Genomic DNA, 57,169 nt, shown 5'->3' with positions numbered 1-57,169 from the left:
GCGACCTGTCGATGGTGTGGCGAGGCGGAGAGATCAAGGACGGCGACGACGCACACCCGGTCCTGACCACGATCGCGAGCGTGCGCCTCCCCACCGGACATTGAGGCCACGCAACGCGGCTCGTCGCTGCATCATGGCCAGCATGAACGTCGCCGACACCCCACGACAGCCTGACGAGGTGCAGCGCCGGGTCGGCATCGCCCGCCGCGCCGTCCAGGCGTACCAGGCCAACGACAAGGTGGTCGCCGCCCTCATCGGCGGCTCGGTCGCCCGCGGACGGGCCGATGCGCTATCCGACATCGAGCTCGACGTCTACTGGTCCTCGCCGCCGACCGTCGAGGACCGTGAGGCCGCCATCGAGGGCGCCGGCTGGGCGCGGGTCTACGCCGAGACGGACGACGTCGAGTGGGCGGACGGGCTGTCGGTCGACGGGGTGAAGATCGACGTCAGCGGCTTCGTCACCTCGACCATCGACGACTACATCGACCGCGCGCTGGAGGGGGACACCGACGCGGAGCTGCAGGTGCGCGTCACGGCCCTGCGGGACGGCATACCCCTCCACGGCGAAGCCGTCATCGACGCGTGGCGGCGGCGGTGTGCCGCATACCCGGAGGCCCTCGCGGTCGCGCTCGTGCTCCAGGGACTCGACATGCGATCTCGCGAGCGCCTCGAGATGCTCGCCGACCGCGACGACGTGTTCCTGCTGCACCGCGACATCGTCGACGACGTGCAAGGCGTCCTCGACGCGCTCTTCGGGATCAACCGCGTCTGGATGCCGCACCCGTTCCACAAGTGGCTCGACTGGGAGGCCACGCTGCTTCCGCATCGCCCCGACCGGCTCGTCGAGCGCATCAGGTCGCTGCTCGTGGCGCCGCCGCACGAGGCGGTCGCGACCCTCGTCGGTCTCGTCGAGGACACCTATGCGCTTGCCGCCCAGCATGTTCCGGGCGCCGACGTGACCGGGCTCCGGGAGGCGTTCGAGCTGCGCCGGGTCGTCGACGCCTGACGCCCGCGCCGAGCTGCCGGGGAGGCTCAGCTGACGGTGACCAGGAGGACGCGGTCGTCGCCCTGGTTCGGCTGGGCCCGGCCGTCCCGGTTGCTCGTCGTGACGAGCAGGGTGTGATCGTCGAGCGCGAGCACACTTCGGAGCCGGCCGTAACGGCTGACGAGGAAGTCCTGCGGGCTCGCCACGACCTTCGTGCCGTCGAGCGGGATGCGCCAAAGGCGCTGGCCGCGAAGGGCCGCCATCCACACCGAGCCGTCGGCGACCGCGATCCCGCTCGGCGAGTCCTCGGGAGGGCCCCACTGCGCGACCGGGCCGGTGATCCCCTGCTGCGTGGTGAAGCCCTCCGTCTCGGGCCAGCCGTAGTTGTGCCCCGGCAGGATGAGGTTGAGCTCGTCCTCGCTGTGGTCGCCGAACTCCGATGCCCACAGCCGCCCGCCTGCGTCCCACGCGATGCCCTGCACGTTGCGGTGGCCGTAGGACCAGACGAGAGTCCCGAACGGGTTGCCGGGAGCAGGCTTGCCGGCGGTAGTCATCCGGAGGATCTTCCCGCCGAGCGACGAGCGGTCTTGCGCCAGAGGCGGATCGCCGGTCTCGCCGGTCGTGGCGTAGAGGTACCCGTCGGGACCGAACGCGAGACGTCCCCCGTTGTGCCGTATGCCGTGTGGGATGCCGGTGACGATGGCTCGCGGAGTACCGAGCTGGCCTCCGGCGGGCTTCGACGGGTCGTACGTGATGGCGGCGACGCGATTGTCGCTCGACGTGGAGAAGTACACGAAGATCGTTCTGTCCGAAGCGAACTGAGGGCTCACCGCAATGCCGAGAAGGCCGCCCTCGCCGCCCCTGGTGACGTCGGTCAGCACGCCGGGGACGGTGCCGACCGTGGTGAGCCGGCCAGTCGTGACGTCGAGCCGGCTCACGGTGAGGGAGTCTCGCGAGGTGATCAGGACCCCGCCGTCGCGCAGCCGCGCGAGGCCCCACGGGACGTCGATGCCCGTCGCCACGGTGCGCACGACTCGCACCGAGCCGGAGGCGGACCCGGGGCTCGACGCCGGCACGCTGGATCCGGACGCCTGCCGTGTCGTCGTGGACGGAGCCTGCGTCGTGGTGTCAGTGGCCGTGGCGGTGGTCGCGGGCGTGGACGACGTGGTCGGCGCGGTAGGACCAGTCGTCGAGCACGCGGCGATGACCGAGAGGGCCACCAGGGCCGCGCCCGCGCACGCGACCCGGCCGCGGTGGCTGCTGCGTCCGGCTCGGACTTGCGACACGAGGCACCTCCGGGGTCTCGTCTCGCACGGTACCCACCGCGGCTGTGCCCGCACCACGCTCACATAGGCGCGTCGCGCCGCTGTGACGGCTGAGACGAAGCGCTCACTCGACCAGGACTTCCCGCTCTCGTCGAGTGGGCGCTCCGTCCCACCAGCCCCCGTCGAGTGGGCACTCCGTCTCTCCCGGGCGCCCGGCATACGCTCGCGTGGAACCCGGTGGTGGTTTCATGTCGAGAAGAGGTGACCGGCTCCGCTCCACAGGTGAGGACCGCGACCGGCGCGGCTCACGACACAGGAGAGCACCATGGCGAAGTACCTGCTTCTCAAGCACTACCGCGGAGGCCCCGACGCGCACCGCCCCGTCCCGCCGATGGACCAGTGGGCGCCCGAGGACGTGGAGGCGCACATGGCGTTCCTGCGGCACGTGAGCGAGCTGCTCGAGGAGAACGGCGAGTTCGTCGATGCCCAGGCCCTCACCCAGACGCAGACCTGGGTCCGCTACGGCGGCCCGGACGCGGCACCGGTCACGACGGACGGACCGCACCCGGAGACCAGCGACCTCGTCGCCGGGTGGTACATGATCGACGTTGACTCGCGCGAGCGCGCGCTCGAGCTCGCGGCCTACGTGTCGTCGGAGCCTGGTCCTGGCGGGGAGCCGCTGTACGAGTGGATCGACGTGCGGGAGGTCATGTCCGGGGCTCCGGCGGACGACCTCACCTCGTGACGGACGACCCGGCAGGACAGCTGGACGAGGGCGCCCTGCGCGCCCTCGTCCCGCGGGTGCTCGCCGGGCTGGTCCGCCGGGGCGAGGACTTCGACGCCGCCGAGGACGCGCTCCAGGAGGCGCTGATCGAGGCGCTGCGGGTGTGGCCCGAGCACCCGCCGCGCGAGCCGCGAGCCTGGCTGACGACGGTGGCCGCACGGCGGCTCGTCGACGCGCGTCGCAGTGAGGCCGCGCGCTACCGGCGCGAGGAGGCGGCATATGCCGAGCCGCAGCCCATCGCGACCGAGGACGGCGACGACACGCTGATGCTGCTCTTCTGCTGCTGTCACCCGGGCCTCGCTCCCGCCTCTCAGGTTGCCCTCACCCTGCGCGCGGTCGGCGGCCTCACCACGCGCGAGATCGCGGACGCCTTCTACGTGCCGGAGGCGACCATGGCGCAGCGGATCAGCCGGGCCAAGCGGACTCTGAGGGGACGTCGGCTCGACCAGCCCGGAGACCTTGCCGTCGTGCTGCGCGTCCTCTACCTCGTCTACACCGCAGGCCATGCGGGTCGCGTGGACCTCGCCGGCGAGGCGATCCGGCTCGCGCGCCAGCTCACGCTCGCGACCGACGAGCCGGAGGCCCGCGGACTGCTCGCGCTCATGCTGCTCAACCACGCGAGGCTCCCCGCTCGACTCGACGCGCAGGGCCGCATCGTCACGCTCGACCGGCAGGACCGGGGCCTCTGGGACACGCGGGAGATCGCGGAGGGCGTCCGCGTGCTGCAGTCCGCTCTCGCGCTGCAGAGCGACGCGCGGCCACCGGGTCGCTACCAGGTGCAGGCGGCCATCGCGGCCCTGCACGACGACGCAGCAGTGGCGCAGGAGACCGACTGGCCACAGATCCTCGGGTGGTACGACGACCTCGTCGGCCTCACCGACGACCCCGTGCGCCAGGACCCGGCGGCGGTCCTCGGACGCGCGGTCGCGGTGGGCCACGTGCTGGGCGCACCCGCCGGGCTGCGCGAGACGGACCGGCTGCGTGAGGTGCTCGGCGACCGGCACCGTTGGTATGCCGTCCGCGGCTACCTCTACGAGCTCGGCGGTGACCTTCCCGCTGCCGCAACGGCATACGCCGACGCCGCCCGCCTGGCGACGGACGTCGCCGAGCACGAGCACCTGGTCCGCCAGGCCGCGCGGGCTCGGCAGCGGTAGACGCCTCGAGTGAGCCGCTCGACGGGTGGAAGCCGGTCGAGCGGTCAGCTCGACGTGCTCGGGATCACTCGGCGAGTCGGGGAACAAAGTCGCGACGACCAAAGTTGAGCCGAGGGAACGCAAGAATTGCGAGCGCGGTTTTGACAGGCACCCGCCGGTCGGAGCAGATTGGGCACGAGCCTCCTGCACCGCGTGCGAGCGGTTCGCGCGAGACCCCAGACCAACACGCTCTTCACACGAGTCCACACCAGCAAGGAGTTACCCATGGCACGTGCGGTCGGAATCGACCTCGGTACGACCAACTCGGCCGTCGCCGTCCTCGAGGGCGGCGAGCCGACGATCATCACGAACGCTGAGGGCGGCCGCACCACCCCGTCCGTCGTCGCGTTCGCCAAGAACGGCGAGGTGCTCGTCGGCGAGGTCGCCAAGCGCCAGGCCGTCACCAACGTCGACCGCACGATCCGGTCGGTCAAGCGCCACATGGGCACCGACTGGAAGTCCCCGGAGATCGACGGCAAGCGCTACACCGCGCAGGAGATCAGCGCCCGCATCCTCCAGAAGCTGAAGCGCGACGCCGAGTCCTACCTCGGTGAGACCGTCACCGACGCCGTGATCACGGTGCCCGCGTACTTCGAGGACCACCAGCGCCAGGCCACCAAGGAGGCCGGCGAGATCGCGGGCCTCAACGTCCTGCGCATCGTCAACGAGCCGACTGCGGCGGCACTCGCCTACGGCCTCGACAAGGGCAAGGAGGACGAGCTCATCCTCGTCTTCGACCTCGGTGGCGGCACGTTCGACGTCTCGCTCCTCGAGGTGGGCAAGGACGCCGAGGACGGCTTCGCGACGATCCAGGTCCGGGCCACCAACGGCGACAACCACCTCGGTGGTGACGACTGGGACGACGTCATCGTCCAGCACCTCATCACCCAGGTGAAGAACAAGACGGGCCAGGACCTGTCCAAGGACAAGATCGCCATGCAGCGTCTTCGTGACGAGGCCGAGCGGGCCAAGAAGGAGCTGTCGACCGCGACCTCCACGAACATCTCGGCGCAGTACATCTCGATGACGCCCGAGGGTCCGATCCACCTCGACGAGACGCTGTCTCGCGCCCAGTTCGAGCAGATGACCAAGCAGCTCCTCGAGCGGACGAAGGCCCCGTTCCACCGGGTCATCGAGGACGCGGGCATCAAGCTCGCGGACATCGACCACGTCGTGCTCGTCGGTGGCTCGACCCGTATGCCGGCCGTGACCAACCTGGTCAAGGAGCTGAGCGGCAAGGAGCCCAACAAGGGCGTCAACCCCGACGAGGTCGTGGCTGTCGGCGCGAGCCTGCAGGCCGGTGTCCTCAAGGGTGAGCGCAAGGACGTGCTGCTCATCGACGTCACGCCGCTCTCGCTGGGCATCGAGACCAAGGGTGGCCTGTTCACCAAGCTCATCGACCGCAACACGGCCATCCCGACGAAGCGGTCGGAGATCTTCAGCACCGCCGACGACAACCAGCCGTCGGTCCTCATCCAGGTCTTCCAGGGTGAGCGCGAGATCGCCCAGCACAACAAGTCGCTCGGCACCTTCGAGCTGACCGGCATCGCGCCGGCCCCGCGCGGAGTGCCGAAGATCGAGGTCACGTTCGACATCGACGCCAACGGCATCGTCAACGTCTCTGCCAAGGACCAGGGCACTGGCAAGGAGCAGAAGATGACGATCACCGGCGGCTCGGCCCTGTCCAAGGACGAGATCGACCGCATGGTCAAGGACGCCGAGGCTCACGCCGAGGAGGACCGTAAGCGTCGCGACGAAGCCGAGGTGCACAACCAGGCCGAGCAGCTCGCGTTCTCGACCGAGAGCTTCCTCAAGGAGTCGGGCGACAAGATCCCGGCCGATGTCAGGACGCCCGTCGAGGAGTCGCTCGCCGACCTCAGGTCCGCCATCGCGAAGGACTCCGAGGCGACGGTCGAGGACATCAAGGCCAAGATCGAGGACCTCAACACGAAGTCGCAGGCGATGGGCCAGGCGCTGTATGCCGCCGAGCAGGCGTCAGCGAGCGCCGCTGGCTCGACGAGCTCGACGGGAGCGGAGGACGGCTCGCCGACCGGTGCGTCGTCAGGCGCAGCGGCCGACGAGGACGTCGTCGACGCCGAGGTCGTCGACGAGGACGAGGCCAAGGACGCCAAGTGACCGACGTCCCGAACACCGGCGCGGCCGGCGTGCCTGAGGGCTCCGAGCCCGAGGGCACGCCGCCCGGCGCGGCCGGCGGTCTGGCCGACGGGTCCCGTCGCCACCACTCGTACTACGAGGGAGGCGCGGGCGCGTCGTCCGAGCCCGGCGGTGACGACGAGTACGACCACGGCCCCGACGAGTCCGAAGGCGAGGCCCTCGCCCAGGAGGACGCCCTGGCCATGACCTACCTGGCAGACCTGCAGCGGCTGCAGGCCGAGTACGTCAACTACAAGAAGCGCGTCGACCGCGACCGCGACCTGATCCGCACCACCGCCGTGGGCAGCGTCGTCGAGGCGCTCCTGCCGGTCCTCGACGACATCTACATGGCCCGCCAGGCCGGTGACCTCGCCGACGGGCCGTTCGCCGCGATCTCGGACAAGCTCGAGTCGACCCTCGGCAGGTACGGCGTCGAGCGGCTCGGTGAGGCCGGTCAGGAGTTCGACCCGAACATCCACGAGGCGCTCATGCACGTGGAGGCCGACCTTCCGGAGGGCGCGACGGGTACGACTGTTGTGCAGGTGCTCCAGCCGGGCTACCGGATCGGCGAGCGTCTCGTCCGTGCAGCCCGGGTGTCGGTTGCCGACCCCGGCTGAGCGGCTTCCTGCTGGGGCACGCCCCGCCCGAGCTGTCGTGCGGGGCGGCCCCAGCGGCATACATCATGATGTGAGGACCACGACGATCACGACGATGCGGCCACGCGAGGACAAGGAGGCGCGCCATGGCTAGCCAGGACTGGTTCGAGAAGGACTTCTACTCGACCCTCGGCGTGTCCCAGGACGCCGACGCGGCGACGATCAAGAAGACGTACCGCAAGCTGGCGCGCGACCTGCATCCCGACCACAACGTCGGCGACGCGAAGGCCGAGGAGCGGTTCAAGGAGGTCGGGGAGGCGTATGCCGTCCTGTCCGACCCCGAGCAGCGCCGCGAGTACGACGCGATCCGCGCGATGTCGCACGGCGGCGCCCGCTTCACTGCGGGCGGCCCGGGCGGCGGGCCGGGCTTCGAGGACATCTTCTCGGCGTTCGGCGGCGCTCCCGGTGGGCAGCGAGTGCGCTTCAGCACCGGAGGCGCTGGCCAGCCGAACCTCGAGGACATCCTCGGGCAGATGTTCGGCGGCGGCGCCCCGGGCTATGGCGACTTCGGGGCCGCGGCGGGCCCGCGCCCGGGCGCCGACGTGAGCGCCTCGACCCGGATCGGCTTCCGCGACGCGGTCGAGGGCGCGACCGTGGCGCTGAGCTCGCCCGATCTCGGGCGGATCAACGCGCGAATTCCGGCTGGGGTCAAGGACGGACAGAAGATCCGGCTGCGCGGCAAGGGCCGGCCCGGTGACCCCGGCGCTCCGGCCGGCGACCTCATCCTGGCGGTCTCGGTCGACACCCACCCGGTCTTCGGCCGCGACGGCGACAACCTCACGGTCGACCTGCCCGTCACTTTCGCGGAGGCGGCGCTCGGTGCGACCGTGCCGGTGCCGACGCTCGATGGCGGCTCGGTCAAGGTCAAGATCGCCGCAGGCACCCCCAGCGGCCGCGTGCTGCGGGTCAAGGGCCGCGGCGTCAGACGAGGGGACCACACCGGCGACCTGCTCGCGAAGGTCCAGGTCGTCGTGCCCCAACGGCTCACCGACGAGGCCCGCGAGGCGATCGAGAAGATGGCCGCCGCCGAGGACGGTCACGACCCCCGGGCGGAGCTGTTCCAGCGCGCCCGCGGCTGACGGCATACGGCCCCCATCACGCACGACAGACGGAAGGCAGGTGACGACGATGGCGCGTAGGAACCCACGACCCGCTGGGCACGACGACGACGCCCCGGTGTTCGTCATCTCCGTCGCGGCCGAGCTGGCCGGGATGCACGCGCAGACGCTGCGCCAGTACGACCGGCTCGGCCTCGTCTCGCCGTCGCGCACGCGCGGCGGCGGCCGTCGCTACAGCACCCGTGACGTGGCGCTGCTGCGCGAGGTGCAGCGGATGTCCCAGGAAGGCGTCTCGCTCGCTGGCATCCACCGCATCCTCGAGCTCGAGAACCACGTCGAGGCCCTGCGCAGTCGCGTCGACGAGCTCACGGCCGAGCTCGAGGCCACCCGTGCCGCGCTCGCCCAGCCCCCGCGGGTCTTCGCGGTCGGGCTGCGCGGCGACGTCGTGCCGATGCGGCCCGGGCAGCGCCCGCCGCGGTCGCCCGCCTCGCAGGCTCTCGTCGTCTGGCGGCAAGAGGACCGCTGACCCGCCGGGTTCGCTTGTGGACCAAGGGGTCCAGCCGGGGCAGCGCGCGCCCGCGGTCTGTGCAAGGATGGCCGCGCCTCAAGCAACGGGGCCGTCAGTCCGGCCTGCCCGACTCGGGTGGCCAGACCCCGGAAAGTCCCGCGTGACACCTGATCACGAGAGCCCCTCGCCTCTCGCCTCTGCTCCAGGGGCTCACTTCGCCCCACACACCGAGATGGGGCGGCTCGTCGCCGCTCATGACTGGTCGGCCACCCCGCTCGGGCCGATCGACGCGTGGCCACAGACCCTCGCCACCGCCGTCGGCATCTGCCTGTCGTCCCGGTTCCCCATGCTGGTCTCCTGGGGCCCGGACCTGCGCATGATCTACAACGACGCCTACCTCGTGCTCCTGGGTCAGGCGAAGCACGCTGACGCTCTCGGCCAGCCGGTCGCGCACGTGTGGCCCGAGGTGTGGGATGTCATCGCGCCGATGTTCTCGGGAGTCATGTCCGGTGCGCCCGCGACGTGGTCCGAGGACCAGTGCCTCGTGGTCGACCGGCGCGGCTTCCTCGAGGAGGCCTTCTTCACCTGGACGTATGGCCCGATCCACGGCCCGGACGGCACGGTCGAGGGCGTGCTCAACGTGGCCGTCGAGACCACCGACACGGTGGTGGCCGACCGCCGAGCGCGCTGCGCTGCCGAGCTCGTCGCGGCACTCGCAGGCGCCGAGGACGCCTCCGGCGTGCGCGCCGCCGTGCAACGGACCATGGGTGCCGGCCTGGCCGACCACCTGTCGGTCGACCTCGTGCTCGCCGGTGACCAGCTTGGCGATCGAAGCACCCGTGACCTGCGGTCGGTCGCGGTGCGCGAGCCGGGCAGCACCGAGGCCGTCGGCAGTCTCGACGTCGAGCCCAACCCGCTGCGGCCGTGGGATGCGAGCCTGGAGCGACACGTGGAGACCTGCGCGACGCACGTGGCGACCGCGCTCGGCGGGCTGCAACGGCTCGAGCAGGAACGCCGACGGGCCAGCGCCCTGGCCGACCTCGACGCCGCGAGGTCGACCTTCTTCGCGAACGTGAGCCACGAGCTGCGCACACCCCTGACGCTCGTCGCAGGCCCGGCCCACGACGCTCTCGAGGACGTCCGGACCCCGTTGCCGGACGTCCATCGCGAGCGGCTGTCCCTCATCGAGCGCAACAGCGGCCGGCTCATCTCCCTCGTCGACCGGCTCCTGGACCTGACCAGGCTCGAGGCGGGTGTCGTGCAGCCGCACCCCTCCGAGGCCGACGTCTCGGCCGTGACCCGAGGCCTCGCCGACGGGTTCCGCCCGGCGGTCGCCCGCGCCGGTCTGGCGCTCTCGGTGTCTTGCGCCGACCTGCCGTCCGCGGCCTACCTCGACGTCGAGATGTACGAGCGGATCGTGCTCAACCTGCTCTCGAACGCGGTGAAGTTCACGGTCGACGGATCGATCTCGGTCGTGCTCCGCCCCGTCGGCGACGGCTTCGAGGTCAGTGTGTCCGACACCGGCGTCGGCATCGCGGCCGAGGACGTGGACCGGATCTTCCAGCGCTTCCAGCAGCTCGCGCCGGCGACGGGGCGTTCGCGCGGCGGCGCCGGCATAGGGCTGTCCCTCACCCGCGAGCTCGTCGAGCTCATGGGTGGCCGGATCGCGGTTCGGTCCGAGCGCGGCGTCGGCAGCACCTTCTCGGTCGAGCTGCCGGTGACGATGCCGACCCCGCCCACGGACGGGAGCCACGGGCAGTCGATCACGCGCCGACCGCTCGAGTCGTTCATCGACGAGGTCACCCTCCAGACGGTGGCGGCCGATCCTGCCGCCGAGACGGCTGCCGGCTCGGGGGCCGGCTCGGGGGCCGGCGCCAAGCCACGCCTGCTCATCGTCGAGGACCATCCTGACCTGCGGAGATACCTCGTCGACGCCCTCGGGGACGACTACGACGTCACCGCGGCGGCCGATGGCCTGCAGGGGCTGGCCCTGGCCCGCACTCGCCGCCCCGACGTCGTCCTTGCCGACGTGATGATGCCTCGCCTCGACGGCAACGCCCTGGTCCATGAGCTGCGCGCGGACCCGGCGACGGCCGAGGTGCCCGTCGTGCTGCTGTCCGCCCGCGCCGGTGCAGAGGCACGGGTGAGCGGCTTCCAGAGCGGCGCCGACGACTACCTCATCAAGCCGTTCGTCCTGTCCGAGCTGCGAGCCCGCCTCGGCGCGGTCCTGCGCCGGCCGGCCCAGCATGACCAGGAGGCGCGCGAGCGCCGCGACCGGGCCGCGTCCCTGGCCTTCGAGCTCGAGGCGGCCGCCGAGCTCGAGCAGGTCGTCGTCGCCGCGGTCGCCGGGTTCAGCGTCCTGTTCGACGGAGCCGCCGCCGTGCGGGTCACGGCAGGCGAGGCCGACCTGCTCTTCACGCTCGATGGGGTCGCGGACCCCGAGAGCCTGCCCAGCGGCATACGGGACCTGTTGTCTCCTTCCTCCCAGCCCGTCCAGCCCGCACAGCCCGCCCGGGTGCGGGCGCCCGTGGTCGCGGGCGAGCCCGACCCGGTCCGCACCGGGCTTCTGCTCACCCCGTCGAGCGCGTCGTCGACCTGTCGGGTCTGGGTGCAGTTCCGCGCGGTCCGTCTCGTGAGCGTGGACGAGGCGATCGTCGGCGACCTGCTCGCACGGAGCTTCGCCCACGCGGTCGACCGTGTGCTCGCCCGGCGGGACGCGGACGCCAGGGAGCGGCAGCTGCAGCAGGCGATCGAGAGCCACCGGTCCATCGGCCACGCCGTCGGCGTGCTCATCGAGCGGCACAAGGTGACGGCCGTCCAGGGCTTCGAGATGCTCCGGCAGGCATCGCTGCACCGGAACATCAAGCTGCGCGAGCTCGCGAGGCGCGTGGTCGAGACCGGCGAGGAGCCGATGCACGCCTGACCCACACCCGCGCGCCTTGCGCGCTCGCTCGACGTCAGCCGACCCGGTGCCGTCCCGAGCGCTGCGCCAGCGCCGCCCCGGAATGGGTGGCGGCGAGGCGCTTCATCCCCTTGGCGGGCCGGATCGGGACCGGCCACTTCGGCAGCGCGGCGTCGCCGTCGCGCACGCCCCGCATCCTCCTCCTGACCAGCGGCACCACCTCCGACCGGACGAAGAGCAGCTCGTCGCCGATGGCCGTCCGCCAGGGACGGCGCTCGCGGGGGCCGAGCTCCTTCACCCGCACGGTGTGCGGGATCCCGAGGGAGGCGAGCACGAAGGCCGCCATCCGCTTGTGCCCTTGGCGCGACATGTGGATCTTGTCGAAGGCCCAGAGCCGGGGGTCGTCGTACTCCCGCATCAGGGTGTGGTCGAGCAGCACCGCACCGTGCTCCTCGGCCAGCCGACGCACGGCGTCGTTGAACACCAGGATCCGGCGGCGCAGCGGTTCGAGCAGGAAGGTCGTCCTCGTGTCGAAGGTGGTGAAGACGAGGACCTGGGCACCGCTGTCGACCAGTCTGACGAGCGCCGCCTCGTACCGTTGCACGAGCCCGTCCATGTCGGTGCGCAGGGACAGGATGTCGTTGCCGCCCGCGTAGAACGAGATGAGCGTGGGCTCCATCGCCAGAGCCGGCTCGAGCTGATCGTCGACCACCTCGTCAAGCAGCTTGCTGCGGATCGCGAGGTTGGCATACTCCCACCGCTTGTCGTCGCGACCCAGCTGCTTGGCGACCCGGTCTGCCCACCCGCGAAACCCATTGGGGTAGAGGAGGTTCGGGTCACCGACTCCCTCTGAGAAGGAGTCGCCGACCACTACGAAACGCCCCGCCACCGGGTCACTGTCTCCCGAGGGCCCACCTCTGACGCAAGGGTGGTGCGGCGATCGTCGACGAGTGTTCGCCGAACCGTCGGCTGGCCGTCATGTCGACGCTGGCCTCCTTGCGCGAGTCCGACCGTATGGTGCCGGTCGTGAGCAGGTTCGTCGCGCTGGGCGACTCCCTCACCGAGGGGGTCGGCGACCCGCACCCGAGCTGCCCCAACGGCTTTCGCGGCTGGGCCGACATCGTCGCAGCGCGACTCGCGGTCCCTGAACCGAGGACCGAGTACGCGAACCTCGCACTCCGGGCGAAGCGCACCGTCGACGTCGCCGCGGAGCAGGTGGAACCGGCGATCGCGATGCGCCCCGACGTCGTCACCATCTGGGCAGGCGGCAACGACCTGCTCCGTCCGGTACTGCGTCGCGACGAGGTTCTCGACCCGCTCGAGGACGCCGTATGCCGTGTGGCCGGGACCGCTGGTCACGTCGTGCTGCTCACCGGTTGGGCGCCCATCGTCTCCCTGGTGCTTCGCCCCGTCCGTGCACGGGTTTCCATTTTCGACAACGGGATTCGCGAGATTGCCCGGCGTCACGGCGCGACCCTGCTCGATCTTGCGTCGCTGGCGGACTGGCAACATCCGGCCCTCTGGTCGGCCGACCGGGTGCACCCCTCGCCCGAAGGCCACGCACGCATCGCGGACGCGGTAGGGCAGCTCCTCGGACTGGCGCCGTCGGCGGGGGTGGCCGCGCCCGGCCCGCACGGCGCTGCCCGTCGGCTCCGGGACGGCATACCGGCTCAGCGTGCCGGCTACACCCAGTGGTGGCACGACGAGCGGGCATGGTGGTTCGACCATGCGGCACCACATGTGCGCAGGTGGGTCGCGCGGACGTCCTCACGTGAGCAGGTCCAGCCCAAGTGGGCGGTGCCCGTGCGGCCGGCGACCGCGTTCGGGTGGCGTGAGGGCGCCGAAGCGGTTCACGAGCCGGCCGACGTTGCCTAGTCTGGCTGGGTGGACCACAGGGAGGGTGGCGGCAACCCGGCCGAGCGAGAGCACCTGCTGGTGTTTCCCGACCGGGACGTCGCAGAGGAGATCGCGGACGACCTGGACTCCGAGGGCTTCGCGGAAGTGCATGTGGTGCGCGAAGCCCTTGCAGGAGAAGACGACTCGGACGACCACGAGTGGGCGGTGTACGTGCGTACCCCTGACGACGAGGCGTATGCCGCCCGCTTCGAGGCGCTGGCCGAGGAGAACGACGGGTGGTACGACCCCGACCCGAACGCGTGACGATCCCAGCGCTCCGCTCCCAAAGTTGAGCGGAATAGACTCAACTGTTGCTCGGTTGTCGCCAACGATCTTCATTCCCGACCAGGAGGACGCATGGACCTTCAGCTGACCAACAAGGCGCAGGAGGCGTTCGCGCAGGCCGCGACGACCGCCGCCGGCAAGCACCACCCGAACATCGAGCCGGCACACCTGCTTCTCGCGTTGGCAGCCCAGTCCGGCACCACCACCCCCGCGCTGCTCCAGGCGGCGGGCTCGAGCGTGGCGCTGGCCACCGAGACAGCCGAGAAGGCGATGGCCGCGCTGCCCCAGGTCACCGGGGGAGCCCAGCAGCCCCAGCTCTCGCGCACCGCCCTCGCCGCGATCCAGCAGGCGCAGCAGTACATGACGGCCATGGGCGACTCCTACGTCTCGACCGACCACCTGCTGCTCGCGCTCGCGCGCACGGGGCAGTTCGGCCTCGACGCCGACGCGATCGAGAAGGCCATCCCACAGCTGCGCGGTGGCCGCCCTGTCACGTCTGACAACCCTGAGGGGACCTACGAGGCCCTCGCCAAGTACGGCACCGACCTCACCGCCCGTGCCCGTGAGGGCAAGCTCGACCCCGTGATCGGGCGTGACGCCGAGATCCGGCGCGTCGTCCAGGTGCTCTCGCGACGCACCAAGAACAACCCTGTCCTCATCGGCGAGCCAGGAGTCGGCAAGACCGCGGTCGTCGAGGGCCTCGCGCAGCGCATCGTCGAGGGCGACGTGCCCGAGAGCCTGCGCGACAAGACGCTCTACTCGCTCGACCTCGGTGCGATGCTCGCGGGGGCGAAGTACCGCGGCGAGTTCGAGGAGCGGCTCAAGGCCGTGCTCGACGAGATCACCGGCTCGGACGGGCAGATCATCACCTTCATCGACGAGCTGCACACGGTCGTCGGCGCGGGCGCCGGTGGCGAGGGCGCGATGGACGCGGGCAACATGCTCAAGCCGATGCTCGCCCGCGGTGAGCTGCGGCTCGTCGGGGCGACCACGCTCGACGAGTACCGCCAGCACATCGAGAAGGACGCCGCCCTCGAGCGGCGGTTCCAGCAGGTCTTCGTCGGCGAGCCCTCGGTCGAGGACACCATCGCCATCCTGCGCGGGCTGAAGGAGCGCTACGAGGCTCATCACAAGGTGACCATCGCCGACTCGGCGCTCGTGGCGGCTGCGTCTCTGTCGGACCGGTACATCAGCGGACGACAGCTGCCGGACAAGGCGATCGACCTCATCGACGAGGCAGCGTCCCGGCTGCGCATGGAGATCGACTCGAGCCCCGTCGAGATCGACGAGCTCCGCCGCACCGTCGACCGGCTCAAGATGGAGGAGTTCGCGCTCGAGCAGGAGACCGACGACGCCTCGCGGGACCGGCTCGAGCGGCTGCGCAAGGACCTCGCCGACAAGTCCGAGGAGCTCGCCGCGCTGACCGCTCGCTGGGAGGCCGAGACGGCCGGGCTCAACGCGGTCGGCGACCTCAAGGCGCGCATCGACGACCTCCGGACCCAGGCCGACCGGCTGCAGCGCGAGGGCGACCTCGGCGCCGCCTCGAAGATCCTCTACGGCGACATCCCGGCTCTCGAGAAGGACCTCGAGCTCGCCCAGGAGCGCGAGGCCCGGGCCGTCCATGACGAGGAGCCGATGGTCAAGGAAGAGGTCGGCGCCGACGACATCGCCGAGGTCATCTCGGCCTGGACCGGGATCCCGGCCGGCCGGCTGCTCGAGGGCGAGACCGAGAAGCTGCTGCACATGGAGCAGCACATCGGCGCCCGGCTCATCGGGCAGGCCGAGGCCGTCCGCGCGGTGTCGGACGCCGTCCGCCGCACGAGGGCCGGCGTGTCCGACCCGAACCGCCCGACCGGGTCGTTCCTGTTCCTCGGCCCGACCGGCGTCGGCAAGACCGAGCTCGCCAAGAGCCTGGCCGACTTCCTCTTCGACGACGAGCGCGCGATGGTCCGCATCGACATGTCGGAGTACTCCGAGCGCCACGCCGTCGCCCGCCTCATCGGCGCGCCCCCGGGCTACGTCGGCTACGAGGAGGGCGGCCAGCTGACCGAGGCAGTGCGACGCCGGCCCTACTCCGTCGTGCTGCTCGACGAGGTCGAGAAGGCGCATCCCGAGACGTTCGACATCCTGCTGCAGGTGCTCGACGACGGCCGGCTGACCGACGGGCAGGGTCGCACCGTCGACTTCCGCAACGTCATCCTCGTCATGACCAGCAACCTCGGGTCCCAGTTCCTCGTCGACCCGACGCTTGGCCCGGACGAGAAGCGCGAGGAGGTCATGGCGGTCGTCCGCACGGCGTTCAAGCCCGAGTTCCTCAACCGGCTCGACGAGATCGTCGTGTTCGACGCGCTGAGCCAGGACGACCTCGCCCACATCGTCGACCTGCAGGTGCGCTCGTTCGCAACGCGGCTGTCGGACCGCCGGATCACGCTCGATGTCTCCGACGCGGCGCGGCAGTGGCTGGCGAGCAGGGGCTACGACCCGGCATACGGTGCGCGGCCCCTGCGGCGGCTCGTCCAGCGCGAGATCGGTGACCGCCTTGCCCGGGCGCTGCTCGCGGGTGACGTCCGCGACGGCTCGACCGTGAAGGTCGACGTCGACGACACCGGCGAGGCCCTCACGCTCAGCTGACGCCGCGCTGACACCGCACCGTATGCCGCCCCCCGCGCCCCGGGTCCGGCATCGTCGAGTGGCCGCTTCGTCTCGGTAAGTCGGGGGCTGGTGTGAGCGGGCGACCACTCGACGGTAATCCGACCGGAGGCTGGGTAGGTTCCAGAGGGCTTGGCCTGGTCGAGTGGCCGCTTCGTCTCGGTATGTCGGGGGCTGGTGTGAGCGGGCGACCACTCGACAGGGGTTGGATGCGTCAGCTGGTGATGTCTTTGCCGGCGAAGCGTGACCAGGCGAGGAGCCAGAACACGACGGCATACCCGAGGTCGACCCACAGACCACGGGCCACGTTGTCCCAGAACGGCGGGTCGCGCATGATGTCGGCGAACGCGCCCCACTGGTCGACGATGAGCCACGGATGGAGCCAGGAGATCTGCGGCACAGAGTCCGCGATCCACGACAGGATCGTGAAGATCATCAGCGCGACCGTCGCGGCCAGGGGCTGCTCGGTGAGGGTCGAGATGAACAGCCCGACCGCGCCGAGGGCGGCGAGGCCCGCGGCTACGTACAGGCTGACCAGCACGACCCGCCACACCGCGGCCCCGAACGACAGCTCGGTGCCGGACAGCGTCGGCATGTCGCCGGTGCCGAAGAGCGCGATCCCGATGATCGCCCCGGCGACCGTCACCACGGCCACGCCCCAGAGCGCGCCGATGACGAGCGCGGCGTACTTGACCGCGAGCAGGCGCGTGCGCCCGACCGGGACGGTGAGCAGGTAGCGCAGCGTCCCGAGGTTCGCCTCGCCCGCCACCGAGTCGCCCGAGAGCATCGCGATGGCCAGAGGCAGGAACAGTCCGATCTCGACGCCGAGCGCCGCGAGCGGGACGAAGAGCCCGTTCGAGGTGATCGACGAGAGGAAGTCGGGGCCACGTCCTTCGCGGGGCGTGGAGATCCGCACGGCGATGGCCATGAGGATCGGCACCGCCGCGAGGACGAGCAGCCCCATCTGGTTGCGACGGCGGCCGGCGATGAGCCGCAGCTCCGACCGAAGGAGCCGGGTCGAGAACCACCGGGCGCGCGGGCGAGGTGCTGCGGCCACCGGCTCGACCGGTGCGACGCTCTCAACCGCTGACATCGAAACCCTCCCCGGTGAGCGCGACGAACAGGTCCTCCAGGCTCGGGCTCGTCACGGTGAACTCCTTGACGCCGACGCCGCCCTCGACGAGCGCGGACACGATCTTCTCGGGTGCGACGCCGTCGGGCGTCCCCCTGACGCCGCCCGGCACGGCTTCCACCGCGATCAGCCCGAGCTCGCCGAGAATGCGCGCCGCCTCGCCCGGCTGGTCGGTGAGGACCCGCGCGACGGGCGCGGCCCCGCCCCTGACCTCGGTCGACGACCCCTGGGCGACGAGGCGTCCATCGCTCATGACGCCGAGGTGGGTGCACATCTGCTCGACCTCCGACAGCAGGTGGCTCGACACGAAGACGGTCGCACCCTCGGACGCGAGCGAGGCGACGAGGTGACGAACCTCGCGAGTCCCTTGTGGGTCAAGGCCGTTCGTCGGCTCGTCGAGGACGAGCAGCTCGCGGGGGACCAGCAACGCAGCCGCGATGGCCAGGCGCTGACGCATCCCGAGCGAGTAGGCCCGGTAGCGCTTGCCGGCCGCGGCGAGCAGCCCGACCCGGTCGAGGGCCGCATCGACCCGCTTGGCCGTCGTGTGCGGGTCGGCGGTCAGGTCGGCGGCGTCGAGACGCCGCAGGTTGGCCCGGCCGGACAGGTACGGGTGGAAGGCAGGACCCTCGACGAGCGACCCGACCTGCGGCAGGACGGCCTGCGCCGATCCCGGGATCGGTTGTCCCAGAAGGGTGCTCGTGCCCTCCGTCGGCCGCACCAGGCCGAGGAGCATCCGGATCGTGGTCGTCTTGCCGGATCCGTTGGGCCCGAGGAAGCCGTAGACCGACCCCCTCGGGACCACCAGGTCGACGCTGTCGACGGCCGCCTTGTCCCGGAAGCGTTTCGTCAGTCCGTGCGTCGTGATCGCGAGATCACGGGCGGGGGCCGACGTGGCTCGGGCCTCGGTCACTTCGCCGCCAGTGCGGCATACAGCTGGTCGGGTGCCACCGCGCCCACTGCCACGCGTCCGTCGTCGGTGATGACCGCCGAGAAGAGCGTGCCTTCGAGGACATGGCCGCTGCCCCAGGTGCCCGACGTCGTCGGGAGCGCCTTGAGTATGCCGTTCAGCTGCTTCGTGAGGTCACCCGCCGGTCCCGAGGAGCCCGAGCCCGCCGCGCCCGACGTGCCCGAGGCGCCGGTCGCAGTCGAGAGCGGCGCCACGACGACGGTGCTCCAGCCGGACCCGACCACCTTGACCTGCGAGGCGGCCTTGACCGCATCGGCAGAGGACAGGCCCTTCAGCGGAGCGGCGTTCGTGGCCCCGGCCGACTTCTTGAGGCTGTCCGACTGGGTGACGGTCGTGCCGGCCGGAGGAGTGAACTCGAACTGTCGCGCCTCGGGCTTCGAGAAGTCGACCGAGGTGAAGCCGACCTCGAAGGCGGGGTTGGACAGCTTGGTCGAGAAGACCTGGACCCGGAGCGGAACGTGCTTCTCGGCGTCGATGGCGATACGGACCGACGCGACCCGGGTCGTCTTCGACTTCGGGGTGAGCACGAGCTCGTAGGCCGAGCGGCCGGCGACCGACGCCGTGCCCGAGGTCGTCACGCTCGTGTCGTTGCCCATGGCGGCCATCGCAGCTGCCGCGGCGGAGTCCGGGGTGGAGGGAAGCCCGGTGGCCATCCCGCCCGGGAGCCCCTTGGGCTTGCCGGTCGACGTGCCGTCGGGAGCGTTGTCCTTGGCGCCGAGCGTGTGGTGCACGGCGGTCTTGTCGGCGCTGGACCACAGCCACAGGTCGCTGCCGTTGCGGATGACATCGGACTCGCCGCTCGTCCCGACGAGAGCGAGCCGCTGCCGGGTCGGACCGTCGAGCCAGATGCGCCACGTGTGCGTGCCGGACACGAGCGAGCTGAGGGAGCTGCTCGCCGCGCCGGATCCGCCCGGTCCACCCGAGCCGCCTCCTGTGAGGCTCGGGAGCTGGGGCAGCCCGAGATCGGACGTCTGCACGACCGTCCCGGACAGGCTCGACACGTCGGCCGACCGGACGTCGGCGACGAGCTGCATGGGGGTGCGCGGGGGGAGGCCGGCGTCGGCGGTCGCGTTCTGGTTGATGGCGAGCGCGGTGGCGCCGATGACCCCGACGGCTGCGACGGGTAGGCCCCAGCGCGCTGCTGGGTGTTCGGTGAAGATGCTCATACGCACATCGTGCTCCGGGTCGCCTGAGAGACCACTGAGACCGGTGAGGCGACGCGGCGCTGCCGATCTGGCCGCACCGTGACATCGTGACGGTGTGCGGGTGCTCTTGGTCGAGGACGAGGCGCGGATGGCGGCGGCGCTGGTGCGCGGCCTCGCGGCCGAGGGCTTCGTGGTCGACCACGTGGCGGACGGGCTCTCCGGTCTCGAGGCGGCACGGTTCGGCGCCTACGACGTCGTCGTGCTCGACATCATGCTTCCGCGGATGTCGGGATACACGGTGGTGAAGACGCTTCGCGCCGAGGAGAACTGGGTCCCAGTCCTGCTTCTGACGGCCAAGGACGGCGAGTACGACGAGGCCGACGGGCTCGACTACGGCGCCGACGACTACCTCACCAAGCCTTTCTCGTTCGTGGTCCTCGTCGCCCGGCTGCGTGCGCTGCTGCGACGTGACCCGGCGCCACGCCCGGTCGTCCTGCGGGCGGCCGGGGTCGAGCTCGACCCGGCCACGCATCGGGTCGAGGTCGAGGGTGCCGAGGTGCCGCTCGCGCCGCGCGAGTTCCTCCTGCTCGAGCACCTCATGCGCGCCGCCACCGCCGTCGTGCCGAAGGAGGATCTCCTGGAGAAGGTGTGGGGCGACCTCGACGACGCGAACGTCGTCGAGGTCTACATCGGCTACCTTCGCCGCAAGCTCGGCCGGTCGCGCATCGAGACCGTGCGCGGCGTCGGCTACCGGATGGCACGATGACCGCGACCCGTCGCGGCACACGCCTCTCGGGCCGGCTCGCGAGGCTCAGCCTCCGCGCGCGGCTGTTGCTCGTCGGTCTGGTCGGCGTCGCCGGCGCGCTCCTCATCGGAGGGGTGCTCATGTATGCCGTTCTCACCGGATCGCTCAGCCGCTCGGTCGAGGGGGCGGCCCGGTCCAGCGCGGAGCAGGTGGCGCTGCTCGTCGGCGCCGGTCGGGTGCCCGACCCCGTGCCTGTGTCAGGAGCCCAGGTGCTCCAGGTCCTCGACTCGCAGGGCCGGGTCGTCAGCGGGTCCGTCACCGCGGACCGGCTCACGCCCCTGGTCACACCGGAGGAGCTGCGACAGGCGCTGGCGGGGGAGTCGGTCGTGGTGCCGGGGAGCCGGTCCGGGCTGGCGGGGCGTCTTCAGGTCGCCGCGGTGGACGCGCGGCCCGAGGGCGGCAACGGGACGGCATACAGCGTCGTCGCGGCGGCCCCGACCGCCGACATCGAGCAGAGCGCGCGGACCCTGCGCTGGCTGCTGCTCGCGATCTTCCCGCTGCTGCTCGCCGCCCTCGCGCTCATCGCCTGGCGCGTGATCGGCGCGGCACTCGCGCCGGTGGAGGCGCTGCGCCGGGGGGCCGAGCGCATCGACGAGTCGTCGTCGGACACGGAGCGGCTCCCGGTGCCCCCGACCGACGACGAGGTGAGCGCCCTCGCCGCGACCCTCAACGCCATGCTCGACCGGATCGCCACAGCCCGCCGCAAGCAGCGGGCCTTCGTCGCGGACGCCGCCCACGAGCTGCGCAGCCCGCTCGCGAGCATGCGCACCCAGCTCGAGGTCGCCCAGCGGCTCGGCGAGGGAGGAGACGTGCCCGCGGACGTCCTGCCCGACGTCGAACGTCTCTCCGCCGTCGTCAACGACCTGCTGCTGCTCGCTCGCGCCGACGACGCCGCCACCGCGACGGGTCGCCGCGATGTCACGGTCGACGTCGCGGCGCTGCTCGTCCAGGTGCACGGACGCTACGCGGCGGCCCGGGTGCCGGTGCGGGTTGCGCCCGGCCTCGCTAGCCGGAGCGTCAACGCGCGCGTGGACGAGGACGACCTCGTGCGGGCCCTGGTCAACCTCGTCGACAACGGCGTGCGCCACGCCCGGACCGCCGTCGTGCTGGACGCCACGGCCGTCGGACATCGGGTCGAGGCGAGCGTCACCGACGACGGCAGCGGCATACCCGTGGCCGACCGCGAGCGCGTCTTCGACCGGTTCACGCGCCTGGACGAGGGCCGGGACCGCGACAGCGGGGGCACCGGGCTCGGCCTTCCGATCACGCGAGCGCTGGTGCGACGGTGGGGTGGAGACGTGCGCCTCGAGGAGGCGGGGCCGGGCGTCCGGGCCGTGGTCTCGCTCCCCGCAGCCGAGCGAGAGGGCCCGGCCCGCACTTAGTGGCGGGTGAATACCTCTGCGTCCCAGCCGAACTCGAGCGCAGCGTCGACGTTCTCCGCGCGGTCGTCCGTGAACCACACCTCGTGTCTTGGGATCTCGCGGCCCAGGTCGGCCTCGACGGCCTTGTGGGCGGCGGCATACGCCAGTGGATCCGGCTTGGCGACGCCGAAGTCGGCGCTGTTGAGCAAACCGTCGAACAGGTGCGTGACGCCGAGCAGCTCGAGCTCCTCGGGGACGTAGTCGGTGCCGTTGGTGAAGACGTAGGTCCGGCGGCCACCGGCGCGCAGCGCGCTGAGTCGCTCGACGGTCTCATCGACGACGGTGCCGCGATGCGCCCGCCACGCCTGCATGTGCTCACGCACCCGGCCGGGCTCGGGCACGATCTCCTCCAGCGCGCCGCAGATCGCGGCGAACCACGCCTCGAACGTCTGCTGTCCCGTGATCGTCGGGAGCAGCAGATCCGGTCGGAACGCGGTCGCCGCGACCTGGCCACTCGGCAGCCCGAGCGCTTCCTCGATCACCGGGTTGGCGTCACCCGGGGCGAAGTCGCGGACGACTCCGTCGAGGTCGAAGACGTATGCGGTGTGCTCCCTCACACGGTCTGGTGCGGTGCGTCGTGGGGGCGGCCACGCGTCTCGGCGGGCCGGGCCGGGGGCTCATCGGCTGACATCGCTGACGTCCCCGAGTCGGCCGGAGCCTCCTTGGTCCAGGCCGTGCGCTGGTCCTCGGCGTCGTAGTCTCCCGGGCTGGCCGCGTCGGTGTCGATCGCACCTCCAGAGCCGCTCTCCTGGCTGCGCGCCACATCGGCGTCTCGACCGCGAGCCGGATCAGCGTCCGCCGCGCCGGTCCCGGCCGGTGCCATCAGACCGGTGTCCGCTGTGCCCTCGGTGCCCACGGTGCCCGCGGCGGCCGTGCGCCGGTAGCCCTGGTCGCCGAACGCGCCCGCGCCGGCAGCCCCAGCACCGGCAGCCCCTGCGCCGGCAGCCCCCATGCCGGGTGCGCTCTCGCGGTGGCTCAGCTCGGCCTCGCGCTGGTTCAGGCCCTCGTGGCGGGCGGCAAGCTCGGCCTCCCGCCGACGCAGATCCTCGTCACGGAGCCCCGCCTCCTCGAAGCGGCGGTCGTGCTCGAGACGGTCGGACGCCGAACGCTCCTCGAGCTGGGCGACACGGGAGTCCTCACGCTCCAGCCGGCGCGCACGAGCGCGGCGGCGTGCCGACGCGGTGAGCAGCGCCCATCCGAGCGCGAACAACAGCATGGCGAGCACGCCGTAGCCGACGAGCTCGAGAGGGGTCGCCTCGCGGGAGAACCCGAACGCGGTCACCGTGGTGGTGGCCGTGAGTGCGTGGGTGCCCACGTAGGCGTAGACGCCGGCTCCGATCCCAGCCAGCAGGAGGATCACACCGAGCAGGGCCATAGGAAATGCTCCTTTGTCATGGGCGGGAGGGGCCCGCCACGGAATCCTTCGACAGTAGCCATACCCGTTGTCGCGATGTGCTCTCCGCGCAGCCGACCTGAGACCGGGCTCCGTTAGCCTGACGCCCATGCGCATCACCGGAAAGCTCGCGGCGGCCACCCTCTCGGCGGCCTGTGCCCTGTCCCTTGCCGCCTGCTCCGGCGACTCGCAGGCCCCAAGTCCGACCCAGTCCGTGCTCTCCCCTGCGCAGCAGCTTGCCGCGGCGAAGGCGAAGGTCGACAGCTCGCCGTCGGTTCACCTCAAGCTCGGCAGCGCGAACGTGCCGGACGGTGCGTCTGGTGTCGTCTCGGCCGACGGCTGGGGCAAGCACCCACCCGCCTTCAAGGGCACCTTCAAGGTCATGCTCAAGGGGATCCAGGCCGACGCGGAGATCACCTCGCTCGACGGCGAGGTCTACGCACAGCTCCCGCTCATCCCCGGCACGAACAAGATCGATCCCAAGACGTTCGGGCTGCCCGACCCCGCGGTTCTCTTCTCGACTGACAAGGGCTTGACGACGCTGCTGACCGCCACGACGTCCCCGGTCGCGGGCGACAAGGTGCGGGTCGGCAGCGAGGTGCTCTCGACGATCAAGGGCACCCTGCCCGGCAAGGCGGTCACCGACCTGTTCCTCATCGGCGACCCCAACGGCACGTTCGACGTGACATACGGACTGACCGACTCGGGCGAGCTGCGGCAGGTCACGCTGACCGGGCCGTTCTTCGGGCCGGGGACCACGGCGACATACACGCTCACGCTCGACCAGTACGGCCAGCCCGTGACGATCACCAAGCCCTGACGCCCCCGTGACCACCCCAGACGGCGGCCGTCACCGGTTCGGCCTGCTTGCCGCGGCGTCTGCGGCTGTCGCCCTCGCCGCAGCCGACACCTACGTGGTGGTCCTCGCGCTGACCGACATGATGGCCGGCGTCGGGATCGGCATCGACGCGCTCCAGCGTGCAACCCCGATCATCTCGGGGTTCCTGCTGGGCTACATCGCGGTGCTGCCGCTCATCGGGCGCCTCTCCGACCTGCTGGACCGGCGGCGCATCCTGCTCGGCTGCCTCGTCGTGTTCGTCGTCGGCTCGGCGATCACGGCGCTCGCGGTGGAGATGCCGGTCCTCGTGACCGGCCGCGTGCTCCAGGGGGTCGGCGGCGGCGGCCTCGTTCCGGCGACCCTGGCCCTGGTCGCCGACCTGTGGCCCGCGGACCGGCGCGGCACGCCGCTCGGCGTCGTGGGCGCCGTCCAGGAGCTCGGCTCCGTGCTCGGGCCGGTGATCGGGGCGCTCATCCTCACGTGGTCCGGCTGGCGGGCGATCTTCTGGTTCAACGTGGCCGCAGCCCTCGTCCTGTATGCCGTCATTCGCGTCCTCGGCGCCCCAGCGCCCCCCACGTCGAGTGGCCACCCCACCCCACCAGCCCCGGCCCAGACCACGTCGAGTGGCCACCCCACCCCACCAGCCCCGGCCCAGACCACATCGAGTGGCCACCCCACCCCACCAGCCCCAGCCGCCGGAGCCACGCGGGTGACGAGGCGGCCACTCGACGTGGGGGTGGTGTGGTCGGTGGCTGTCATCGGTGTCGCGGCCCTCGGGCTCGCCCTGGCGGCTCCCGACTCACTGGTCACCGATGTCACGCTCGGTGCACCCTTCGTCCCCTTCGCGGGTGAGTCCCGGGTGATGACCCCGATCGCGATGGTCGGGCTCGGGCTGCTGCTGCTCCTCGCAGTGGTGACCGCCCCTCGATGGTGGGCGGTCCTGCGTCGGGCCGACCTTTTCGGCGCGACGCTCGTCGCCGTCGCACTGGGGAGCCTCGTCCTCACGTTTGCGTCCTCCGACCCGGAGAAGGAGGTCGTCGGTCCGCTCGGCTACAGCCTGCTCCCGGTCGGGGCCGCGGCGCTCGTGGCCTTGGTGTGGTGGCACCGTCGGGCCACCGACCCGCTCATCCCACGCGGCGTCGTCGGTGCTCGCGGCGTCCGGGCCTTCGTGGTCAGCCTGCTCGTCGGGGCAGCCCTGGTCGCCATCGTCGTCGACGTGCCACTGCTGGCCAGGCTCACCGACACCTACGACGAGACCGGCGCGGCGCTCGTCCTCGTCCGCTTCCTGCTGGCCGTCCCGGTCGGCGCACTGCTCGGGGGCTGGTCGCTGCGGTTCGCCGGCGACGGCCCGGTTGCCGGGGTCGGGCTGCTGCTCGCGGCCGCCGGGACCTTCGTCATGTCCCGCTGGACGCTCGAGTCGGTCGTCGACGTGGTCCCGACGACAGTCGTGCTCGTCGTGGTGGGCCTGGGGGTCGGGCTGGCGCTGGCACCGGTTAACAACGCGGCGCTGGCCGACTCACCACACGATGCGCACGGGGTGGCCAGCGCGCTCGTCGTGGTCGCTCGGATGGTCGGGATGGTCGTCGGGCTCGCCCTGCTGACGTCGATCGGGCTCAACCGCTACTTCGACACCGTTCGCCGCCTACCGAACCCGCTCGACACGGACGCGCTCATCGGGGCTGGTGTCGTCCAGGTCCAGACGGTCTTCCTCGGCGGGTCGGTCGCCGCCCTCGCCGGGGCGCTGGTCGCCTTCACGCTCGGGTCACGCCGTAACGTCGAGGCGCCGACCGCCGACGAACCCCGGTTCGTCGGGCTCTGACCCCGGCCGGACAGGGTCAGGCCGTCGCTGCAGACCGGGCGAGCGAGCGCAGCGCCTCGGCGATCTCGTCGGTCGCCTCGTACGTCAGCATGTGCCCAGCGGCGGGCAGCTCGGTGTACGACGCATGCGGCAGCGCGAGCCACAGAGCCCGCGCCCGCTCGGACGGCGTCAGCGTGTCCCGGCGGCCCGCGACGATCGCCACCGGCACCTCCGCCAGCGCAGGCAGCGCCTCGCGCAGGTCGATGTCCTGCAGGGCCGAGTAGAACGCCCCGAACGTCGTCAGGCGCGTGCTCGCGACCTGGCGCATCGTCGCGTCGACGTCGTCGTCGTCGGCTTCCTCACCGAAGAGCAGCGCGCGCTGGGACTTCACCTTCACGGCACGCCCGTGCGGCAGCGGCATACCTTTGGCGAGCAGTCGCATGAGGGCAGCCTCGCTGCGGCTCGGCTCCAGCTCGAGCCCGTGGTATGCCGTCGACACGAGGAGCGCGCCACGCACCCGCGCGGTGAACTCGCTCGCGAACTGGGCCGCATACGACAGGACCGTCATGCCGCCCATCGAGTGGCCGCCGAGCACCACGGGCGACGGCTCCGGCACGACTCCGCGCACGACAGCACGCAGGTCGCGGCCGAGGTGGGCGACGGAGACCGACTGAATCTCCTTGCGGGCCAATCCCATTGCCGAGCGGCCGTGACCGCGCTGGTCCCACAGGACGATGCGAACGTCCGCGTCGGCCAGCGCCGTCACGACGGGTCGCCAGCTCTCGTGGGTCAGGGTCCAGTCGTGTGCCAGCACGAGTGTCGGCGCCTCGGGCGGTGCATCGCGCCGCGCGTAGACGTGCACGGACAGCACCGCGCCGTCCGGCGTGACGATGCTGCGACGGTTCTGTTCCATCAGTCCGCGACCTCGAAGACGACCGGGGCATGGTCGGACGCGCCCTTGCCCTTGCGCTCCTCGCGGTCGATCACCGCGCCGACGACCCGGTCGGCCAGCGCGGGCGAGCACAGCGCGAAGTCGATGCGCATGCCCTGCCGCTTTTGGAAGCGCAGCTGCTTGTAGTCCCAGTAGGTGAAGGTGCCCGGCTCCGAGGTGTGCGGTCGCACGACATCGACGTAACCGGCGTCGACGACGCCCTGGAAGGCGGACCGCTCACCGGGCGACGTGTGCGTCTTGTCTTCGTAGTACTCGACGCTCCACACGTCGGCATCGGTCGGAGCGATGTTCCAGTCTCCGAGCAGCGCGATCTGGGCGTCCGGGTCGGCCGCGAGCCAGGCCCGGCCTGCCGTCGCGAGGGCGCCGAGCCAGTCGATCTTGTACCCCAGGTGCGGGTCGTCGAGAGCACGGCCGTTGGGGACGTACAGCGACCAGATCCGCACGCCGCCACACACGGCCCCGATGGCGCGGGCCTCGGACGCCACCGGGTCGCCCCAACCGGGCATCCCCTCGAAACCGACGCGCACGTCCTCGAGTCCGATGCGTGAGGCGATGGCCACGCCGTTCCACTGGCTCATCCCATGGTGCGCCACGTCGTACCCCAGCGCCTTGAACCGGTCGAAGGGGAACTGGTCCTCGCGGGCCTTCGTCTCCTGGATCGCCATGACGTCGACCTGGGCACGGCTGAGCCACGCCTCCACCCGGTCGATGCGCGACCGGATCGAGTTGACGTTCCACGTGGCAATCCGCACAGAGGGTCACCCTAATCCGCGCTGCGGCCCAGTGGCGCCTCGGGTGTGCGCCTAAGGTGTGCGCCATGACCCGCGATGCTGCATCCCGGCCCACCGCGCTCGTCACGGGAGCGAGCTCAGGTATCGGCCACGAGTTCGCCGTCCAGCTCGCCGCCCGACGCCACGACCTGGTCATCGTGGCCCGCGACCTGCCGCGCCTGGACGCGGTGGCCGTCGAGCTGCGCTCCAGCTTCGGGGTCGATGTCGAGGTGCTGCCGGCCGACCTGTCGGACCGGACGGCGCTCGGCCGTGTCGCCGATCGCCTCGCGGACCCCTCTCGGCCCGTCGACCTGCTCGTCAACAACGCCGGCTATGGCGTCAAACGGAGCTTCCTGCGCAACGACCTCGAGGTCGAGGAGCGTATGTTCGACGTGCTCACACGGGCCGTGATGGTGCTCTCGCACGCCGCGGCCCCGGGCATGGTCGAGCGCCGGCACGGGGCGATCGTCAACGTCTCCTCCGTCGCCGGATTCCTCGCCTCAGGCTCCTACTCCGCGGCCAAGGCCTACGTCACGGTCTTCACCGAGTCCCTGGCCGGCGAGCTGCGCGGAACCGGCGTCACGGCGACAGCGCTCTGCCCGGGCTTCACCGTGACCGAGTTCCAGCAGCGCGCCGGGATCTCCAGCCCCGGCCCGAAGCTGCTGTGGCTCGACGCGAAGCAGCTGGTCAGCGACTGTCTGGACGACGTCGCCCGGGGCCGGGTCGTCTCGGTGCCGAGCGCGCAGTACAAGGCGGTCGTCGGTCTCGTGCGGCTGCTGCCGCGCTCTCTCGTGCGCAGCCAGCTCCGGATGGGCAGGCTGCCTTGGAGCCGACGCTCTGCGTCGGACCGACGCAACGACTGACCTGCCACGGGCGGGGCGTCGCCGGGCAATACCATCGAGGCGTGACCCAGACGCCAGAGACCGCCAGCCGCACCGCCAGCCAGACCGCCAGCCAGACCGACGTCGCCGCGGCGCGCGCCCGGCTGCTCGAGATCATCAAGGCCAAGGCGATCGTCCACGGCCGGGTCACGCTGTCGTCCGGCAAGGAGGCCGACTACTACGTCGACCTGCGCCGGATCTCTCTCGACGGCGAGGCGGCACCCCTCGTCGGGATCGTCATGCGCGACCTGACCAAGGACCTGTCGTATGCCGCCGTCGGTGGCCTGACGCTCGGTGCCGACCCCGTGGCGACCTCGATGCTGCACGCCGCGGCAGCGGCCGGCGATCGCCTCGACGCGTTCGTCGTGCGCAAGGCCGGCAAGGCGCACGGGCTGCAGCAGCGCATCGAAGGCCCGTCGATCTCGGGCCGCCAGGTGCTGGTCGTCGAGGACACGACGACCACGGGTGCGTCGCCGCTGGCGGCGGTCGAGGCTGCCCGTGAGGACGGTGCCGAGGTGGTGGCGGTCGCGACGATCGCCGACCGGGCGACCGGCGCGGGCGAGCGGATCAAGGCGGAGACCGGCGTCGACTACCGGTTCGCGTACTCGCTCGAGGAGCTCGGACTCGCCTGACCCCGCATGAGTGCGCCCTCAGAGCGCTGAGTCGGCGACCTGGACGGGGTACCCGCGCCGGAGCGCCTCGACCGTCGACGGCGGCGTCACCAGAGTGACCTTGCCGGCTCGCGGACGCGGCAGCCGTCGCCCGTACGTGTTGTCTGCCTGCCACAGCGTCAGGTGCTCGTCGGCGACGACCGCCGGGCCGTCGTCGACCAGGACGAACGCACCCGTGGGCAGCGCTGACCAGGTGGTCTCGTGCAGCCGCCGGCCGCGCGCGGCCGGGTCCCACCGCTCGTCGTGGAGCAGACGGTCGAGGTCGCCGGCCAGCAGCCGTGGAGCGCCCTTCGCCTCGGAGACGAGGCCGCGGAACTCGGTGTATGCCGGGCGGCGGCACTCGGCGCAGGGTCGGTGTCCCGCCGAGAGGGCAACCGCCTCGTCGAGGAAGAACAACGGTGTGTAGTGGCCGGGCTCCCACTGGGCAACCCGGCGGTCCCAGAACGTCAGGGAGCACGTGATCCAGGCCTTCGTCTGGTGGTTGCGCACCACGTCACGGGTGCCGGCACCCTCGTGCAGCCGGCCGCGGTTGCCCATCCAGGCACCCCGGCCCGGCGCAACCACGACCTCGCCGAGCGGGCTGACCCGGTTGCGGGCGGGCATCACTCGAGCACCTCCAGGACCACGTCGGCCGTCTCTCCCTCGTCGAGCCCCTCGGCCGTGCGGACCGCCTTCTTCACCGGCAGCACGTAGGCACCCCGCGTCGACTCGGGGAACACGGACGTCGCCCACGTCGTCCTGCCGATGGTGGCCCGCACCCGGACCGAGCCGAAGCCACGGGGCGGGCGCGGGCGCTCGCGGATCAGCGCCGACGCGTCGTCGGACACGGTCACGAAGAACCAGCCGGACTGCGCCTCCCAGCGCCACAGCTCGGCCGAGAACCGGCACCTGAGCACGTCCGTCTCCATGCCCGCCACCCTAGGACGGACCCACGACAACGCCGTCGCTGACCGGTCTAGGATCGAGAACACTGACCACCTGATGCTGGGGGAGAACCCATGATCGTCGTCTGGATCCTGCTCGGCCTGCTCGTGCTCCTCGTCATCTTCGGCGTCGTCTCCTACAACGGGCTGATCAGCCTCCGCAACAAGGTCGAGGAGGGGTGGCGCCAGATCGATGTCGAGCTGAAGCGCCGGCACGACCTGATCCCCAACCTCGTCGAGACCGTGAAGGGGTATGCCGCGCACGAGCGGGGCACGCTCGAGGAGGTCATGCGAGCCCGGTCCGCGGCGATGGCCGGCGGCCAGTCGCCCGCCCAGGCGGCGCAGAGCGAAGGGATGCTGAGCCAGGCGCTCGGGCGGCTCATCGCCGTCGCAGAGGCGTACCCGGACCTCAAGGCGAACCAGAACTTCCTCGCGCTCCAGCAGGAGCTGACGAGCACCGAGGACCGGATCGCGTCCTCGCGTCGCTACTACAACGCCCTCGTCCGCGACCTCAACACCAAGGTCGAGACCATCCCGTCCAACATCGTCGCGAACATCGCGAGCGTCCGCCGGGCGGAGTACTTCGAGACCCCCGCGTCCGAGGCTGCCGTGCCGAGCATCTCGTTCGGGGACCAGGCACCCGGCACGTTCGGCTCCACGCCGGGCGCACCCGCCGTCGGCGGGTCGACCCAGCCCGGAGCGATCGGTGGACCGTCGACCCAGCCCGGGGCTCCGCTGCCGCAGGCCCAGGCACCGGTCGACCCAACTGCCCCCAACCCGACGGTGGACCGGACGACGCCCAACGAGTGAGCGTGCGCGTCGCCGAAACGACGTCTCCTCTGGTCCTCGAGATTCGCCTGAGCGGTCGCAGGGCGCCGATAGCGGCACTCGTGGCTCTGCTGTGCGTGATGCCGCTCCTGGGCGGCAGTGCCGCCCAGGTTCCGGGAACCGACGTCGTGCTGGTCTCGAGCGCCCCAGCCGTCGTTGCTGAGGCTGCGGCAGCGGTCGGCCGGGCCGGTGACGGTCTCACCGACGGTGCTCTGGCCGGTCTCGGCGGGGGGTCACCCGCCCCCTCGGCCTTCGCCGACGCAGCCGGCGGCGGGTTCATGTTTCCCGCCATCCAGCTCACCCCGCTCGCGGCCCGAGCCATAGCGGTGCAGGTCCTCGCCCCGTACGCCCTGGCGGACCCGGTCACCGGCAGGCCGGTGTTCGTGCACCCCGTGCCTGGCGCTGAGACCTCGCCGTTCGGCCCGCGCGTGCACCCGGTGCTGGGGCGGCCGATGTTCCACACCGGTATCGACCTCGCCGCCGTCTGCGGCACCCCCATCCGGGCCGCGGCCGCGGGCACGGTCATCTACGCCGAGGTGTCCAACTCCTGGGGCCTGCGCACGATCATCGAGCACACGCCCACGCTCAGGACGGCATACGGCCACCAGTCGCGCTTCTTCGTCAAGGAGGGCGACGTCGTCAAGCAGGGCCAGGTGATCGGCCTTGTCGGCACGACGGGCTGGTCCACCGGCTGCCACCTGCACTTCGACGTCATCCTCAACGACCGCTACGTCGACCCGGCGCCCTACCTCGGCTTCCCGCCATCAGACGCCAAGTCGGTCCCGTATGCCGTGGTCCCGCACGTCGTGCTCGACCGTCGCGGGCACCTGATCCACACCGTCGAGGACGGCGACGTCCCGCTGCCCGATGCGACGATCGTCGCGCCTGGCGCGGCGACACCGACGAGCCGGCCGCCGGCCGGCGTGCCGGGCATGGATCCGAGCGTGCCGACAGCGCGCCCGACCGTGCCGACCCGGCCGACCGGCCCGACCTCGAGGCCGCCCGCGACGAACCCGTGGACGACCACCCCGCCGACGAGCGAGCTGCCCACCACGCCGGCCCCTCCTGTCACGTCAGTGCCACCGACGACGGCTGACCCGACGACGCCCGACCCGACGATGCCCGACCCGACCACGCCAGAACCCACGACATCGTCCGAGCCGCCCCCGCCAGGACCACCCAGCCCGACCGAGCCGGCGCCGACGACGAGCGTGTCGCCGGCGCCCGCGGACCCGTCGGCGAGTCAGCCCTGAGCGCTGACGGCCGCGTGAAGTCCTATCCCTTGACGTAGGAGCGCTTCTCGCTCACCTTGCCGTCCCGCAGGCGTACCAGGTCGATGCCGCGCACGTGTCCTGTCGAGCCGTCGTCTGCGGTCCACTCATAGCGCCATCGCAGGACGCCGCGGTCACCGTCGACGAAGGACTCCTCCTCGATGAACCTGGGCTCTCGCGTGTGCGTGAACAGCTCCTCCCACACCGCCCGCACCGCGGCCGCACCTTCGTGGCGGACGCCATCGGGGGCCGGGCCGGTGGACTCGAAGACGCAGTCGCCGGTCATGTGAGCCATGATCGCGGCGACGTCGCCGCGTGCGAACGCCGCGTTGAAGGAGGCGAACCCGGCGTGGTTGGGGCCCCAGCGCGCGTCCCGGCCGAAGCGAGCCAGCAGGTCTGACTGCGGGTCGCCGGACAGAGCGCCCCGAGCCGCGATCGCGCCACCGCCGCGGTAGGCATCCTCCACCCGCTCGAACCACGTGCCCACCCCGTCGACGAGGCCGGGGTCCAGCTCGCGGGCGTTCCCGGTGGCGACGGCCAGGTCCCAGCCGTGCACCAGGTGGTCGGCGGTGAGCTGGCTGACGTACTCGTCCATCGACTCCTCGCCGTAGGACAGCTGCACCGTGCCGTGGCTCGGCAAGGTCTCCTCGACAGCTGCGGTCGCCTCGTCCGCGGCCTCGCGCCCGGCTCCGCGCGGGTCGTCCCCGAGCACGTCCCCGTCGAACCGGTCACCCACCTGCGCGATCGTCTCGCCTCGCATCAGAGGCGAGGTCCAGCGGTCCTCGCCGACGACGTGGTTGACCAGGTCCCGCACCGACCACTCCGTGCACGGGGTAGGCAGGTCCCACTGGTCGTCGGTGACGGCCGCCACACGCTCGGACCACCACTGCACGCTGCGTCGGTAGAGCGCGCCGACGTCGTCCGTGCCGACCGTGCCGGCCGTCTCGCTCGTCTCGCCTGAGTCCATGCCTCGCCCTCCGTTCCGTGTCGCCCTGACGATCGATTCTGCGACGGCGCCCGCACGCGCGCGGGCGTTCACGCGAACCCGGGGCTGACGGCATACGCCGGCGGCATCCAGCGGCATGGCAAAGGCCCGGTTCGGTGCGAACCGGGCCCAAGCCGTGCGTACGTCGAGCGTCCTCAGGGACGCCGGTCGGCGCCGGTCGCGCTCTCGGCGATGTCGCCGGCCGCCTCGCCGAGCTCGGCCGCGATCGCCTTGGCCTGCCGGCGGTGCTTGAGGTACTCGACCAGCATCGGGACCACCGACACGAGCACGATCAGCACGATCGCGATCTCGAGCTTGTCGGCGATGCCGGGGAACGACTTGCCGAGGAAGTAGCCGAGCATCGTCAGGCTGGTGACCCATGCCACGGCACCGACGGCGCTCCACGTGAAGAAGCGGCGGCGGTCCATCCGGCTCACGCCCGCCACGACCGTGATGAAGGTGCGCACGATCGGCACGAACCGGCCGATGACCAGGGCCTTGTTGCCGTGCTTGTCGAAGAACGCCGTCGTCTCGTCGAAGTACTTCTTCTTGAGGAAGCGGCCGTCGCGGTTGTAGAGCGGTGTCCCGAGAGCGCGTCCGATCTCGTATCCGACGACGTTGCCGAGGAAGGCCGCAGCACACAGCGCGAGGATCGCGACGCCGAGGTTGAGGTGCACCTGGCCGGTCGCGATGAACAGGCCGACGGCGAACAGGAGCGAGTCGCCCGGCAGGATCGGGAACAGCAGCCCGCACTCGATGAACACGATGGCGAGCGCGATCCAGAAGAAAGCGTCGCCGTACTGGTCGAGCAGGTAGGCAGGGTCCATCCACTTCGGCCCGAGGGCGGGGACGGCGGCTGCTGCGAGTGCGTGCATGGGTGACAGGGTATGCGGTCGGGCTCGGTATCCCTGAATCGTCCGCTGGGTGCTTCCTGCCGGATCCGGTGTCGCTCCGGCAACACGTCTGCATCGTTTGGGTATCGAAGCGGCTCACGGACTTCCGCCTCGCGGGCCCTGACGCAACCATGACTGTGGGAGCGAAGGGGGAGGCAAGGCACGGCGCCCCGGCTCTCGGGGCCGCGACATCCGCGCGCACGGCCGTGCCGCCTCCTCCTGCACACCGCCACTGTCGTCATCGGGGGGCCGCTCCTCGTCCCCGCTCGTAGACTCTGCCTGCGTGAGCGACGAACCGTCCCGGCCGAAGCACGCCACGCAGGTCGGAGTGGGGCCCTGGCAGGGGACCTGGCCCGAGGGTGAGCAGTGGGACACGGACCTGCTGCGCGACGGTGACCGGCGCAACGTCGTCGACGGCTACCGCTACTGGCGACACGAGGCGATCGTCGCGGACCTTGACCTCAGGAGACACGACTTCCATGTCGCAGTGGAGAACTGGGGCCACGACTTCAACATCGGATCGGTGATCCGCACCGCAAACGCCATGGGCGCCAAGGCGTTTCACATCGTCGGCAAGAGGCGTTGGAACCGGCGGGGTGCGATGGTGACCGACCGGTACCAGCACGAGCACCACCACCCGGACGCGGCAGCGCTGGCGGAGTGGGCGCGCGGCGAGGGCCTCGTCCTGCTCGGCGTCGACAACCTGCCGGGCTCGGTGCCGATCGAGACGTACGACCTGCCCCGCCGGTGCGTCCTCGTCTTCGGCCAGGAAGGACCTGGGCTGTCCGAGCCGATGCGCGGTGAGTGCGCGGCGGTGCTGCACATCGAGCAGTTCGGGTCGACCCGGTCGATCAACGCCGGTGCGGCGGCCGCCATCGCGATGCACGCCTGGGTCCGGCGACACGTCTTCGACCAGCCGGTCTGACGGCTCGGCGGCGGACCGTCGTGGCTCAGCCCTGGGGGTCGCGGCCGCGCCATCGGAGCGGCTCCTCGGCGTACTCCTCGACCACGTGCGCGGCGACGCCGAACGAGCGAGCCACCTGGAAGACGACCTCTCCAGCCACGGCGGGGAGCCCGAGCGCGTGCAGCACCGCGGCGCTCGCGAGGTCGATGTTCGGCAGCGACCCGGTGCGCTCGGCCACGACCGCGGCGAGCCCCTCCACCCGTCGGCGCAGCCGGGTCGTCCCTTTCCGCCGCCACAGCGCGTCGAGCACGATCTCGGCCCTCGGGTCGCCTGCGGGGTACATGAAGTGCCCGAAGCCCGGCACGCTGCCGTAGGCCTGCAGGGACCTCGCGACGAGCGGCGTCGGGTCGGCCCCGTCGGCCAGGAGCGCGTGCGCAGCGACCGGTGCGGCCCCGTGCAGCGGCCCGGCCATCGCGGCATACGCGGCGCCGAGGCAGTCGTAGAGCCCCGCGCGGGTCGACGCGGCGACGCGAGCGGCGAGGGTCGAGGCCGTGAGGCCGTGGTCGAGCAGGGCTACGAGCAGCACGCGCACGGCATCTACGTCGGCGACCCGGTCGACGCGGCCGCCGAGAGCCGCGAGGGTCAGCGCGGCAAGGTCGGCGGGGTCGTATGCCAGATGGCGGGCAGTGCTGCCAGCCACGAGCCGGACGGCTGCCGGGATCGCCGTCATGGCCGTGGCGCGCACGCGATCGGCGTCCGTGTCGCCGGCGAACGCGTCGGCGGCCGCGAGCAGCTGGATCGCGACCGGCATTCGTCGTTCGAGCGGCACCGTGGAGAGGTCGACCGCATCGATGTCCGAGACGGGGGCGCTTCGTCCGTATGCCGTCCGGTCGGCCGGCGCAGGCACCTGAACCGACGTGCCTAGCGAGAGCGACTGTGCCGCAAGGACACCCACGACCAGGGCGGCGGCCTGCTCGACCGAGCCAAGAGCGATGACGTCGCTCAGCGGCACACCCCGGTAGAGCAGGTCGCCGTCCCTCTCACTGCTCACGGCGGTCGCGATGCTGCGGAACCGGAGCACCGGCTGGGACCCCGACGGGCGCGTCGCCGAGGCCATCGCGTCGACCTGCGCGCGGTCGAAGAGGCTCTCCTGCTGCCCAGGCCGACGCTGGCTCCGGATCAGGCCGCGACTGACGTAGGCGTAGAGCGTGGCGCGCTTCACGCCGAGGCGCTGCGCGGCCTCGGTCGTCGTGATCCATCCGGGATGCGGATCCGTCATGGTCGTCTCCTGGTCGTGGCCTGGGCCGGTGTTCACCCGGTCGAGGTTGATGGGATCAACGTTGAGCCGATCAACATTGACGCTGTTGATCAACATCGCTCACAGTGACGAGTGAACCCGAGAGGAGCAGGACATGTCCAGCAACCAGGTCCCCCAGACCGACGACGGCTTCGTCACCGTGCCGCGCGGACTCGCCAAGGTCATCGTCACCGACACCGAGCTCGGCGACGTCCGCGGTGAGGAAGGCTTCTACCACTACCGAGAGTTCTCGGCCGTCGACGTGGCCGAGCATGCGTCGTTCGAGCAGGCGTGGCACCTGCTCGTGCACGGCCGCTTCGCCGCGGACGACGAGCTGGCCGCGTTCACCGCGCAGATCGGGCGGCTTCGCGTCATGCCACCCGTCCTGGCCGAGCTGCTCCCCGCGATCTGCGCGACCAGCCGTGACCCGCTGCAGGTGCTTCGCACCGCACTGTCCGCGTGGGGTGGCATCGCGGGTCTGCGGCCGCTCTACGACTCCGACGAGGACGAGAAACGGGCGGCAGCCCTTGCCGCCGTGGCCGTCACGCCGACGATCCTCGCCGCGTCGCACCGCATCCACCGCGGTCTAACGCCGATCCCGGCCGACCCGACCCTCGGGCATGCGGCCGACTACCTGAGGATGGTGTCCGGCCAGGTGCCTGCCGCGCGGGACATGCGGGCCGTCGAGCAGTACCTCGTCTCGACGATGGACCACGGCTTCAACGCGTCCACCTTCACCGCGCGAGTCATCGCATCGACGGGTGCCGACCTGGCGGCCTGCCTCGTCGGGGCCATCGGCTCCTTCTCCGGGCCCAAGCACGGCGGCGCGCCGAGCCGGGCGCTGGAGTCGCTCGACGAGATCGGCGGCCTGGACCGGGCCGATGCCTGGGTCCGCGACAGGATCACCTCCGGCGACCGGATCATGGGCTTCGGACATGCCGTGTACCGCACGCGCGACCCGAGGTCGGAGATGCTCAAGGCCATCGCCCAGGGTTACGACGACCCGCTCGTCGACTTCGCCGTCGGTGTCGAGGACGCGATCGAGCGCAGTCTGGCCGAGCTCAAGCCGGGCCGTGAGCTGCACGCCAATGTCGAGTTCTATGCCGGTGTCGTGATGAAGCTGGCCGGCCTCGACCCGAGCATGTTCACACCGACCTTCTGCGTGGCGCGGGTCGTCGGCTGGGTGGCGAACATCCTCGAGCAGAGCCGCGACCCCAAGATCATCCGCCCCGCCGCGCGCTACATCGGCCCGCCGCCGCCTGCGCCACTCCCACTCCCGATCACCCTCGCCCACCAGCCTGTCTGATCGGCTGGGGATGGGTACGTACCCGTTGCCATGTGTGGGCGGACATCGATAGGTTAATCGATGTCGATAACGTTATCTACATCGATCGATCTTCTCCTCCCTCTCAACTCGTGCAAAGGAGCACGCTATGAGACGCACCCGAGCCGCCATCGTCGGCGGGATCGCCGCGCTCGCGCTCGCCGGCGGGGTCGCCATCCCCGCGCTCGCGAACCGCCCGGCCCCCGACATCGCCACCCAGAGCCTGCGGGACCTCGCGGACCAGCACGACCTCGCGGTCGGCACGGCGATCGACATCAACGCGCTGTCGGACCCGCAGTACCACCAGATCGCCTCCACCCAGTTCTCCACCGTGACGGCCGAGAACGTCATGAAGTGGGAGACCATCGAACCCGTTCGGGGGCAGTACAACTGGGGGCCTGCGGACCAGTTCATGGCCTTTGCCGCCGCCAACGGCCAGAAGGTCCGCGGCCACGTCCTCGTCTGGCAGAACCAGCTGCCGGCGTGGCTGACCCAAGGCGTCGCGGACGGGACGATCTCGAACACCGAGCTCCGGTCGATCCTCGAGAACCACATCAAGACCGTCGTCGACCACTTCAAGGGCAAGATCTGGCAGTGGGACGTCGTCAACGAGGCGGTCACCGACCCGTGGGACAGCCAGAACGGGCACATCGGCTACAAGGGCTTCTGGTACCAGCACCTCGGCGAGAGCTTCATCGCCGACTCCTTCCGCTGGGCCCGTCAGGCGGACCCGAAGGCGCTGCTCTTCTACAACGACTACAACATCGACGCCTTCGGCGACCTCGGCCCGCTCGACAAGACCGAGTTCGTCTATGAGATGGTCAGAGACCTTCGCGCCCAAGGGGTTCCGGTCGACGGTGTCGGCTCGCAGGCCCACCTGTCGACGCGCTACGGCAACTACTCGCCGCTGCAGATCGCCGATGCTCTGAACCGGTTCGCCGGTCTGGGCATCGCCACCGCGATGACCGAGGTCGACGTGCGGAACCTGCTCCCGGAGACCCAGACCGGCGACACGATGAACCCGCTGCTGCAGGCGCAGGCGTACAACTACAGCGCCCTGCTCCAGGGCTGTCTGCAGAGCCGGCACTGCCTGTCCTTCACCGTCTGGGGCTTCGACGACAACCACAACTGGACCAACACCTGGGACTTCGGCAGCGGAACGGGCCGAGAGGCGCTCGCCGCGATCTATGACACGAACTACCAGCCGAAGCCGGCATACCGGGCGCTCCAGGCCGACCTCGCATGGGGCGCGCCACCGATCGTCCAGAGCCGCATCCAGCAGCAGCCGATGAACTGAGCCTTGCCGCGGCATACCTCCTGACAGCAGACCTCGCCACGGCGCAGGTGTGGTGGCCCCACGGGCCGAACCCAACCACACCTGCGCCGTGGCGCAGTCTGGTGCGTGCAGCCGCGCCCACACATCCCGTTGACCGCGTCGGGCCACCGCGCGGACGATGGTCGCACTGCCGGCGACGATGCCGGGAGGATCCGGAAGGAGCACGGCATGGCTGCACACACCTACGGCATCTCCGAGATCGTCGGCACGTCGGAGACCTCGATCGACGACGCGATCCAGGGGGCCATCGCGCGAGCCCACAAGACGATGCGCAACCTCGACTGGTTCGAGGTCGTCCAGGTCCGTGGCCACCTCGAGGACGGAGCCGTGGCGCACTACCAGGTGACGATCAAGGTCGGCTTCCGGATCGAGGACTGAGCAGTATGCCGTCGGGCCGGGTCTCCCCGGCCCGTTCGACGCGCTGCCCGGGGTCAGTCCCCACGCCACCGGTCGGTCATGCCGCCCGCCTAGGCATGCCGGTGGGGTCCGGTTCCCCCTCGAGGGGGAGTCCGTAGGCGCGGGCCGACGGGGCTAGATTCGCCTCCATGGGTGTGAGCTCCGCTGTCCTTGCCGTCACGACGATGCACGCCCGGCTCGACCGGCTGAGGTCGGCCGCTGAGCGTGCCGGCGCGGCCGCCGTCGTCGTGTCGCCCGGGTCCGACCTGCGCTACCTCGTCGGGGTGGGCGGCTCGTCGTTCGAGCGACTGACGGCGCTGGTCGTGCCGGCCGACGCAGCCGTGGCGCCCGTCTTCGTGTCTCCGAAGCTGGAGTATGCCGGCCTGGGCCACGTCCCGTTCGCCGACCTGGGCGTCGAGGTCCGCACGTGGGTCGACGGGGAGGACCCGTATGCGCTCGCCCTGGGCGGGATGCCGCCGGGCCCCGTCGCCGTGTCCGACATGACTCCCGCGCTGCACGTGCTCCGGCTTCGCGACGCCGGTGCGACCCACCAGCGCCTCGCCGGTCCGATTCTGGCGCAGCTGCGGATGCGCAAGGACGCGACCGAGCTCGCCGAGCTGCGCCTCGCCGGAGAGGCGATCGACCGGGTGCACGCCCGCGTCGGGGAATGGCTTCGCCCGGGTCGGACCGAGCAGGAGGTCGCAGCCGACATCGCGGCCGCGATCGTCGAGGAAGGCCACGCCGCAGCGGACTTCGTCATCGTCGGCTCCGGCCCGAACGCCGCCAGCCCCCACCATTCCGTGAGCGACCGGGTCGTGGAGGCGGGTGACGTCGTGGTGGTCGACATCGGCGGTCCGGTGCCTTCCGGGTACAACTCCGACAGCACGAGGACGTATGCCGTGGGGTCACCTCGCGAGGCCGACGTGGCCACGGCATACGCGGCGCTGCGGGCTGCACAGCAGGCGGCGGTCGACGCGGTGCGTCCAGGGGTCTCGTGCCAGGACGTCGACCGCGCTGCCCGTCAGGTGCTCGTCGACGCCGGCCTCGGTGAGGCCTTCATCCACCGCACCGGGCACGGCATCGGGCTCGACGTGCACGAGGAGCCGTACAGCGTCGAAGGCAACGACCTGCCGCTCGAACCGGGGATGACGTTCAGCATCGAGCCGGGCGTCTATCTCACCGGCCGGTGGGGTGCCCGCATCGAGGACATCGTCGCCGTGACCACGGACGGCGTGGTGCGTCTCAACCAACGCCCCACGGACCTCGCCATCCTCTGACCTGGGCTGACCCCCGTGGACCGAGCGCTCCCTAGAGCGCCCCGCCCCACACCCGGCGGTCAGGAGTCGAAGCCGACGCCCATCCGGTCGAGGGCCCGGAGCCACAGGCCGCGCCTGCCGGTGCGGTCCTCGGCGGCAAGCGCGGCCCTGGTCGCTCGCACAGCGGCATACCGGATCGGCTCCGGCGGGAACGGGACCGGCTTGCGCCGGACCATGCCGAGACGGGTCCGCTCCGTATCCCGTCCGTCGACGAGGTCGAGCGCGACCGCCGCCCCGAACCGGGTCGACGCGACGCCGAGCCCGGTGTACCCGACGGCGTACGCCATCCGCCCACCGAGCGCCGTCCCGAAGACCGGGGTGAACCGCGACGTGGTGTCGATGACGCCCGCCCAGCGATGGGTGAACCGGATGCCCTCGAGCTGCGGGAAGATGTCGAGGAAGTGGTCGGCGAGCAGGCCGTGCGAGGCGTCCGACTGCTCCAGCGCGGGATCGATGCGGCCGGGGAAGTGGTAGTTCGCGTCGTAACCGCCGAAGAGGACCCGGTCGTCGAGCGTCCTTCTGTAGTAATGGAACTGGTTGCCCGCGTCGGTGAGTCCCTCGCGTCCGCGCCAGCCGGTCGCTGACAGCTGGGCAGGGCTCAGTGGCTCGGTCATGAGCACGTGGTCGTAGACCGGCAGCACCCAGGCGCTGAACCTCTTGAGCACCCCCTGCGACGCGTTGGTGCCGATGACGACCCGGCGCGCATGGATGCTGCCCGACTCGAGCCGGACCCGCACGCCGAGACCTTCGGTCTCGAATCCCGTTGCGCGCGTGTGCTCGTGGAGGCGCACCCCGAGCGCCTCCGCCGCCTTGGCCAGCCCCCAGACGAGGCGCGCAGGGTCGACGAGCGCTACCTCCGGGTCGAACATGCCGGCCAGGTAGCGCGGCGAGTCCACGCGCGCCCGCGACTGGGCCGCATCGAGCAGCTCGACGGGTATGCCGTGGGCCTGGTGGAGCGCGACGGCCTCCTTCACGGCCTCGACCTGGTGCCCGGACAGGGCGAGCGTCAGCTCCCCGGGCCGGTGGTAGTCGGCGTCGATTCCGTATGCCGTGATCGCCCGCTCGATGCCCGCGAAGTTCTCTGCGCCGAGCCTCTCGAGCGTCCCGATCTCGTCGGGCCAGCACGCCACCCCCTGCGCGAGGCCGTGCGTGAGTGACGGCGACACGAAGCCGCCGTTGCGGCCTGAGGCGCCGTCACCGAGCCGGTCGGCCTCGACCACGACGACGTCACGCGACGGGTCGGCCTCCTTGGCCTGGATCGCAGCCCACAGCCCGGTGAAGCCGCCGCCGACGACGAGCAGGTCGGTGCGCGGCGGGGCGCCGGTGAGCGGCGCGCGTGGCTCCGGCCGCTCGGGCCGGTCGGTCCAGAAGGGGAGCGGGCGGGCATCGGCGAGGGCCGCGGCGGCCCGCTGGCTCAGTGCGCTCATGCAGGGGCTCCCCGGCGAGCTGAGGGTCGGTACGTGGAAAGAGGCATGACGTGACGGATTCGACCATGCTTGGCTGGACCCTGTGAACCCCAGTTCGTTCCAGAGCGATTCCTCGTCCGCCACGACCCTGGGCCCGGCCGAGCTGCTGCGTGTCTTCCATGACCAGACCCGCGCTCCGGTCCTCCTCGGCACCGCCGCGCGACCGATCGAGCTCGACGGCCCGGTTCGGCGGCAGTACGACCTGGACCCGGCGGGGCACTACGCCATGATCGAGAGCCCGGACGGGCTGGGACCCGACCCTGCGGCATACGACGCGGTCATCGCCCGGCAGCGGGACTTCTTCGCGGCACGCGGCCAGCGCGTCGAGTGGAAGACGTACGACTACGACGAGCCGGCCGACCTGGGCGCGCGGCTGCTCGCTGCCGGTTTCGTCAAGGAGGACGACGAGGCGCTGATCCTCGGGGAGGCGGCTCCGCTCGCGGCCCAGGAGATCACGCTCCCGCCGGGGGTCGTCGTGCGGGCGGCGGACTCGTTCGAGGACTTCGTGCGGATGCGGGAGATGTCGGAGACGGTGTGGGGCGACGACCACTCGTGGGTCACCGAGTCGCTGTATCCCGACTGGGTCGCCCGCCCCGGCACGATGGACGTCGTCGTGGTCGAGGAGTCGCGGGAAGGCCCGGTGCTCTGTGCGGCGAGGGGGGAGTACGACTCGAGCGGTTTCGTCGGTCTGTGGGGCGGCTCGACGTTGCCGGAGTGGCGCGGCAAGGGCCTCTACCGGGCGACCCTGCTGCACCGCGCCCGGCTCGGCCTGGAGCGGGGCAAGGAGTACGTCCGGGTCGACGCCTCGCCCGACTCCGAGCCGATCCTGCGCCGGCTCGGGCTGCACCGGGTCGCGACGACGGTCCCGTACGTCTTCGACCCGAGGTGAGCGCCCGCTCACCGCACCGTGGGCACCCCTGCCCGCCCACCGGCATACGTGGCAGGATTCACGGCGGACCCTGAACCGTTCCGCGGCAGGTCCCGCACGCCGTTCGTCAACCCAAGCAGGAGTAAGTCAATGCCCATCGCCACCCCCGAGGTGTATGCCGACATGCTCGACCGCGCGAAGGCCGGCTCCTTCGCGTACCCCGCCATCAACGTCTCGAGCTCCCAGACGCTCAACGCGGCCCTCAAGGGCTTCGCCGACGCGGGGTCCGACGGCATCATCCAGGTGTCGACGGGCGGCGCCGAGTACCTTTCGGGCCCGAGCGTCAAGAACATGGTCGCCGGGTCGCTCGCGTTCTCCGCGTTCGCGCACGAGGTCGCCAAGAACTACCCCGTCAACATCGCGCTGCACACCGACCACTGCCCCAAGGACAAGCTCGACGGCTTCGTCCGCCCGCTGCTCGCCGCCTCGGCCGAGCGGGTCAAGGCCGGCGGCACGCCCTGGTTCCAGTCGCACATGTGGGACGGCTCGGCCGTGCCGCTCGACGAGAACCTCGACATCGCGCGTGAGCTGCTGGCCCTCGCCAAGGCCGCCGATGTCGTCCTCGAGATCGAGGTCGGGGTCGTCGGCGGCGAGGAGGACGGCGTCGCCCACGAGATCAACGACAAGCTCTACTCCACGCCCGAGGACGCCATCGCCACCATCAAGGCGCTCGGCGCCGGCGAGAACGGCCGCTACCTCACCGCGCTGACGTTCGGCAACGTGCACGGCGTCTACAAGCCGGGCAACGTCAAGCTCCGCCCCGAGGTCCTGCTCGACGCGCAGCGTGCGGCGGCCAAGGAGCTCGGCCTCTCCGACGACGCCCGCCCGTTCGACCTCGTCTTCCACGGCGGCTCGGGCTCCCTGCCCGAGGAGATCTCGGCCGCGGTCGACTACGGCGTCGTCAAGATGAACGTCGACACGGACACGCAGTACGCCTACACCCGCCCGGTCGCCGACTGGATGCTGTCCAACTACGCCGGCGTGCTCAAGGTCGACGGCGAGGTCGGCAACAAGAAGCAGTACGACCCGCGCGCCTGGGGCAAGGCAGCCGAGGCCGGCATGTCCGCGCGCATCGTCGAGGCCTGCACGGCGCTTCGCTCGGCCGGCACCCACGCGTGAGCGACAACCTGCTCGGCATCCCCGAGACGCGCCTCGCGCCCGACCCTGCTGCCGCGCGCCTCGCGGCAGGCGAGGACCCGGTCGCGGTCGCGGCAGCCGTGCCGACGTCGTCGCTGGCGTGGGCGACTCTCGCGGAGGCGGCGCTCGCCGACGGCGGCCGGGACGTCGAGGCGTATGCCTACGCCCGCACCGGGTACCACCGCGCGCTGGACCAGCTGCGCAAGTCCGGCTGGCGCGGCCAGGGCCCGGTGCCGTGGTCGCACGAGCCGAACCGCGGCTTCCTGCGGGCGCTGGCCGCACTGTCGCGGGCGGCCCGGGCGATCGGTGAGTCCGACGAGGAGGCTCGGTGCGCCCAGTTCCTGCGCGACTCGTCGGCCGAGGGGGCGCGCGAGCTGGGTTTCTGACACCCAGACGCCCAGCCTGAGCGCTGAACGGATGGCGCACGGGGCACGCGCGCCGAACCGATAACCTTGCCGGTGGCTCATCAGCACACGGAAAGGGAGCCTGATGCCGGCAATCGTGCTCGTCGGGGCGCAGTGGGGCGACGAAGGAAAGGGCAAGGCGACCGACCTGCTCGGCAGCAGCGTCGACTACGTCGTCAAGTTCAACGGCGGTAACAACGCCGGCCACACGGTCGTCATCGAGCAGGACGGCAAGCGGGAGAAGTACGCCCTGCACCTGCTCCCGTCGGGCATCCTCAGCCCGAACTGCACGCCCGTCATCGGCAACGGCGTCGTCATCGACCTCGCCGTGCTGTTCGAAGAGCTCGAAGGCCTCGAGGCCCGGGGGGTCGACACAAGCAAGCTCGTCGTCAGCGCCAATGCCCACGTGATCCCGAGCTACAACCGCACCCTCGACAAGGTGACGGAGCGCTTCCTCGGCAGCCGCCGCATCGGCACCACCGGCCGCGGCATCGGTCCCACCTACGCCGACAAGATGAGCCGGGTCGGCATCCGGGTCCAGGACCTCTACGACGAGGGCATCCTGCGCCAGAAGGTGGAGGCGGCTCTCGCCTTCAAGAACCAGGTGCTCGCCAAGATCTACAACACGCGCGCGGCCGTCGTCGACGACGTCGTGGCGGACCTCCTGTCGTATGCCGCCCGGCTGGCTCCCATGGTCGCCGACACGGCGCTCGACCTGAGCCAGGCGCTGGACCGGGGCGACACGGTGCTCTTCGAGGCCGGTCAGGCGACCCTGCTCGACGTCGACCACGGGACCTACCCGTATGTCACGTCGAGCAACGCCACCTCGGGCGGAGCGTGCACAGGCTCGGGCGTCCCACCGACCCGCATCGACTCGGTCATCGCCATCCTCAAGGCGTACACCACCCGGGTCGGGGAGGGTCCGTTCCCGACGGAGCTGCACGACGACATGGGCGAGTTCCTGCGCAAGACCGGCGCCGAGTACGGCGTGACGACCGGGCGCCCGCGTCGCTGCGGCTGGCTCGATGTCGTCATCGGCCGCTACGCCCACCGCATCAACGGCGTCACCGACTTCGTCATCACCAAGCTCGACGTCCTCACCGGCCTCGACAAGGTGCCGATCTGCGTCGCCTACGACGTGGGCGGCGTGCGGCACGACGAGATGCCCGTCAACCAGACCGACTTCCACCACGCGACCCCGATCTACGAGGAGCTTCCCGGCTGGTGGGAGGACATCACCCACTGCCGGTCCTTCGACGAGCTGCCCGCCAACGCCCAGGCCTACGTGCTGCGGGTCGAGGAGCTGATCGGGGCCCGCGTGTCGGCGATCGGCGTCGGCCCCGGACGTGACGAGATCATCGAGCGCTACCCGCTCAAGCCCGCCGTCGCGCGCTGAGCACCCCTGACGACAAAGGAATTCCATGACTGACACGGTCGCCCCCGTCGACTGGGTGTCGCGCCTCGCCGACGAGGTCATCGCCGAGGCCGAGCACCGCAACCCGGGCGAGAAGATCGTCTGCGCCTCGGGCATCAGTCCGTCCGGCCCGATCCACCTCGGCAACTTCCGCGAGCTGATCACGCCGCACCTCGTCGCCGACGAGATCAGGCGCCGCGGCGTCGACTGCGAGCACATCCTGTCCTGGGACGACTACGACCGGTTCCGCCGGGTCCCGAAGACCCTCGACGGCGTCGACGAGACGTGGGAGCAGTACATCGGTATGCCGCTGACGGCCGTCCCGCCGCCCGCGGGGTCCCCGCACGCCAACTGGGCCGAGCACTTCAAGGCGCCGCTCATCGAGGCGATGGCGGCGACGGGCATCGAGGTGCGCCAGATCAGCCAGACGGAGCAGTATCGCGCGGGCGCCTACCGCGACCAGGTGCTGCTCGCGATGCGCGAGCGCACGGCGATCGACAAGGTGCTGGACCAGTACCGCACCCTCGAGGCGGCCGAGGCGGCCCGCCAGAAGGAGAGCGGCAGAAGCAAGGGCAAGGGGCCGAAGCTCACCGAGGAGCAGGCGGCGGCGGCCACCGAGGCCGAGCGCGGCTCCGGCGCCGCGACCGAGGACGACGGCAGCGAGGGCAAGGCCGGCTACTACCCCTACAAGCCGTTCTGCACGGTCTGCGGCACCGACTTCACGACGGTCACGGCCTACGACGACGACACCCACGAGCTGACGTACGTGTGCACCAAGTGTGGCCACGTCGAGACGGTCGACCTCGACACGTTCACGAGCGGCAAGCTCGTGTGGAAGGTCGACTGGCCGATGCGCTGGGCGTACGAGCACGTCATGTTCGAGCCGTCGGGCGTCGACCACCAGAGCCCGGGGTCGAGCTTCGTCGTCGGCAAGGACATGGCCCCGATCTTCGGCTGGGAGCGCCCCATCGGGCCGATGTACGCGTTCGTCGGCATCGCCGGCATGGCGAAGATGAGCTCGAGCAAGGGTGGCGTCCCCATCCCGACCGACGCGCTCGAGGTCATGGAGCCGCCGGTGCTGCGCTGGCTCTACGCGCGTCGCCGGCCGAACCAGAGCTTCGACGTCGCGTTCGGGCCCGAGCTGCAACGGCTCTACGACGAGTGGGATGCCTTGAACCGTAAGGTCGCCGACGGCTCAGCCCAGCCCGGTGACCTCGCCGCGCACCTGCGGGCCTCGTCGACGGCGTCCGGGGTCCTGCCCACGACTCCTCGCCCGATGCCGTTCCGCACGATCGCGTCCGTCATCGACGTCACCCAGGGCGACGAGGCCCAGGCTGTCCGCATCCTGTCCGACCTCGACCCCGACAACCCCGTGGGGTCGACCGACGACCTGCGCCCCCGCCTCGACTGTGCGGAGCGTTGGATGCTCGGCTACGTCCCCGAGCAGGACCGCACGGTCGTGCGGTCCCAGCCGGACGCGGCGCTCCTGGAGGGCCTCGACGACCAGCAGCGGGAGTCGCTGCGCCTGCTCGTCGAGGGCCTCGACGACCACTGGTCGCTCGACGGGCTGACCCACCTCGTGTATGCCGTGCCGAAGATCCAGCGCGGCCTCGACCCGGAGGCGAAGGTCAAGGACCCGGAGCTCTCCGCGGCGCAGCGCGCGTTCTTCGCGCTCGTGTACCAGCTGCTCGTCGGCAAGGACACGGGCCCGCGCCTGCCCACGCTGCTGCTGGCCGTCGGCAAGGCGAAGGTCGAGCAGCTCGTCGGCCTGGCCGCGCCCTGACCCCCGAGGGGCGCCCGGTCGACGTATGCCGACGGCGCCGCTCGTTCCCCGAGCCCGGTCGAGTGGTCATCGAGATGACCACTCGACCGGTGCCTCATGCCTGCGACGTCGGGATCAGTTGACGCTGACGGCGGACCAGGCGGCGGCCGTAGCGGCATACTGCGTGCTGCCCGCGCCGTAGAGGTCGGCGGCGGCGGAGAGCATGCCGGCACGGGCGCCCGAGTAGTTCGTCGACGATGTCCAGTACGTCGTCAGGGCGCGGTACCAGATCGCCGCTGCGGCATTGTGCCCGATCCCGACCACGGTCGAGCCGTTGCACGTCGGGCTGTTGTACGACACGCCGTTGATGGTCTTGGCGCCGCTGCCTTCCGAGAGCAGGTAGAAGGCGTGGTTGCCGACACCTGACGAGTAGTGCACGTTGAGCGAGCCGACCCGCCGGCTCCAGCAGTCAGCGGAAGCGCCGTCCTTGCTCGGCCTGTCCATCCAGCGCAATGGCCCCGCGCCGTTGAGCGCGAAGCGCTCGCCGATGAGGTAGTCGCCGGGGTCGCCGGTCGTGTTGGCGGTCCACTCGACCATCGTGCCCATCACGTCCGACGTCGACTCGTTGAGCCCGCCGGACTCCTTGTTGTAGACCAGGCCGGCCGTCGCCGAGGTCACGCCGTGCGTCATCTCGTGGCCTGCGACATCGAGTGAGACGAGCGGGCCGTAGCTGACACCGTCGCCGTCGCCGTATCGCATGCAGAAGCACGTGTCGCTCCACGACGCGTTGACCCAGTTGGTGCCCACGTGGACGAGGCTGCGGGCTCCCTTGCCGTCATTCTTGATCCCGTTACGACCGAAGGTGTTCTTGTAGAAGTCCCAGGTCGCGGCGACGCCGAAGTCGGCGTCCACGGCTGCCGTCTGGCGGTTGCTGTTCGAGCCGGTGCCCCAGACGTTGTCGGCGTCCGTGAAGAGGGTGCCGGTCGTCGACGTGGTCGACCCGTTGTTGCCGTCCTCGGTCCGGGCGCCGCCGCGCGTGCCGTCGATCATCTGCCACTGGCCGCCGGACGCCGTCGTCTGCACGGTCACGGTGCCGAGGTAGAGGCTGTTGCCGGTCCCGGCATCGTTGATCTCGGTGGCCCAGTGGTCGACGACCGCGCCGGTCCTGGCATCGACGAACACGACCTCGCCTGCCGGCTCGTGGTGGGCGCCGACACCGTTCACCTGCGTCTTCCAGACCAGCCGAGCCGGTCCGTAGGCATAGACGGCGAGTGACGGGGTCGAGGTCTGCACGGTGAAGTCGACGCTGTGGGCCGCCGTGGCGGCCGCAGCCGACGGCGTGACCGTCGCCCGTGTGGAGGCGACGCGGACGCCGGTCGCTGCAGCGTTGACGCCCTTCCACGCGCCGGTGCCGGACAGGTGGACCACGAGGTCGCCACCGACCACCGGCAGCCCCTTGAAAGTGCGGTCGAACCGGACATGCGTGGCACCGTCGGGGTCTGTGGCGACACTCTTGGCCGTGAGCGCCTGGTCGGCGTCGAGGCCGAATGCCGGACCGTGGGCTCGCGCAGCAGCAGCGGCCCGAGCAGCACCGTTGCCGGCGGGTCCGGCCGCGGCCTGGGCGGTGGTGGTCGCCACGGTCCCCAGCGTGGCGGCGAGCGCCGCCGCAGACACGACGGCGGCGGTGAGGAAGGTCTTCTTCAACGGATCTCCTGGTTGTCGGAGCGGGCCGAGCGCGGTCGGTCGACCGTGAGGTCACCTTCATGCCTGCGCGTCTCTCGCGCCACTGGTGTCACAGGAGTTTGCCGGCGCTAGACAAAGAATTGGCCAGCGATCTAGGAAGCTCACAACAAACTCCCAGGTAAGCAGGCTCGCGCCGCAGCTTTCCAAGGCCGGACATATCGAAACGACCACTCTCCGTGGCGATCCCGGTGGGGACCCCAGTGATCACGGGGGGCAGTGCCGCGGAAGGGAAGGACATAAGTCGGGCGAGGGGCGAGATGCAGGGGGGAGGCATCTCGTCCCTCGCCCGGTGCGAGTCCACATTGGGGGGCGGGACTGCGCCGAACGCCGAAGGGTCTCAGGGGGGAGGAGACCGGCGGGGAGGGTAGGTTCGCGCTCCTTCGACGTACGTCAATCATCCCTCCACTTCGGGTTTCCGTCGACTATTGCCTCATTCCTTGAACAACTCTTTACCAAGCTGGAGCGGCCGGTTCCGCGCATCCTGCGACCGAGTCGGCTGCTGGCGCGACAAAGCGCCGAGCGTGCGCCCGACAGCGCACTTTTCGGCGCCCTGGCCGGGCAAAATCAGGAAAGCACCGTCATCCGATGGGCGGCCCGGGTGAGTCCCACGTAGAGCACCCGGACGCCGCCGGGCGAGTCGCGGGTGATCTCGTCGGGGTCGACGACGACGGTTGCGTCGTACTCCAGACCCTTGGTCGACATCGGGTCGACCACGGCCACCCGGCCGTCACCGAGCTCGGCCACGGGAGCGAGCAGGACGGCATACGCCGACGGGGTCACCACCGCGATGGCGCCCTCGACCTCGCCGAGGAGGTCGGTCACGGCAGCCGTCACCGATGCGAGCGGGTCGGGTCCGAGCGGCGCCTCGACCGGCTGGACACCGGTCTCGCGGACCGCCTGGGGGATATCGGCGTCGGGCACCTCCCGACGAACGACGTCGGCGGCATAGTCGAAGATCTCGCGCGCGTTGCGGTAGTTGGTGTCCATGTGGAACTGCTGGCGGGCCTGCGAGCCGAACGCCTCCTCGCGCGCCGCCGTGGCCTCGACGGCATCCGGCCAGGAGGCCTGGGCGGCGTCGCCGACGACCGTCCACGACGCGTGCCGACCCCGCCGTCCGATCATCCGCCACTGCATGGGCGAAAGGTCCTGGGCCTCGTCGACGAGGACGTGGGCGTACTCCTCGAAGCGGCCGATCCGGCCGGCCAGGAGGCGTTCGCGCGGGTCGCTCGACACGACCGACGACGAACCGGAACGGTCCGGACCCGAGACCGGCTGCACCTCGGTGACGCCGTACTGGCTGAGGTCGTCGAGCTCCTCGATCTCGTAGAAGCCGCGCTCCTCCTTGGGCTGGTCCTGGACTGCGCCGACCCGCGCGGAGATGTCGTCGATGAGGGCGACGTCAGAGACCGACCACCGGCCGGTCTCGAGCGCCAGCTGGAAGGAGGCCGCGAGGCGCTGGGCCTCGGCCTCGGTCAGCGCGCCGCGCGCGTGCCGGCGCACCAGCGCGGGGTCGGCGAGCCACAGGAGCACCTCCCGAGGGTCGACCTGCGGCCACCAGGCCTGCATGAACGCCTCGACGTCGAGGTGGTCCTCCCACTTGTCGATGAACTCGGCCTTGGCGTCGCGCTCACCCGTCACTCCGAGCGAGGCCCAGGCGGCCTCTCCGAGGGCCGCCTGAGCGGCGGCGGTCGCGGTGTTGCGCTGGTGCTGGCGCAGGACCTGCGAGCGCACCCGGTCGAGGTCGCGCGCCTCGAGCCGCACGGGACGCCCCGCGACCATGGCGCGGAACTCGGTCGGTGCGTCCGGCACCCGACCACGGGCCGCGGCGCCGAGCATCGGGCGGATCCGGGTCGAGCCCTTCACCCGCGCCACCTCAGGGCTGTCGAGGCGCTCTGCGTGCACGACGTCGATGACGTCGCCGAGGGCACGCAGGACGACGCTCTCCTCGCCGAGCGACGGGAGCACGCGCTCGATGTATGCGGTGTACGCCCCCGAGGGGCCGACGACGAGGATGCCGCCCGCCTCGAAGCGACGCCGGTCGGAGTAGAGCAGGTATGCCGCGCGGTGCAGCGCCACGACCGTCTTGCCTGTGCCCGGGCCGCCGGTGATCTCCGTAATGCCGCGCGCGCTGGCGCGGATCGCCTCGTCCTGGTGCGCCTGGATCGTGGCGACGATGTCGCGCATCCGGGCGCCGCGGGTGCGGGTGAGGGCCGCCATGAGAGCGCCGTCGCCCACCACGACGAGGTCGTCGGGAGCCTCGGGCACCATGAGGTCGTCCTCGACACCGATGACGGTGGTGCCACGGCTGCGCAGCACGCGACGGCGCAGGACGCCCATCGGCTGAGCCGGTGTGGCGCGGTAGAAGGGCGAGGCCGCCGGTGCCCGCCAGTCGATGACGAGCGGCTCGTAGTCGTCGTCGCGCACGCCGAGGCGGCCGATGTAGCGCACTTCGCGCTCGGGGGTCTGTCCGTTGCTGCCCTGGTGCTCGATGTCGAGCCGGCCGAACACCAGTCCTTCGTACTGGGTGTCGAGAGCCGTGCGCCGTTTGGCCGCGTGGAACATCAGCGCGTCGCGCTCGAACAGGCCCGCCCCCTCGGCGTCGCCGACCTCCACGAGCCGGCCGAACTGGCTGCGCGCCAGGCCCTCGGCCTGCACGACGTCAGCGCGCCGACCGGCCTTCTCGAGCTCCTCGTGGACGCGGTCGACATGGGCCTGCTCGACCGCGATCTCGTGGGCGAGGTCGTCGGGGATGCTCTTGGTCGACACCGGTGATGCGTCGCGCGAACCGGGCGCGCTGCTCCGCTGGGACGATGCGTTCGAAGTGCTCACTGACATCCATGGGCTCGAGGGACGCCACGGGTGGGATCCAGGTGACCCACCGCGTGGCGCGGGAACCATCAAGTCTACTGTCATGACATGTCAACCACGGCCTGCGTCCCACCGACGGGCGTGCCGCTCGTCGGCCGCTGGGTCCGCCTCGACGTGATGACCCCCGCTGACGCCTCCGGCCTGTTCGAGGTCTACGCCGACCCGCGCTGCTACGAGCACGGCTTCGCGATGATGCGGCCCCACCGGACCGTCGCCGACACCGAGGCGCTCGTCGCCGCCTCGATCGCGGCTCACGAGGCCGGCCGGACGGCATACACGATCCGCCTCGTCGGCGACTCGCCCCTCGGCAGCGCGGGCACTGTGGTGGGGTCGAGCTCTCTGGGTGACGTCGACACCGAGCGCGAGCACGTGCACCTCGGCTGGACGATGTACGGCTCCCGGTGGTGGGGCACCCAGGTCAACCCGGAGGCCAAGTTCCTGCTTCTCGCCCACGCCTTCGAGACCTGCGGCTTCGGGCGGGTCAAGATCCAGACCGACGTCATCAACGGCCGGTCGCGGGCGGCGATCCTCAAGCTCGGCGCGGTCTTCGAGGGGGTCACGCGCCGCGACGTCCGCCGCCCCGACGGGACCTGGCGCGACACCGCGGTCCACTCGATACTCGTGGACGAGTGGCCGCAGGTGCGAGCAGGCCTGCTCGCGCGGCTCGCGGGGTAGCCCGGCATCCAGATGCAGCGACCGTGGCCCGCACCGTGCCAATAGGCTGGGCGCCGTGAAGGTCCTCGTCCTCGGCTCCGGCGCTCGCGAACACGCACTCGTCAAGGCCGTCGCGGCCGATCCCGAGGTCGACGCGGTCGTCGCCGCGCCCGGCAACCCGGGCATCGACGCCACCGCCCTCTGCGTGCCGGTCGACATCCTCGACGGCGGCGCGGTCGCGGCGCTCGCGCGCGAGCACGAGGTCGACCTCGTCGTCGTCGGCCCTGAGGCACCTCTGGTCGCAGGCGTCGCCGACGTATGCCGGGAGGCCGGCTTCGCTGTCTTCGGCCCGTCCGCGGAGGCGGCTCGGCTCGAGGGCAGCAAGTCGTTCGCCAAGGAGGTCATGGCGGCCGCCGACGTGCCCACTGCGCTGGCACACGTCTGCACTTCGGTCGACGAGGTCGAGTCGGCACTCGATGCACTCGGCGCGCCGCATGTCGTCAAGGACGACGGGCTGGCCGCCGGCAAGGGCGTCCTCGTGACCGACTCGCGCGATGCCGCTCTCGAGCATGCCCGCGTCTGTCTGGCCAAGCCGGGTGGCCGGGTCGTCGTCGAGGAGTTCCTCGACGGGCCCGAGGTGTCGGTGTTCTGCGTGTCCGACGGCACGACCGTGCTCGCGCTCCCGCCGGCGCAGGACTTCAAGCGCGTCGGCGACGACGACGCTGGTCCGAACACCGGCGGCATGGGGGCCTACTCGCCGCTGGACTGGGCGCCTGCCGGCCTGGCCGAGGAGATCGTCGAGCGCGTGGCCCGGCCGACCATCGAGGAGATGTACAAGCGCGGCACGCCCTTCGTCGGCGTGCTCTACGTCGGCCTGGCGCTGACGTCCCGTGGGCCGCGCGTGATCGAGTTCAACGCCCGGTTCGGCGACCCTGACGGGCAGGCGTCTATCGCGCGCCTCCAGTCACCCTTCGCGCAGCTGCTCCTCGCCGCCGCGACCGGAGCCCTGGCCGACTTCGGCCGGCTGCGCTGGTCCGACGACCATGCGGTGGTCGTCGTGATCGCGTCCGAGGGCTACCCCGCTGCACCGCGCACCGGCGACCCGATCACCGGGATCGACGCCGCGACGGAGGTGCCGGGTGTCGCCGTGCTCCACGCAGGCACCGGGCGCGACGAGCACGGCGCGCTCGTCTCCGCGGGCGGGCGCGTCCTCGACGTCGTCGCGGTGGCGCCCTCGCTCGCCCGGGCCCGCGAGGCGGCATACCAAGCGGTGTCGGTCATCGACCTGTCCGGCTCGCACCATCGCACGGACATCGCCCTTCGGGCCGAACGCGACGAGATCACGGTAGGTGGCTGACATGCTTGATCTGCCCGGCTACGACCACGTCTACTCCGGCAAGGTCCGCGAGCTCTACGCGCCGGTCGACGCGGACGGCAGGCGGGCCGACGACCGGCTGCTTCTCGTTGCCTCCGACCGGATCTCGGCCTACGACTGGGTGCTCGACACCCCGATCCCCGACAAGGGCGAGGTGCTCACCCGGCTGTCGCTGTGGTGGTTCGACCAGCTCAAGGACCTCGTGCCGAACCACCTGCTGTCGACTGACGTGCCGGAGGCAGTGCGGGGCAAGGCCGTGGTCGTGCGCCGGCTCGAGATGCTCAGGGTCGAGGCGATCGCCCGGGCCTACCTCACCGGCGGCGGGCTCGAGGAGTACCGCGCGAAAGGGTCGGTCAGCGGCGTCGTCCTGCCGGAGGGGCTGGTGGACGGCTCGCGGCTGCCGGAGCCGGTCTTCACCCCCACCACGAAGGCGCCGATGGGCCAGCACGACCTGCCGATGACGCCGGCGGAGGTCGAGGCCGAGCTCGGTCTGGACGTCGCCGCCGAGGTCGCCGCGCTGACCTGCGCGATCCTGGCCCGTGGCAACGAGATCGCCGCCGAGCGTGGCATCCTCATCGCCGACACCAAGGTCGAGTTCGGGCGCCTCCCGGGTGGCGCCACCCTCATGCTCGCGGACGAGGTGCTGACGCCCGACTCCTCGCGCTTCTGGCCGGCGGCGGCCTGGCAGCCCGGACGAACGCAGCCCTCCTACGACAAGCAGTTCGTGCGCGACTGGCTCACCTCACCCGAGTCCGGCTGGTCCAAGGCCAGCGGTGAGGCGCCGCCCACGCTGCCGGAGCGCGTAGTGGAGCAGACGCGCGCGAAGTACGTCGAAGCCTACGAGCTGCTCACCGGAGAGAGCTTCTGAGCCTGCGGGGTCGCCGGCTCAGCTCGCGAGCTCGATGGTGAAGTACGGATTGCGCACCAGGTCGAAGACTGTCGCATCCGGTCGGGTGCTCCTCCCCTTGGAGCGTGGTCGGCCCTCGAGCCCTGGTAGCACCGGGGGCGCCAGGCTTCGGTAGGTGTGGCCGGTGGGAGTCACGATCTGCACCGTGTGCGGGCGGTCCGTGCCCCCGCTCGGTCCGGGGTCGATGACTGCAGCCGTCCAGCCGGGCTCTTCCTTCACGAGGTTGCACCGGACGCACAGGCCCTGGCCGTTGGTCGCCGTCGTCGTCGGCCCACCTTGCGCGTATGGCTGGACGTGGTCGATGTGCGCCACAGGGGCGTCGCACCACGGAGTCCGGCACTGGCCGTCTCTGGCGACGACGAACCGCCGCAGGCCGGCCGGAAAGAGGCGGCGGGAACTGTCCATGGCCACCAGCGAGCCGGTGCCCGGATGCGTGAAGAGACGCCTGAACCAGATCGCCGCCGCTCGCGCGCCAAAGGACGCGGCCTCGGAGCCGGCTGCCGCACTCGGACTGGCTGCGCCCGGACCGGACGCGACGCCCGCGATGGGCCGGACGCCCGGGCGGACTGCCGTATCTGGGTCGGATGCGTCGCTGGGACTTGAGGGGCCGCTGGGACTCGATGGGCGGCTGGGACTCGATGGGCCGCTGGGAGTGGCTCTGACGTTTGCACGTGACGCAGGGCCTCGGGGTGGCCCGACCGGAGCGAGGTCACGGGTGAGCAGGTCTCGGGCCCAGCCGGCGGGGACGGGGCCGTAGCCGGGGATGTGCGCGGGCGTATCTGCCCCCTCGATGAGGGCGCGATCGGTGATGACGACCTGCACCTCGACAGGTACGTCGCCTGCCTGGGTCTGGCCCGTCACTCGTTCGACCAGGGTGTCAGCCATGAGCTGGCCCTTGCCTCGCTCGTCCCCGGCTGCCTTCGCGCTGAGCGCCGCCTGCGACAAGGCGGCATGCACTGCGACCGCCTGCGCGACGGGCAGGACCGCTGAGACAAGCGCCATCGTGTCGGGGATCGGACGGATCGTGACTCGCCTCTCACTCTCGGCCGTGCGGGCCCGTTCGACTGCTCCCTGCGCATCGAGCCGGTCGGCGGAGGCCCGGACGCGTCGCTCCAGCTCGCGGTCACCCCATGAGCCGACGCCCGCGAAGGGGTCCGTGAGGTCAAGGTGGGCTCCCACGACCTCGGAGTCGACCAGCGTGCGCACCTCGGGAGCCAGATGGCTGGTGCCACGCACGACCAGCTCCGCGCGCCGCTCGTTGATCGCGCCGACCGTCAGTGCGGCCAGAGTGTGCGGGAGATCCTGGACGAGCGCCACTGAGAGGTTCGCGAGCCGGACACCACGGGCCGGCGACTCGTGCCGGGCCAGCGCCACCTGGGCGGCGACGCCGGTGCGGGTCAGAGTCTGCCGAACCGCTCGGGACCGCCGGCCGCCGGGCCCCTCCCGACCCGACTGAGCGAGCGAGGAGGACCCGGGTTGCGTGGGCACCAGCTCGAGCGCGCGGGCGTGGTCGCGCGCCGCAACCCAGCCGTCGAAGTCGCCGGCGTCGGAGCAGGCCTGCGCCTCCGCCCGCAGCAGCTTCGCCTTGGCGGCCTGCGTGTCGACGAACCGTGCGGTCAACCGGGCCTGCGCCGCCGCGCACGCTGCCTTGGCCCGCTCGAGCAGGTCGAGTTGCGAGATCAGCTCTTCGTCGGTCGCGCGGTCGAGGTCGAGCCCGCCGAGGGCATCCGCGAGCTCGGCCGGGATGCGAGTTGACGGGCCGCAGGACATCGCCGGCGAGCTGGGCTCATCGCCCGCACCGCCCGGTCGTCGCCGTGCCATCCCGTCGAACATGCGTGCTACTCCTCACCTTGCCGTGGGTAGCGTGATGGTGATGCCGCCGCAGCACAGGTAGATGCTGGCGGCGAGGGCGTCGGGGTGGTGGTAGCCG

The 57,169-nt window shown here is 71.3% G+C and carries 51 protein-coding genes (1 of these 51 cut by a window edge); 33 read left to right on the top strand and 18 right to left on the bottom strand.

All coding sequences use genetic code 11. The features are described from left to right. Both ACWEOW_RS19455 and ACWEOW_RS19450 read left to right on the top strand, forming a co-directional pair. Positions 1 to 104: the end of an alkaline phosphatase D family protein gene (locus tag ACWEOW_RS19455; protein WP_452270890.1), read on the top strand. Its footprint begins 1,582 nt before the window's first position; 104 of the gene's 1,686 nt are visible here — the last part of the coding sequence; its start codon lies off the left edge, out of view; it ends in the stop codon at positions 102 to 104. Positions 105 to 142: 38 nt separating this feature from the next. Continuing rightward, positions 143 to 1,006 carry a hypothetical protein gene (locus ACWEOW_RS19450; RefSeq protein ID WP_452270889.1) on the top strand — a complete coding sequence of 288 codons (864 nt, stop codon included), beginning with the start codon at positions 143 to 145 and terminating at the stop codon, positions 1,004 to 1,006. A gap of 26 nt (positions 1,007 to 1,032) precedes the next feature. On the opposite strand, the gene ACWEOW_RS19445 is transcribed toward ACWEOW_RS19450, so the two are convergent. Further along, positions 1,033 to 2,271 carry a PQQ-dependent sugar dehydrogenase gene (locus ACWEOW_RS19445; protein WP_452270888.1) on the bottom strand — a complete coding sequence of 413 codons (1,239 nt, stop codon included), beginning with the start codon at positions 2,269 to 2,271 and terminating at the stop codon, positions 1,033 to 1,035. A 304-nt stretch (positions 2,272 to 2,575) separates the two neighbouring features. Between ACWEOW_RS19445 and ACWEOW_RS19440 the strand changes: the two genes are divergently transcribed. From ACWEOW_RS19440 to ACWEOW_RS19410, 7 genes are all read left to right on the top strand, one after another. Then, positions 2,576 to 2,995 (top strand): YciI family protein, encoded by a 420-nt coding sequence (locus tag ACWEOW_RS19440; protein ID WP_452270887.1) that lies wholly within the window; start codon positions 2,576 to 2,578, stop codon positions 2,993 to 2,995. Continuing rightward, a complete protein-coding gene (locus ACWEOW_RS19435; protein ID WP_452270886.1) occupies positions 2,992 to 4,188 on the top strand; it encodes an RNA polymerase sigma factor in 1,197 nt (398 codons plus the stop codon). Before ACWEOW_RS19440 ends, ACWEOW_RS19435 begins: the two co-directional genes overlap by 4 nt. Before the next feature lie 264 nt (positions 4,189 to 4,452). Next, positions 4,453 to 6,363 carry a molecular chaperone DnaK gene (gene dnaK, locus ACWEOW_RS19430; RefSeq protein WP_452270885.1) on the top strand — a complete coding sequence of 637 codons (1,911 nt, stop codon included), beginning with the start codon at positions 4,453 to 4,455 and terminating at the stop codon, positions 6,361 to 6,363. Continuing rightward, the gene (locus ACWEOW_RS19425) at positions 6,360 to 6,998 is read left to right on the top strand and encodes a nucleotide exchange factor GrpE (RefSeq protein ID WP_452270884.1); all 639 of its coding nucleotides are present in this window, start codon (positions 6,360 to 6,362) and stop codon (positions 6,996 to 6,998) included. Before dnaK ends, ACWEOW_RS19425 begins: the two co-directional genes overlap by 4 nt. A 125-nt stretch (positions 6,999 to 7,123) precedes the next feature. Beyond that, positions 7,124 to 8,116: a DnaJ C-terminal domain-containing protein gene (locus ACWEOW_RS19420; protein WP_452270883.1), complete on the top strand. Its 993-nt coding sequence runs from the start codon at positions 7,124 to 7,126 to the stop codon at positions 8,114 to 8,116. A 49-nt stretch (positions 8,117 to 8,165) separates the two neighbouring features. After that, entirely contained in the window at positions 8,166 to 8,621 is a 456-nt protein-coding gene (locus ACWEOW_RS19415; protein ID WP_452270882.1) for a heat shock protein transcriptional repressor HspR, read from the top strand. A 142-nt stretch (positions 8,622 to 8,763) separates the two neighbouring features. Further along, a complete protein-coding gene (locus ACWEOW_RS19410) occupies positions 8,764 to 11,526 on the top strand; it encodes an ATP-binding protein (protein ID WP_452270881.1) in 2,763 nt (920 codons plus the stop codon). Positions 11,527 to 11,560: 34 nt separating this feature from the next. Here ACWEOW_RS19410 and ACWEOW_RS19405 read toward each other — a convergent pair whose 3' ends face one another. Then, entirely contained in the window at positions 11,561 to 12,394 is an 834-nt protein-coding gene (locus ACWEOW_RS19405) for an SGNH/GDSL hydrolase family protein (protein WP_452270880.1), read from the bottom strand. A 137-nt stretch (positions 12,395 to 12,531) separates the two neighbouring features. On the opposite strand from ACWEOW_RS19405, the gene ACWEOW_RS19400 reads away from it, so the two are divergent. The 3 genes from ACWEOW_RS19400 (at position 12,532) to clpB (ending at position 16,317) form a co-directional block, all read left to right on the top strand. Continuing rightward, positions 12,532 to 13,380 carry an SGNH/GDSL hydrolase family protein gene (locus ACWEOW_RS19400; RefSeq protein WP_452270879.1) on the top strand — a complete coding sequence of 283 codons (849 nt, stop codon included), beginning with the start codon at positions 12,532 to 12,534 and terminating at the stop codon, positions 13,378 to 13,380. Between the two features lie 9 nt (positions 13,381 to 13,389). Then, positions 13,390 to 13,665 carry a hypothetical protein gene (locus ACWEOW_RS19395; protein ID WP_452270878.1) on the top strand — a complete coding sequence of 92 codons (276 nt, stop codon included), beginning with the start codon at positions 13,390 to 13,392 and terminating at the stop codon, positions 13,663 to 13,665. A 93-nt stretch (positions 13,666 to 13,758) separates the two neighbouring features. Beyond that, on the top strand, positions 13,759 to 16,317 hold the full coding sequence (gene clpB / locus ACWEOW_RS19390) for an ATP-dependent chaperone ClpB (protein WP_452270877.1): 2,559 nt from the start codon (positions 13,759 to 13,761) through the stop codon (positions 16,315 to 16,317). 232 nt (positions 16,318 to 16,549) lie between these two features. Here clpB and ACWEOW_RS19385 read toward each other — a convergent pair whose 3' ends face one another. The 3 genes from ACWEOW_RS19385 to ACWEOW_RS19375 are packed head-to-tail and all read right to left on the bottom strand — an operon-like array spanning position 16,550 to position 19,600. Further along, positions 16,550 to 17,428, bottom strand: coding sequence for an ABC transporter permease (locus tag ACWEOW_RS19385; RefSeq protein WP_452270876.1), 879 nt, complete (start codon positions 17,426 to 17,428; stop codon positions 16,550 to 16,552). Continuing rightward, complete coding sequence (locus tag ACWEOW_RS19380; protein WP_452270875.1) at positions 17,415 to 18,377, bottom strand: ATP-binding cassette domain-containing protein; 963 nt, start codon at positions 18,375 to 18,377, stop codon at positions 17,415 to 17,417. The genes ACWEOW_RS19385 and ACWEOW_RS19380 overlap by 14 nt, the downstream gene beginning before the upstream one ends. After that, the gene (locus tag ACWEOW_RS19375; protein WP_452270874.1) at positions 18,374 to 19,600 is read right to left on the bottom strand and encodes a LolA family protein; all 1,227 of its coding nucleotides are present in this window, start codon (positions 19,598 to 19,600) and stop codon (positions 18,374 to 18,376) included. Before ACWEOW_RS19375 ends, ACWEOW_RS19380 begins: the two co-directional genes overlap by 4 nt. Before the next feature lie 94 nt (positions 19,601 to 19,694). Here ACWEOW_RS19375 and ACWEOW_RS19370 point away from each other — a divergent pair, with 94 nt between their 5' ends. Next, positions 19,695 to 20,345, top strand: coding sequence for a response regulator transcription factor (locus ACWEOW_RS19370; protein WP_452270873.1), 651 nt, complete (start codon positions 19,695 to 19,697; stop codon positions 20,343 to 20,345). Next, a complete protein-coding gene (locus tag ACWEOW_RS19365; RefSeq protein ID WP_452270872.1) occupies positions 20,342 to 21,766 on the top strand; it encodes a sensor histidine kinase in 1,425 nt (474 codons plus the stop codon). The genes ACWEOW_RS19370 and ACWEOW_RS19365 overlap by 4 nt, the downstream gene beginning before the upstream one ends. Here the strand turns inward: ACWEOW_RS19365 and ACWEOW_RS19360 are convergent. Both ACWEOW_RS19360 and ACWEOW_RS19355 read right to left on the bottom strand, forming a co-directional pair. Next, positions 21,763 to 22,362 (bottom strand): HAD family hydrolase, encoded by a 600-nt coding sequence (locus tag ACWEOW_RS19360; RefSeq protein WP_452270871.1) that lies wholly within the window; start codon positions 22,360 to 22,362, stop codon positions 21,763 to 21,765. The genes ACWEOW_RS19365 and ACWEOW_RS19360 overlap by 4 nt on opposite strands. Beyond that, positions 22,359 to 23,180, bottom strand: coding sequence for a hypothetical protein (locus ACWEOW_RS19355; protein WP_452270870.1), 822 nt, complete (start codon positions 23,178 to 23,180; stop codon positions 22,359 to 22,361). Before ACWEOW_RS19355 ends, ACWEOW_RS19360 begins: the two co-directional genes overlap by 4 nt. A gap of 127 nt (positions 23,181 to 23,307) precedes the next feature. Between ACWEOW_RS19355 and ACWEOW_RS19350 the strand changes: the two genes are divergently transcribed. Both ACWEOW_RS19350 and ACWEOW_RS19345 read left to right on the top strand, forming a co-directional pair. Next, positions 23,308 to 24,018, top strand: a complete 711-nt coding sequence (locus ACWEOW_RS19350) for an LppX_LprAFG lipoprotein (RefSeq protein WP_452270869.1) — start codon at positions 23,308 to 23,310, stop codon at positions 24,016 to 24,018. A 7-nt stretch (positions 24,019 to 24,025) separates the two neighbouring features. After that, positions 24,026 to 25,855, top strand: a complete 1,830-nt coding sequence (locus ACWEOW_RS19345; protein WP_452270868.1) for an MFS transporter — start codon at positions 24,026 to 24,028, stop codon at positions 25,853 to 25,855. 16 nt (positions 25,856 to 25,871) lie between these two features. Here the strand turns inward: ACWEOW_RS19345 and ACWEOW_RS19340 are convergent, their stop codons facing one another. Further along, entirely contained in the window at positions 25,872 to 26,747 is an 876-nt protein-coding gene (locus tag ACWEOW_RS19340) for an alpha/beta fold hydrolase (RefSeq protein WP_452270867.1), read from the bottom strand. Continuing rightward, entirely contained in the window at positions 26,747 to 27,538 is a 792-nt protein-coding gene (locus ACWEOW_RS19335) for an exodeoxyribonuclease III (RefSeq protein WP_452270866.1), read from the bottom strand. Before ACWEOW_RS19335 ends, ACWEOW_RS19340 begins: the two co-directional genes overlap by 1 nt. 65 nt (positions 27,539 to 27,603) lie before the next feature. On the opposite strand from ACWEOW_RS19335, the gene ACWEOW_RS19330 reads away from it, so the two are divergent. Beyond that, positions 27,604 to 28,419, top strand: coding sequence for an SDR family NAD(P)-dependent oxidoreductase (locus ACWEOW_RS19330; protein WP_452270865.1), 816 nt, complete (start codon positions 27,604 to 27,606; stop codon positions 28,417 to 28,419). A gap of 41 nt (positions 28,420 to 28,460) precedes the next feature. Next, positions 28,461 to 29,069 (top strand): orotate phosphoribosyltransferase, encoded by a 609-nt coding sequence (gene pyrE / locus ACWEOW_RS19325; RefSeq protein ID WP_452270864.1) that lies wholly within the window; start codon positions 28,461 to 28,463, stop codon positions 29,067 to 29,069. 18 nt (positions 29,070 to 29,087) lie between these two features. On the opposite strand, the gene ACWEOW_RS19320 is transcribed toward pyrE, so the two are convergent. Then, on the bottom strand, positions 29,088 to 29,711 hold the full coding sequence (locus ACWEOW_RS19320) for a hypothetical protein (RefSeq protein WP_452270863.1): 624 nt from the start codon (positions 29,709 to 29,711) through the stop codon (positions 29,088 to 29,090). Then, positions 29,711 to 30,016, bottom strand: coding sequence for a DUF1905 domain-containing protein (locus ACWEOW_RS19315; protein WP_452270862.1), 306 nt, complete (start codon positions 30,014 to 30,016; stop codon positions 29,711 to 29,713). Before ACWEOW_RS19315 ends, ACWEOW_RS19320 begins: the two co-directional genes overlap by 1 nt. A 90-nt stretch (positions 30,017 to 30,106) precedes the next feature. On the opposite strand from ACWEOW_RS19315, the gene ACWEOW_RS19310 reads away from it, so the two are divergent. Both ACWEOW_RS19310 and ACWEOW_RS19305 read left to right on the top strand, forming a co-directional pair. After that, a complete protein-coding gene (locus tag ACWEOW_RS19310; protein WP_452270861.1) occupies positions 30,107 to 30,841 on the top strand; it encodes a LemA family protein in 735 nt (244 codons plus the stop codon). 2 nt (positions 30,842 to 30,843) lie between these two features. Continuing rightward, on the top strand, positions 30,844 to 32,112 hold the full coding sequence (locus ACWEOW_RS19305; protein WP_452270860.1) for a M23 family metallopeptidase: 1,269 nt from the start codon (positions 30,844 to 30,846) through the stop codon (positions 32,110 to 32,112). A gap of 22 nt (positions 32,113 to 32,134) precedes the next feature. On the opposite strand, the gene ACWEOW_RS19300 is transcribed toward ACWEOW_RS19305, so the two are convergent. Next, positions 32,135 to 33,097 carry a TIGR03086 family metal-binding protein gene (locus ACWEOW_RS19300; protein ID WP_452270859.1) on the bottom strand — a complete coding sequence of 321 codons (963 nt, stop codon included), beginning with the start codon at positions 33,095 to 33,097 and terminating at the stop codon, positions 32,135 to 32,137. Positions 33,098 to 33,270: 173 nt separating this feature from the next. Next, a complete protein-coding gene (locus tag ACWEOW_RS19295) occupies positions 33,271 to 33,990 on the bottom strand; it encodes a DedA family protein (RefSeq protein WP_452270858.1) in 720 nt (239 codons plus the stop codon). A 301-nt stretch (positions 33,991 to 34,291) separates the two neighbouring features. Here ACWEOW_RS19295 and ACWEOW_RS19290 point away from each other — a divergent pair, with 301 nt between their 5' ends. Next, on the top strand, positions 34,292 to 34,933 hold the full coding sequence (locus tag ACWEOW_RS19290) for a TrmH family RNA methyltransferase (protein WP_452270857.1): 642 nt from the start codon (positions 34,292 to 34,294) through the stop codon (positions 34,931 to 34,933). Positions 34,934 to 34,958: 25 nt separating this feature from the next. Here the strand turns inward: ACWEOW_RS19290 and ACWEOW_RS19285 are convergent, their stop codons facing one another. Continuing rightward, positions 34,959 to 36,191, bottom strand: a complete 1,233-nt coding sequence (locus ACWEOW_RS19285) for a citrate/2-methylcitrate synthase (protein ID WP_452270856.1) — start codon at positions 36,189 to 36,191, stop codon at positions 34,959 to 34,961. A gap of 133 nt (positions 36,192 to 36,324) precedes the next feature. Between ACWEOW_RS19285 and ACWEOW_RS19280 the strand changes: the two genes are divergently transcribed. The 4 genes from ACWEOW_RS19280 (at position 36,325) to ACWEOW_RS19265 (ending at position 40,542) form a co-directional block, all read left to right on the top strand. Next, positions 36,325 to 37,515, top strand: coding sequence for a citrate/2-methylcitrate synthase (locus ACWEOW_RS19280; RefSeq protein WP_452270855.1), 1,191 nt, complete (start codon positions 36,325 to 36,327; stop codon positions 37,513 to 37,515). 127 nt (positions 37,516 to 37,642) lie between these two features. After that, entirely contained in the window at positions 37,643 to 38,830 is a 1,188-nt protein-coding gene (locus ACWEOW_RS19275; protein ID WP_452270854.1) for an endo-1,4-beta-xylanase, read from the top strand. Between the two features lie 207 nt (positions 38,831 to 39,037). Continuing rightward, entirely contained in the window at positions 39,038 to 39,247 is a 210-nt protein-coding gene (locus tag ACWEOW_RS19270; RefSeq protein ID WP_452270853.1) for a dodecin, read from the top strand. Positions 39,248 to 39,414: 167 nt separating this feature from the next. After that, the gene (locus tag ACWEOW_RS19265; protein WP_452270852.1) at positions 39,415 to 40,542 is read left to right on the top strand and encodes a M24 family metallopeptidase; all 1,128 of its coding nucleotides are present in this window, start codon (positions 39,415 to 39,417) and stop codon (positions 40,540 to 40,542) included. A 59-nt stretch (positions 40,543 to 40,601) separates the two neighbouring features. On the opposite strand, the gene ACWEOW_RS19260 is transcribed toward ACWEOW_RS19265, so the two are convergent. Further along, positions 40,602 to 42,008: an NAD(P)/FAD-dependent oxidoreductase gene (locus tag ACWEOW_RS19260; RefSeq protein WP_452270851.1), complete on the bottom strand. Its 1,407-nt coding sequence runs from the start codon at positions 42,006 to 42,008 to the stop codon at positions 40,602 to 40,604. An 82-nt stretch (positions 42,009 to 42,090) separates the two neighbouring features. Here ACWEOW_RS19260 and ACWEOW_RS19255 point away from each other — a divergent pair, with 82 nt between their 5' ends. From ACWEOW_RS19255 to lysS, 5 genes are all read left to right on the top strand, one after another. Further along, a complete protein-coding gene (locus ACWEOW_RS19255; RefSeq protein WP_452270850.1) occupies positions 42,091 to 42,936 on the top strand; it encodes a GNAT family N-acetyltransferase in 846 nt (281 codons plus the stop codon). A gap of 129 nt (positions 42,937 to 43,065) precedes the next feature. Continuing rightward, on the top strand, positions 43,066 to 44,094 hold the full coding sequence (fbaA, locus tag ACWEOW_RS19250) for a class II fructose-bisphosphate aldolase (protein WP_452270849.1): 1,029 nt from the start codon (positions 43,066 to 43,068) through the stop codon (positions 44,092 to 44,094). Beyond that, positions 44,091 to 44,498, top strand: a complete 408-nt coding sequence (locus ACWEOW_RS19245) for a DUF3151 domain-containing protein (protein WP_452270848.1) — start codon at positions 44,091 to 44,093, stop codon at positions 44,496 to 44,498. The genes fbaA and ACWEOW_RS19245 overlap by 4 nt, the downstream gene beginning before the upstream one ends. Positions 44,499 to 44,601: 103 nt before the next feature. Further along, positions 44,602 to 45,912 carry an adenylosuccinate synthase gene (locus tag ACWEOW_RS19240; protein WP_452270847.1) on the top strand — a complete coding sequence of 437 codons (1,311 nt, stop codon included), beginning with the start codon at positions 44,602 to 44,604 and terminating at the stop codon, positions 45,910 to 45,912. A 25-nt stretch (positions 45,913 to 45,937) separates the two neighbouring features. After that, entirely contained in the window at positions 45,938 to 47,713 is a 1,776-nt protein-coding gene (lysS, locus tag ACWEOW_RS19235; RefSeq protein WP_452270846.1) for a lysine--tRNA ligase, read from the top strand. Positions 47,714 to 47,827: 114 nt separating this feature from the next. On the opposite strand, the gene ACWEOW_RS19230 is transcribed toward lysS, so the two are convergent. Together ACWEOW_RS19230 and ACWEOW_RS19225 are read right to left on the bottom strand one after the other, a co-directional pair. Next, positions 47,828 to 49,396, bottom strand: a complete 1,569-nt coding sequence (locus tag ACWEOW_RS19230) for a M4 family metallopeptidase (protein ID WP_452270845.1) — start codon at positions 49,394 to 49,396, stop codon at positions 47,828 to 47,830. A gap of 603 nt (positions 49,397 to 49,999) precedes the next feature. Continuing rightward, a complete protein-coding gene (locus ACWEOW_RS19225; protein WP_452270844.1) occupies positions 50,000 to 52,270 on the bottom strand; it encodes a HelD family protein in 2,271 nt (756 codons plus the stop codon). A gap of 81 nt (positions 52,271 to 52,351) precedes the next feature. Here ACWEOW_RS19225 and ACWEOW_RS19220 point away from each other — a divergent pair, with 81 nt between their 5' ends. The 3 genes from ACWEOW_RS19220 to ACWEOW_RS19210 are packed head-to-tail and all read left to right on the top strand — an operon-like array spanning position 52,352 to position 55,200. Beyond that, positions 52,352 to 52,978 (top strand): GNAT family N-acetyltransferase, encoded by a 627-nt coding sequence (locus tag ACWEOW_RS19220; protein WP_452270843.1) that lies wholly within the window; start codon positions 52,352 to 52,354, stop codon positions 52,976 to 52,978. A 55-nt stretch (positions 52,979 to 53,033) separates the two neighbouring features. Next, entirely contained in the window at positions 53,034 to 54,314 is a 1,281-nt protein-coding gene (gene purD / locus ACWEOW_RS19215; protein ID WP_452270842.1) for a phosphoribosylamine--glycine ligase, read from the top strand. Between the two features lies 1 nt (position 54,315). Then, positions 54,316 to 55,200, top strand: a complete 885-nt coding sequence (locus ACWEOW_RS19210) for a phosphoribosylaminoimidazolesuccinocarboxamide synthase (RefSeq protein ID WP_452270841.1) — start codon at positions 54,316 to 54,318, stop codon at positions 55,198 to 55,200. Positions 55,201 to 55,218: 18 nt separating this feature from the next. Here ACWEOW_RS19210 and ACWEOW_RS19205 read toward each other — a convergent pair whose 3' ends face one another. Further along, positions 55,219 to 57,072 carry a DUF222 domain-containing protein gene (locus tag ACWEOW_RS19205; protein ID WP_452270840.1) on the bottom strand — a complete coding sequence of 618 codons (1,854 nt, stop codon included), beginning with the start codon at positions 57,070 to 57,072 and terminating at the stop codon, positions 55,219 to 55,221. Positions 57,073 to 57,169 lie beyond the last annotated feature (97 nt).

The organism is Monashia sp. NPDC004114 (assembly GCF_053603855.1).
This window is presented reverse-complemented; position numbering and strand designations above follow the sequence as displayed.

Bases quoted from the DNA above. Each gene is read 5' to 3' on its own strand.
- ACWEOW_RS19450 (WP_452270889.1), top strand. From the start codon at position 143: ATGAACGTCGCCGACACCCCACGACAGCCTGACGAGGTGCAGCGCCGG.
- ACWEOW_RS19440 (WP_452270887.1), top strand. From the start codon at position 2,576: ATGGCGAAGTACCTGCTTCTCAAGCACTACCGCGGAGGCCCCGACGCG.
- dnaK (WP_452270885.1), top strand. From the start codon at position 4,453: ATGGCACGTGCGGTCGGAATCGACCTCGGTACGACCAACTCGGCCGTC.
- ACWEOW_RS19420 (WP_452270883.1), top strand. From the start codon at position 7,124: ATGGCTAGCCAGGACTGGTTCGAGAAGGACTTCTACTCGACCCTCGGC.
- ACWEOW_RS19415 (WP_452270882.1), top strand. From the start codon at position 8,166: ATGGCGCGTAGGAACCCACGACCCGCTGGGCACGACGACGACGCCCCG.
- clpB (WP_452270877.1), top strand. From the start codon at position 13,759: ATGGACCTTCAGCTGACCAACAAGGCGCAGGAGGCGTTCGCGCAGGCC.
- ACWEOW_RS19385 (WP_452270876.1), bottom strand. From the start codon at position 17,428: ATGTCAGCGGTTGAGAGCGTCGCACCGGTCGAGCCGGTGGCCGCAGCA.
- ACWEOW_RS19375 (WP_452270874.1), bottom strand. From the start codon at position 19,600: ATGAGCATCTTCACCGAACACCCAGCAGCGCGCTGGGGCCTACCCGTC.
- ACWEOW_RS19365 (WP_452270872.1), top strand. From the start codon at position 20,342: ATGACCGCGACCCGTCGCGGCACACGCCTCTCGGGCCGGCTCGCGAGG.
- ACWEOW_RS19355 (WP_452270870.1), bottom strand. From the start codon at position 23,180: ATGGCCCTGCTCGGTGTGATCCTCCTGCTGGCTGGGATCGGAGCCGGC.
- ACWEOW_RS19350 (WP_452270869.1), top strand. From the start codon at position 23,308: ATGCGCATCACCGGAAAGCTCGCGGCGGCCACCCTCTCGGCGGCCTGT.
- ACWEOW_RS19340 (WP_452270867.1), bottom strand. From the start codon at position 26,747: ATGGAACAGAACCGTCGCAGCATCGTCACGCCGGACGGCGCGGTGCTG.
- ACWEOW_RS19330 (WP_452270865.1), top strand. From the start codon at position 27,604: ATGACCCGCGATGCTGCATCCCGGCCCACCGCGCTCGTCACGGGAGCG.
- ACWEOW_RS19320 (WP_452270863.1), bottom strand. From the start codon at position 29,711: ATGCCCGCCCGCAACCGGGTCAGCCCGCTCGGCGAGGTCGTGGTTGCG.
- ACWEOW_RS19315 (WP_452270862.1), bottom strand. From the start codon at position 30,016: ATGGAGACGGACGTGCTCAGGTGCCGGTTCTCGGCCGAGCTGTGGCGC.
- ACWEOW_RS19310 (WP_452270861.1), top strand. From the start codon at position 30,107: ATGATCGTCGTCTGGATCCTGCTCGGCCTGCTCGTGCTCCTCGTCATC.
- ACWEOW_RS19300 (WP_452270859.1), bottom strand. From the start codon at position 33,097: ATGGACTCAGGCGAGACGAGCGAGACGGCCGGCACGGTCGGCACGGAC.
- ACWEOW_RS19295 (WP_452270858.1), bottom strand. From the start codon at position 33,990: ATGCACGCACTCGCAGCAGCCGCCGTCCCCGCCCTCGGGCCGAAGTGG.
- ACWEOW_RS19285 (WP_452270856.1), bottom strand. From the start codon at position 36,191: ATGACGGATCCGCATCCCGGATGGATCACGACGACCGAGGCCGCGCAG.
- ACWEOW_RS19280 (WP_452270855.1), top strand. From the start codon at position 36,325: ATGTCCAGCAACCAGGTCCCCCAGACCGACGACGGCTTCGTCACCGTG.
- ACWEOW_RS19275 (WP_452270854.1), top strand. From the start codon at position 37,643: ATGAGACGCACCCGAGCCGCCATCGTCGGCGGGATCGCCGCGCTCGCG.
- ACWEOW_RS19270 (WP_452270853.1), top strand. From the start codon at position 39,038: ATGGCTGCACACACCTACGGCATCTCCGAGATCGTCGGCACGTCGGAG.
- ACWEOW_RS19265 (WP_452270852.1), top strand. From the start codon at position 39,415: ATGGGTGTGAGCTCCGCTGTCCTTGCCGTCACGACGATGCACGCCCGG.
- ACWEOW_RS19260 (WP_452270851.1), bottom strand. From the start codon at position 42,008: ATGAGCGCACTGAGCCAGCGGGCCGCCGCGGCCCTCGCCGATGCCCGC.
- fbaA (WP_452270849.1), top strand. From the start codon at position 43,066: ATGCCCATCGCCACCCCCGAGGTGTATGCCGACATGCTCGACCGCGCG.
- ACWEOW_RS19240 (WP_452270847.1), top strand. From the start codon at position 44,602: ATGCCGGCAATCGTGCTCGTCGGGGCGCAGTGGGGCGACGAAGGAAAG.
- lysS (WP_452270846.1), top strand. From the start codon at position 45,938: ATGACTGACACGGTCGCCCCCGTCGACTGGGTGTCGCGCCTCGCCGAC.
- ACWEOW_RS19225 (WP_452270844.1), bottom strand. From the start codon at position 52,270: ATGTCAGTGAGCACTTCGAACGCATCGTCCCAGCGGAGCAGCGCGCCC.
- ACWEOW_RS19220 (WP_452270843.1), top strand. From the start codon at position 52,352: ATGTCAACCACGGCCTGCGTCCCACCGACGGGCGTGCCGCTCGTCGGC.
- ACWEOW_RS19210 (WP_452270841.1), top strand. From the start codon at position 54,316: ATGCTTGATCTGCCCGGCTACGACCACGTCTACTCCGGCAAGGTCCGC.
- ACWEOW_RS19205 (WP_452270840.1), bottom strand. From the start codon at position 57,072: ATGTTCGACGGGATGGCACGGCGACGACCGGGCGGTGCGGGCGATGAG.